This window comes from Flagellimonas iocasae (assembly GCF_042682725.1).
GTDB lineage: Bacteria > Bacteroidota > Bacteroidia > Flavobacteriales > Flavobacteriaceae > Flagellimonas > Flagellimonas iocasae.
Map to the genome: position 1 here is coordinate 1 of NZ_JBHUHU010000001.1, position 57,671 is coordinate 57,671.

The 57,671-nt window shown below is 43.3% G+C and carries 51 protein-coding genes (1 of these 51 running past the window's edge); 37 read left to right on the top strand and 14 right to left on the bottom strand.

Annotated elements, in window-relative coordinates; all coding sequences use genetic code 11:
• The 18 genes from ACFSJE_RS00005 to ACFSJE_RS00090 form a co-directional block, all read left to right on the top strand.
• On the top strand, positions 1-1,543 hold a 1,543-nt coding region (locus ACFSJE_RS00005), incomplete at its 5' end, for a copper-translocating P-type ATPase (RefSeq protein ID WP_379828841.1).
• A 26-nt stretch (positions 1,544-1,569) separates the two neighbouring features.
• Positions 1,570-1,779: a heavy-metal-associated domain-containing protein gene (locus tag ACFSJE_RS00010; RefSeq protein ID WP_051947607.1), complete on the top strand. Its 210-nt coding sequence runs from the start codon at positions 1,570-1,572 to the stop codon at positions 1,777-1,779.
• 781 nt (positions 1,780-2,560) lie between these two features.
• The gene (locus ACFSJE_RS00015; protein ID WP_379828843.1) at positions 2,561-3,799 is read left to right on the top strand and encodes a site-specific integrase; all 1,239 of its coding nucleotides are present in this window, start codon (positions 2,561-2,563) and stop codon (positions 3,797-3,799) included.
• 225 nt (positions 3,800-4,024) lie between these two features.
• A complete protein-coding gene (locus ACFSJE_RS00020) occupies positions 4,025-4,594 on the top strand; it encodes a BfmA/BtgA family mobilization protein (protein ID WP_379828844.1) in 570 nt (189 codons plus the stop codon).
• 188 nt (positions 4,595-4,782) lie between these two features.
• A complete protein-coding gene (locus ACFSJE_RS00025) occupies positions 4,783-5,457 on the top strand; it encodes a response regulator transcription factor (RefSeq protein ID WP_036378998.1) in 675 nt (224 codons plus the stop codon).
• 11 nt (positions 5,458-5,468) lie between these two features.
• The gene (locus ACFSJE_RS00030) at positions 5,469-6,722 is read left to right on the top strand and encodes a sensor histidine kinase (protein ID WP_465254611.1); all 1,254 of its coding nucleotides are present in this window, start codon (positions 5,469-5,471) and stop codon (positions 6,720-6,722) included.
• Positions 6,723-6,798: 76 nt separating this feature from the next.
• Positions 6,799-9,216, top strand: coding sequence for a TonB-dependent receptor (locus ACFSJE_RS00035; protein ID WP_379828848.1), 2,418 nt, complete (start codon positions 6,799-6,801; stop codon positions 9,214-9,216).
• A 97-nt stretch (positions 9,217-9,313) separates the two neighbouring features.
• Positions 9,314-9,787, top strand: a complete 474-nt coding sequence (locus tag ACFSJE_RS00040) for a PepSY-like domain-containing protein (protein ID WP_379828850.1) — start codon at positions 9,314-9,316, stop codon at positions 9,785-9,787.
• Positions 9,788-9,942: 155 nt separating this feature from the next.
• Positions 9,943-10,461, top strand: a complete 519-nt coding sequence (locus ACFSJE_RS00045) for a hypothetical protein (RefSeq protein ID WP_379828851.1) — start codon at positions 9,943-9,945, stop codon at positions 10,459-10,461.
• 73 nt (positions 10,462-10,534) lie between these two features.
• Entirely contained in the window at positions 10,535-12,511 is a 1,977-nt protein-coding gene (locus ACFSJE_RS00050) for an LTA synthase family protein (RefSeq protein ID WP_379828853.1), read from the top strand.
• On the top strand, positions 12,511-13,413 hold the full coding sequence (locus ACFSJE_RS00055; RefSeq protein ID WP_379828855.1) for a diacylglycerol/lipid kinase family protein: 903 nt from the start codon (positions 12,511-12,513) through the stop codon (positions 13,411-13,413). The genes ACFSJE_RS00050 and ACFSJE_RS00055 overlap by 1 nt, the downstream gene beginning before the upstream one ends.
• A 113-nt stretch (positions 13,414-13,526) precedes the next feature.
• The gene (locus tag ACFSJE_RS00060) at positions 13,527-14,102 is read left to right on the top strand and encodes a phosphatase PAP2 family protein (RefSeq protein ID WP_379828857.1); all 576 of its coding nucleotides are present in this window, start codon (positions 13,527-13,529) and stop codon (positions 14,100-14,102) included.
• A gap of 47 nt (positions 14,103-14,149) precedes the next feature.
• The gene (locus ACFSJE_RS00065; RefSeq protein WP_379828859.1) at positions 14,150-14,785 is read left to right on the top strand and encodes an HD domain-containing protein; all 636 of its coding nucleotides are present in this window, start codon (positions 14,150-14,152) and stop codon (positions 14,783-14,785) included.
• A gap of 12 nt (positions 14,786-14,797) precedes the next feature.
• Positions 14,798-15,370 carry a phosphatase PAP2 family protein gene (locus tag ACFSJE_RS00070; RefSeq protein WP_108423151.1) on the top strand — a complete coding sequence of 191 codons (573 nt, stop codon included), beginning with the start codon at positions 14,798-14,800 and terminating at the stop codon, positions 15,368-15,370.
• A gap of 96 nt (positions 15,371-15,466) precedes the next feature.
• Positions 15,467-16,744 carry a TolC family protein gene (locus ACFSJE_RS00075; protein ID WP_379828860.1) on the top strand — a complete coding sequence of 426 codons (1,278 nt, stop codon included), beginning with the start codon at positions 15,467-15,469 and terminating at the stop codon, positions 16,742-16,744.
• Between the two features lie 4 nt (positions 16,745-16,748).
• Positions 16,749-17,663, top strand: a complete 915-nt coding sequence (locus ACFSJE_RS00080; RefSeq protein WP_379828862.1) for an efflux RND transporter periplasmic adaptor subunit — start codon at positions 16,749-16,751, stop codon at positions 17,661-17,663.
• A complete protein-coding gene (locus ACFSJE_RS00085; protein ID WP_379828863.1) occupies positions 17,663-20,662 on the top strand; it encodes an efflux RND transporter permease subunit in 3,000 nt (999 codons plus the stop codon). The genes ACFSJE_RS00080 and ACFSJE_RS00085 overlap by 1 nt, the downstream gene beginning before the upstream one ends.
• 14 nt (positions 20,663-20,676) lie before the next feature.
• A complete protein-coding gene (locus tag ACFSJE_RS00090; protein WP_379828865.1) occupies positions 20,677-21,447 on the top strand; it encodes a patatin-like phospholipase family protein in 771 nt (256 codons plus the stop codon).
• A gap of 3 nt (positions 21,448-21,450) precedes the next feature.
• Here the strand turns inward: ACFSJE_RS00090 and ACFSJE_RS00095 are convergent, their stop codons facing one another.
• Together ACFSJE_RS00095 and ACFSJE_RS00100 are read right to left on the bottom strand one after the other, a co-directional pair.
• The gene (locus ACFSJE_RS00095; RefSeq protein ID WP_379828866.1) at positions 21,451-21,843 is read right to left on the bottom strand and encodes a DUF1003 domain-containing protein; all 393 of its coding nucleotides are present in this window, start codon (positions 21,841-21,843) and stop codon (positions 21,451-21,453) included.
• Entirely contained in the window at positions 21,843-22,706 is an 864-nt protein-coding gene (locus tag ACFSJE_RS00100) for a mechanosensitive ion channel family protein (RefSeq protein WP_379828868.1), read from the bottom strand. The genes ACFSJE_RS00095 and ACFSJE_RS00100 overlap by 1 nt, the downstream gene beginning before the upstream one ends.
• A gap of 908 nt (positions 22,707-23,614) precedes the next feature.
• On the opposite strand from ACFSJE_RS00100, the gene ACFSJE_RS00105 reads away from it, so the two are divergent.
• The 6 genes from ACFSJE_RS00105 to ACFSJE_RS00130 all read left to right on the top strand — a co-directional run bounded on the left by ACFSJE_RS00105 (position 23,615) and on the right by ACFSJE_RS00130 (position 35,391).
• Positions 23,615-27,136 carry a PVC-type heme-binding CxxCH protein gene (locus ACFSJE_RS00105; protein WP_379828869.1) on the top strand — a complete coding sequence of 1,174 codons (3,522 nt, stop codon included), beginning with the start codon at positions 23,615-23,617 and terminating at the stop codon, positions 27,134-27,136.
• 22 nt (positions 27,137-27,158) lie between these two features.
• A complete protein-coding gene (locus ACFSJE_RS00110) occupies positions 27,159-28,679 on the top strand; it encodes an MFS transporter (RefSeq protein WP_379828871.1) in 1,521 nt (506 codons plus the stop codon).
• A gap of 12 nt (positions 28,680-28,691) precedes the next feature.
• Positions 28,692-29,558, top strand: coding sequence for a sugar phosphate isomerase/epimerase family protein (locus ACFSJE_RS00115; RefSeq protein WP_379828873.1), 867 nt, complete (start codon positions 28,692-28,694; stop codon positions 29,556-29,558).
• A 36-nt stretch (positions 29,559-29,594) separates the two neighbouring features.
• Complete coding sequence (locus ACFSJE_RS00120; protein WP_379828874.1) at positions 29,595-30,722, top strand: Gfo/Idh/MocA family oxidoreductase; 1,128 nt, start codon at positions 29,595-29,597, stop codon at positions 30,720-30,722.
• Between the two features lie 239 nt (positions 30,723-30,961).
• Positions 30,962-32,665 carry a hypothetical protein gene (locus ACFSJE_RS00125; protein ID WP_379828875.1) on the top strand — a complete coding sequence of 568 codons (1,704 nt, stop codon included), beginning with the start codon at positions 30,962-30,964 and terminating at the stop codon, positions 32,663-32,665.
• A 320-nt stretch (positions 32,666-32,985) separates the two neighbouring features.
• Positions 32,986-35,391, top strand: coding sequence for a hybrid sensor histidine kinase/response regulator (locus ACFSJE_RS00130; protein ID WP_379828877.1), 2,406 nt, complete (start codon positions 32,986-32,988; stop codon positions 35,389-35,391).
• Between the two features lie 15 nt (positions 35,392-35,406).
• Here ACFSJE_RS00130 and ACFSJE_RS00135 read toward each other — a convergent pair whose 3' ends face one another.
• The 7 genes from ACFSJE_RS00135 to ACFSJE_RS00165 all read right to left on the bottom strand — a co-directional run bounded on the left by ACFSJE_RS00135 (position 35,407) and on the right by ACFSJE_RS00165 (position 40,699).
• Positions 35,407-35,613 carry a hypothetical protein gene (locus tag ACFSJE_RS00135; RefSeq protein ID WP_379828879.1) on the bottom strand — a complete coding sequence of 69 codons (207 nt, stop codon included), beginning with the start codon at positions 35,611-35,613 and terminating at the stop codon, positions 35,407-35,409.
• Positions 35,606-35,962, bottom strand: a complete 357-nt coding sequence (locus ACFSJE_RS00140; RefSeq protein ID WP_379828881.1) for a hypothetical protein — start codon at positions 35,960-35,962, stop codon at positions 35,606-35,608. The genes ACFSJE_RS00135 and ACFSJE_RS00140 overlap by 8 nt, the downstream gene beginning before the upstream one ends.
• Positions 35,963-36,298 (bottom strand): YtxH domain-containing protein, encoded by a 336-nt coding sequence (locus tag ACFSJE_RS00145; protein ID WP_379828882.1) that lies wholly within the window; start codon positions 36,296-36,298, stop codon positions 35,963-35,965. It lies immediately after the preceding gene.
• 131 nt (positions 36,299-36,429) lie between these two features.
• A complete protein-coding gene (locus ACFSJE_RS00150; RefSeq protein WP_379828884.1) occupies positions 36,430-37,971 on the bottom strand; it encodes a vanadium-dependent haloperoxidase in 1,542 nt (513 codons plus the stop codon).
• On the bottom strand, positions 37,961-38,974 hold the full coding sequence (locus ACFSJE_RS00155) for a transporter family protein (protein WP_379828885.1): 1,014 nt from the start codon (positions 38,972-38,974) through the stop codon (positions 37,961-37,963). Before ACFSJE_RS00155 ends, ACFSJE_RS00150 begins: the two co-directional genes overlap by 11 nt.
• A 226-nt stretch (positions 38,975-39,200) precedes the next feature.
• Positions 39,201-39,812: an alpha-ketoglutarate-dependent dioxygenase AlkB family protein gene (locus ACFSJE_RS00160; RefSeq protein ID WP_379828887.1), complete on the bottom strand. Its 612-nt coding sequence runs from the start codon at positions 39,810-39,812 to the stop codon at positions 39,201-39,203.
• A gap of 38 nt (positions 39,813-39,850) precedes the next feature.
• Complete coding sequence (locus ACFSJE_RS00165) at positions 39,851-40,699, bottom strand: bifunctional helix-turn-helix domain-containing protein/methylated-DNA--[protein]-cysteine S-methyltransferase (RefSeq protein ID WP_379828889.1); 849 nt, start codon at positions 40,697-40,699, stop codon at positions 39,851-39,853.
• Positions 40,700-40,902: 203 nt separating this feature from the next.
• Between ACFSJE_RS00165 and ACFSJE_RS00170 the strand changes: the two genes are divergently transcribed.
• From ACFSJE_RS00170 to trxB, 12 genes are all read left to right on the top strand, one after another.
• Positions 40,903-41,358 carry a (2Fe-2S)-binding protein gene (locus ACFSJE_RS00170; protein WP_379828890.1) on the top strand — a complete coding sequence of 152 codons (456 nt, stop codon included), beginning with the start codon at positions 40,903-40,905 and terminating at the stop codon, positions 41,356-41,358.
• Positions 41,359-41,380: 22 nt separating this feature from the next.
• Positions 41,381-43,585 carry a xanthine dehydrogenase family protein molybdopterin-binding subunit gene (locus ACFSJE_RS00175; protein ID WP_379828892.1) on the top strand — a complete coding sequence of 735 codons (2,205 nt, stop codon included), beginning with the start codon at positions 41,381-41,383 and terminating at the stop codon, positions 43,583-43,585.
• A 482-nt stretch (positions 43,586-44,067) separates the two neighbouring features.
• Complete coding sequence (locus ACFSJE_RS00180) at positions 44,068-45,522, top strand: arginine decarboxylase (RefSeq protein ID WP_379828894.1); 1,455 nt, start codon at positions 44,068-44,070, stop codon at positions 45,520-45,522.
• Positions 45,523-45,541: 19 nt separating this feature from the next.
• Positions 45,542-46,480: an agmatinase gene (gene speB / locus ACFSJE_RS00185; protein WP_379828896.1), complete on the top strand. Its 939-nt coding sequence runs from the start codon at positions 45,542-45,544 to the stop codon at positions 46,478-46,480.
• Positions 46,473-47,447: a deoxyhypusine synthase family protein gene (locus tag ACFSJE_RS00190; RefSeq protein WP_379828898.1), complete on the top strand. Its 975-nt coding sequence runs from the start codon at positions 46,473-46,475 to the stop codon at positions 47,445-47,447. The genes speB and ACFSJE_RS00190 overlap by 8 nt, the downstream gene beginning before the upstream one ends.
• Positions 47,448-47,449: 2 nt before the next feature.
• Positions 47,450-47,773: a hypothetical protein gene (locus ACFSJE_RS00195; RefSeq protein WP_379828900.1), complete on the top strand. Its 324-nt coding sequence runs from the start codon at positions 47,450-47,452 to the stop codon at positions 47,771-47,773.
• Positions 47,774-47,896: 123 nt separating this feature from the next.
• The gene (locus ACFSJE_RS00200) at positions 47,897-48,349 is read left to right on the top strand and encodes an NUDIX hydrolase (RefSeq protein WP_379828902.1); all 453 of its coding nucleotides are present in this window, start codon (positions 47,897-47,899) and stop codon (positions 48,347-48,349) included.
• The gene (locus ACFSJE_RS00205; protein ID WP_379828903.1) at positions 48,315-48,731 is read left to right on the top strand and encodes a VOC family protein; all 417 of its coding nucleotides are present in this window, start codon (positions 48,315-48,317) and stop codon (positions 48,729-48,731) included. Before ACFSJE_RS00200 ends, ACFSJE_RS00205 begins: the two co-directional genes overlap by 35 nt.
• Positions 48,731-49,516 (top strand): RMD1 family protein, encoded by a 786-nt coding sequence (locus tag ACFSJE_RS00210; RefSeq protein WP_379828905.1) that lies wholly within the window; start codon positions 48,731-48,733, stop codon positions 49,514-49,516. The genes ACFSJE_RS00205 and ACFSJE_RS00210 overlap by 1 nt, the downstream gene beginning before the upstream one ends.
• A 64-nt stretch (positions 49,517-49,580) precedes the next feature.
• A complete protein-coding gene (gene rimK / locus ACFSJE_RS00215) occupies positions 49,581-50,900 on the top strand; it encodes a 30S ribosomal protein S6--L-glutamate ligase (RefSeq protein ID WP_379830027.1) in 1,320 nt (439 codons plus the stop codon).
• Between the two features lie 66 nt (positions 50,901-50,966).
• Positions 50,967-51,341 carry a hypothetical protein gene (locus ACFSJE_RS00220; protein WP_379828907.1) on the top strand — a complete coding sequence of 125 codons (375 nt, stop codon included), beginning with the start codon at positions 50,967-50,969 and terminating at the stop codon, positions 51,339-51,341.
• A gap of 640 nt (positions 51,342-51,981) precedes the next feature.
• The gene (gene trxB, locus ACFSJE_RS00225; protein WP_379828908.1) at positions 51,982-52,950 is read left to right on the top strand and encodes a thioredoxin-disulfide reductase; all 969 of its coding nucleotides are present in this window, start codon (positions 51,982-51,984) and stop codon (positions 52,948-52,950) included.
• 74 nt (positions 52,951-53,024) lie between these two features.
• Here the strand turns inward: trxB and ACFSJE_RS00230 are convergent, their stop codons facing one another.
• The 5 genes from ACFSJE_RS00230 to ACFSJE_RS00250 all read right to left on the bottom strand — a co-directional run bounded on the left by ACFSJE_RS00230 (position 53,025) and on the right by ACFSJE_RS00250 (position 57,223).
• Positions 53,025-53,474 (bottom strand): hypothetical protein, encoded by a 450-nt coding sequence (locus ACFSJE_RS00230; RefSeq protein ID WP_379828909.1) that lies wholly within the window; start codon positions 53,472-53,474, stop codon positions 53,025-53,027.
• A gap of 181 nt (positions 53,475-53,655) precedes the next feature.
• On the bottom strand, positions 53,656-54,378 hold the full coding sequence (locus tag ACFSJE_RS00235) for a head GIN domain-containing protein (RefSeq protein ID WP_379828910.1): 723 nt from the start codon (positions 54,376-54,378) through the stop codon (positions 53,656-53,658).
• Between the two features lie 86 nt (positions 54,379-54,464).
• A complete protein-coding gene (locus ACFSJE_RS00240; RefSeq protein ID WP_379828911.1) occupies positions 54,465-56,201 on the bottom strand; it encodes a PspC domain-containing protein in 1,737 nt (578 codons plus the stop codon).
• Between the two features lie 9 nt (positions 56,202-56,210).
• Positions 56,211-56,540: a PadR family transcriptional regulator gene (locus ACFSJE_RS00245; RefSeq protein WP_207097318.1), complete on the bottom strand. Its 330-nt coding sequence runs from the start codon at positions 56,538-56,540 to the stop codon at positions 56,211-56,213.
• 200 nt (positions 56,541-56,740) lie between these two features.
• Entirely contained in the window at positions 56,741-57,223 is a 483-nt protein-coding gene (locus ACFSJE_RS00250; protein ID WP_379828912.1) for a DUF4870 domain-containing protein, read from the bottom strand.
• Positions 57,224-57,392: 169 nt separating this feature from the next.
• Between ACFSJE_RS00250 and ACFSJE_RS00255 the strand changes: the two genes are divergently transcribed.
• Positions 57,393-57,671 carry the 5' portion of a DUF4442 domain-containing protein gene (locus ACFSJE_RS00255; protein ID WP_379828914.1) on the top strand. It continues 177 nt past the right edge of the window, so only the first 279 of its 456 coding nucleotides appear in the window; it begins with the start codon at positions 57,393-57,395; its stop codon lies off the right edge, out of view.

The following is a 57,671-nucleotide window of genomic DNA, read 5'->3' on the forward strand; positions in this document are numbered from 1 at the left end:
CTTAAAGGTGATAGCAGATGGGGAGGAAAGGGAAATCCCTATTTCTTCGGTCAAGGTAGGTCAAACGATATTGGTCAGACCGGGAGAGAAAATCCCTGTGGATGGAACGGTGTCCAAAGGAAGTTCCTATGTTGATGAAAGTATGATCACAGGCGAACCCGTCCCTGTAGAAAAGACAAAGGATGAAAAAGTTTTTGCCGGTACCGTAAACCAAAAAGGAAGCTTTCAGTTTGTAGCTGACCGGGTGGGAGGGGAGACCCTTTTGTCCCAGATCATCAAGATGGTGCAGGAAGCACAGGGGAGCAAAGCGCCCGTACAAAAATTGGTGGACAGGATTGCCGGTATTTTTGTTCCTGTGGTAATGACGATTTCACTGGTGACATTTATCACCTGGATGTTCCTGGGAGGTGAGGACGCTTTTACCCATGCACTGTTGACCGCAGTTGCCGTATTGGTAATAGCTTGTCCCTGTGCGCTGGGTTTGGCAACCCCCACGGCCATCATGGTGGGAATCGGCAAGGGGGCCGAACACAATATTCTCATCAAAGATGCGGAAAGCCTGGAGTTGGGTTACAAAGTGAATGCCATTGTCCTGGATAAAACGGGTACCATAACTGAAGGAAAGCCTGTGGTGACCGATATGGTCTTTGCGGACCATGTGACCGATCACAGGGCCCTGGAGCAAATTTTATATGCCATGGAAGGACAGTCCGAACATCCCTTGGCTGAAGCCGTGGTCTCCTTTTTAAAAAATAGAAAGGTAAATCCGGTCGAAATTTTGAACTTCAATAGTATTACAGGAAAAGGTGTTCGCGCTGAGGCATTGGATGGAACCCAATACCTTGTGGGCAATCATAAGTTGATGGTCGAAAAAGGAATCGCCATGGATGACAACCTGGGGCACATGGTCGAAGGGTTAGAGCAGGAGGCCAAAACGGTCATATACTTTGGCGGTGGAGGCAAGGTGAAGGCGATTTTGGCCATTATGGATAGTATAAAGGAATCCTCAAAGGAAGCCATACGGGAAATGCAGGGGAATGGTATGGAAGTTTACATGATGACCGGTGATAACAAGATGACCGCCGAAGCCGTATCACAACAGGTGGGTATCAAAAGCTATGAAGCCGAAGTACTCCCATCAGAGAAAGCTGATTTTGTGAAAAGGCTTCAAGAAAGTGGAAAGGTGGTCGCCATGGTGGGCGATGGTATCAATGATTCGCAGGCACTTGCCCAAGCAGATGTCAGTATCGCGATGGGCAAAGGGTCCGACATTGCCATGGATGTCGCGAAAATGACCTTGATCACCTCTGATTTAAATGCCATTCCCAAAGCGTTGAAGCTCTCCCATAAGACCGTTATAGGTATAAGGCAAAATCTTTTTTGGGCCTTTATATACAATATCATTGGAATTCCTATAGCTGCAGGGCTGCTGTATCCGATCAATGGATTTTTGTTAGATCCGATGATCGCTGGTGCCGCTATGGCTTTTAGCAGTGTATCGGTCGTATTGAACAGTTTGAGGCTTAAAACGATTAAACTATAGTAATTTTCTAATTAAAATTGATGAACATGAGTACATTACAATTCAAATCAAATATTAAGTGCAGTGGGTGTGCCAATACCGTTAAACCATTTTTGGATAAGGTGGATGGCGTGACCGATTGGTCTGTTGACTTTGCCTCCCAAGACAAATTGTTGACCGTACAGACTACAAGTGCCACGGAAGAGGAAATCACTTCTGCTGTTGAATCGGCTGGATATCATTTGACCAAGAAATAAAAGGAACGTCCAGAAGAATATATTAAAAGGTTCGAATAGGATTGGGGGTTACCTTAATCCTATTCGGGTTGTATAAGTTTATTGGATTTTTCTACACAACTTCGGTATAGGCATGGTCATTGGTAGTATTGAAAACATCACAAGATTCAGGTATCACTGCAATCAAAATCTCTAAACTCGATCGTGTCCATCATGTAAGGTGGACCAGTAATGGCTTGGCTGGAACACCGGTGGCAAAAATCTAAATCTTGTAATTTATACGGCTAGGTTAAAATTGACAATCAAAGTTCTTATTATATCTGCTTGTCGATAGGCCGAATAGATGCTTAACTTGTTTGTGATGAGCTTTTGAACTCACAAAAATTCCTTTGTCTATTTTGATTTAAAATTAAATAAAACAAGATGGTGTGGTTTGATTTTAAATATCGATATTTACGTTGTGAAAATCATTATTTCACACGAAGATGTCCTATGGGATGTCCTATTTTGGGAAAATCGACATAATATTCTGGATATTAATGGGTTAGCACCTCGTCAAGAGGTCAGTCATCCCGACTTACCTTATTTAAGTAAAATCAAAACACTGTTAATCTTATGATTTTCAGTGTTTTGTGTTTTTAGGCATATCGTTTGAATTCATTTAAAACCATCTAAAATCATATCAAGCGTGTTCCCATCGGGAGCAAACACTTACACTTCTTGTTGTAACTTTAAATGACTTTTAGAACCATTTTTCTTGTGTTTTGACTTTCACAGTATTCACACTCTAAAAGGTTGCAACATGCAGAAAAACAATCGTTTAACAATCAATTTCTTTACAAGAAAGCACAAGGTTCAATCCGAGAACCTAATTGTCTATTGTAGGATCACCATCGATGGTGAGCGCACCGATTTTAGCATAAATCGGGAGATAAAAGCCAACTTATGGGACAATAACCGTAAAAGGGGCAAGGGTTTTTCCAGTTATGTGATTTCTCTGAACAAGTACCTAGACCAAATTTATACAGGACTACATGAGGCCCATAGATTGATGATGGCAGAAGAAAAAGTAATCACTCCACTATCTATCAAAGCAAGATTTTTTGGGGAAGATGAGGGCGGAAAAACATTGAAACAATTGATTGCCTACCACAATGGAACCATGCACACTTCTTTACGGCCGGGAACCAGAAAGAATTACCACATCACCGAACGATGCGTGGGCCTATTTTTAAAAGAGGAATATGGGGTTGAGGACATCAAGCTCAAAAAATTGAACTACCGTTTTATATTGGACTTTGAGCAGTACCTAAGAAAGTACAGACCATCTACACGAACCAAATGCACCAATAACGGGGCCATGAAACACATGGAACGGCTTAAGAAAATGTCAAGGTTGGCCGTTCGGTTGGATTGGATAACAAAAGACCCTTTTGAAAACTATAAACTACGTTTTGAGAAAACCGAACGGGAATATTTGACAAAACGGGAATTGAGGTTGATAGAAGAAACCACGTTCACAAAGGATGGGGTTGAGAAATGCAAGGATGTGTTTCTCTTCTCGTGCTATACTGGCCTATCCTATATCGATGTCAAGGCATTGACCCCAGACCACCTACTTAAAGGAATAGATGGAAATGAATGGTTGTTCACCAAAAGAATTAAGACTGACGAAAAACTTAAAATCCCTCTACTACCGCAAGCAAAGGAAATCATCAAGAAATATGAAGATTCGGCCGAAAGGAGAATAACGAAAGTCCTATTGCCTGTTTATAGCAATCAAAAGGTCAATTATTACCTAAAAGAAATCTGCAAAGCCTGTAAGATTTACAAGAAGGTGACATTCCATACCGCAAGGCACACTTTTGCTACAACGGTAACCTTGTCCAATGGAGTCCCGATAGAAACCGTCTCAAAGATGCTCGGCCATACCAAACTGTCCACCACCCAGATCTATGCCAGGGTATTGGAACACAAAATAGGGGAGGACATGCAAAACCTAATAGATCATATGCAGACTAGCAGATCAGCCGAAGGATGATCAGGAAGTATTCATTCGGTCCCGCTTGCGGGACGTTGGAATAGCAAGAGGATAGCGCGCTAAAGCGACGCTATTGATTCATTTTCCTTCGGAAAAGCCCTGTTTATAAGGGTTTTTGGAAATATTTGATTTTAGGAACTTCAAAATTTATTGTTACAATAATGCTGGGGCTTCCTGTAATCACAGAACAGAATTGTAACAATTGTACCCCTTAAAACTTGAAATATGGATGATTTTAGAGCAGTTAGGATAAAGAAAAGGACTTTGTCCAGATTTAAGGTCTTTTCTAAAAAGGTGGGCAAGAGTTATTCCCATACCTTGGATATGGTCATGGATTTTTTTGAGTGGCATGGGTTTTTACCATCGGAACGGTTTGAAAAGAGCATTGGTAAAGAGATCATCAAGAATAGGAAACGGACGGATGCGGTCATTGCCATTATCAGGGACATAGAAAAGAACCAGACACTTCCCACCATTGGAATGATGCAGGCTTTGTTCAATCAAGAATTGGACAATGAAGGGGAAGGGGATGATTTCCTTGAGGATATGATTGAGAAGAATCCCCCAAAGCCATATCCAAAATACGAGGGCGAGGTAATGGTTCCCAGGATCAAGTATGAACATTTGGAGGAAAAGGCTGCCTCACTTCAAACAGATTTAAAGGATATCCTTGAAAAGGTCAAGGTAGTCAAGAGCAGTTTTGGAAAGAGTTATCTGAAGCTTGAAATAACGGAAGGAAGGTTGGAACGATATAAACGTGATGCTAATAAACCATTGGATTATCTAAAAGGATGAGAATGATATGTTGTATTGAAAGTAAGAGTAACCTCGCTCAGTAGTATTAGTTAGTGGCAAGATTTGGGGCTTGCAGCACTCCACTTCGTTGCGCTCGCCTAATTCAAATTTTTATTATTAAGTTACTTTCTAAGGGCTTTAGAATTCCTAAAGATTTGGAATCTATTTTTATACCTTAAATTTAAGGTATGAAGATCCTTATTGCAGAAGACGAGACAGAACTCCAGAAATCCATTGCCACTTATTTGGAAAGGGATGGCAATGTCTGTGAAATGGCTTCAGACTACCACGAGGCCCTCTATAAGATCGACCTCTATGAATACGATCTGTTGGTCCTGGACATCAACCTGATCACCGGTAGTGGATTGGATATCCTAAAACTGTTGAAGCGCAACCGTTCGGAAACCCCGACCATCATCATCTCCGCCAACAATTCCTTGGACGATAAACTGGAAGGATTGGATCTGGGTGCCGATGACTATTTGACCAAACCCTTTCATTTGGCCGAACTCAATTCGAGGATAAAGGCGGTTTTGAGAAGGGGCAAGTTTGGGGGCAATGACCGTTTGGAGTTCCACGAGATTTCCATTGATACGCGCTCTAGGACCGCTTATGTCAATGAGCAAGCACTTTCCTTGACCCGTAAGGAATTCGATCTCTTGCTTTTTTTTGTTACCAATAAGGGACGGGTGCTTTCCAAAGAGATCATCGCCGAACATTTATGGGGGGACCATAGTGATCTTGCGGATAATTTTGATTTTATTTATGTCCATATCAACAACCTGCGCAAAAAATTGACCGAAGCCGGGGCAAAGTATATCAAAACGGCCTACGGAAGTGGGTATAAGTTCGTGGAAGAGTGATCGTGGATACCTTGAAAAAAATACGATTGATCCGAAAGACCTCCAAAACTTTTTTGGGGATCAGTGCCATGTTGATGTTGGTCAGTACGGTGGCCCTTTATTTTTATTTGAGGAACCTGCTCCAGTCTGAAGTGGAGGAAGAGCTCCGTTCGACAGAGGCACGGATCGAAAGTTCCCTGATCGAAAATCCGGAGCCTTTTCAATTGTCCCCGGTCGTCGAGATCCAAACGGTATCCCGGTTGGGCAAGGAGGTGCTAAAGGATACCATCATCTATGATCCCTCTCAAGATGAAATGGAGGAGTTCAGGGAACTGTCCACCTTCTCCGCCATCAATGGTGAAAATTATAGGATCACGGTCCGCGCACTCGTGGTGGAATCGGAGAACATCCTGATCGCCGTGGTCATTTCCTATTTGGTGATCATTCTTTTAGTGTTCCTGTTCCTGTTTTATGTGAATCGTTCGAGGAACCAAAAACTGTGGACCCCTTTTTTCCACAACCTGGAGCAAATGAAACGGTTTTCGCTTAGCTCCGATGCTCCCATCGCCCTGATGGACAGTGAAATTCTGGAGTTCTCTGAATTGAATACAGAGATCAAGCTCTTGACTAATAAGGTCCGTTCGGATTATCGGAACCTGAAACAATATACGGAGGATGTATCCCATGAGATGCAGACCCCCTTGGCCATTATACAGGCGAAGATCGAGAATGTGATCAATATGGAGGAACCATTGGACGACCAACAGTTCGAACAACTCACCTCCATCCAAAGGGATATACAACGACTCTCCCAAATGACCAAGCGCTTGACCTTGTTGACCAAGATCGAGAACAACCAGTTCGCCAACGTCGAGCAATTGGATATCACGAGGCTCATGGCGGAAACGGTCCAGGACTTTTGTGAGATTTCCAACAATGCGATCAAGGTCGATTTCGAGCATCCCATTAAGGTGGACATGGATTCCTATCTGGCATCGGTGCTCTGTAACAATTTGGTCTCCAATGCTATCAAATACAATATTGCCCAACAAGATATTGTCGTGGGCTCGACGGTGGATGATATTTCCATTTCAAATGCGGGTACAACACCCCTGAAACACCCCGACAGTCTTTATAACCGATTTTATAGGGAGTCCGATGGGGTCAAGGCAACGGGGCTCGGCCTGGCCATTGTAAAACGGATCTGCGATCTTTATGGTTTTGGGATCGATTATCGGTTTTCGGGGGACAGACATGTGTTCACCATCCATTTTGGGAAGAAATAAATCAGGGAAAATGTAAAACTTTAAATTCCCTTAAGGTTTCAATCCTAGATTTGGCATTTAACTTAAAACGTTTTCCATGCGAAGCCTATACGCCTTGTTATTTTCCATTATCTTTTCCAACCCCTTGTTCTCCCAAGAGACCATTACCATTTCCGGTCAGATCTTGGATGCCGAATCCAAGGAGCCCTTGGCCTTTGCCAATGTGGCCGTGCATGAGTTGGATACCAATGCCCTGGTGACCGGGGCGATCAGTGATAAACAGGGGAGGTTTACCATCGATGGCGTGGCATTGGGGGAATATGCACTCTATTTTTCCTTTATCGGATTTGCCACCTTGGAGCGGACCGTAGTAGCAGGGGGATTGAACAACGTGTTCGACCTAGGTAAAGTGGAATTGCTGCCCAGTGCCCAAAGTTTGGGGGAAGTGGAGGTAGTGGGCCAACAGGCCACCACCAATGCCGATCTCAACACAAAGACCTTTAGCCTTGAGGATAATATAGCCCAATCAGGAGGGTCGGTCATGGATGCCATGAAAACCCTGCCAGGAGTCACCTTTGACCAAGAGGGAAAGGTCGTCCTCAGGGGCAGTGACAAGGTGGTGGTCCTTATCGATGGGAAACAGAGCAGCCTTACGGGGTTTGGGAACCAAAAAGGGTTGGCAAATATCCCCGCGTCCAACATTGAAAAGATTGAAATCATCAACAACCCTTCGGCAAAATATGATGCCAATGGGTTTGCGGGTATCGTGAACATTATCTATAAAAAGGAACGACAGGCCGGGCTCAACGGGGACGTGGGGTTATCGTTTGGTCTCGGTGCCCTGGGCAAACGACGGGCCGATACCCCAACGGATCTGGGTAGCTACTCGGTCAATCCCAAATTGATCCCGAGCCTAAATCTTAACTATAAAAAAGGAAAACTGAATTATTTCCTGCAATCGGAATTTATCCTTCAGGAAGCCCTGCCGAACAATGAATTCACCACAAGGAATTATGATGACGGCCGCAATATACTTTCCCAGGTGCCCGAAAACCGGAGACAGTTTCGGTCCATCATCAACGGAGGGATCGATTATGATTTGGATGACCACAACAGTTTTACCTTTTCCGGTCTATATGATCGCGAAAAACATATTGATACCGCCCAAGTGGCCTTTATGGATATGGATTCCAACCAACGGAACCGATTTTATAGTTGGCAGGAAGAGGAGGTCACCCGTTTCATCAACGCCACGGTGAACTATAGGCATTCCTTTGCACAACCGGGACATACCCTCAGTGCCAGCGCCCAATATACCCAGGGGTTGGAGGATGAGACCTATTCCCTGAACGATAGTTCTGCGGTGCGCATCGGTACGGACAAAACCAATATCAGGGCAATTGAGAACACCACCAGTATATCCACGGACTATGTGAGGCCTTTACGGTCGGGCCGGATGGAACTGGGGGCCAAACTGCGGATAAGACGATTGCCCGTGGACTATACCATCACACCGGGGAACCAGTCCATCATCTATCCCGGTCTGGGCAGTTTTTCGGATTGGGGGGAGAACCTTTATGCCGGGTACGCCAACTATGTCCTTGAAAAGGAAACGTTCGATATCGAGACGGGGCTCCGTGCCGAACAGACCGATGTTTTCTACGACCTGGACCCAGTCAATAGTTATTATCCCAATAATGACAAATACGATTATTTCGAACTGTTCCCCAGTGCACGGTTTACCTATAAATTGGGGGGGCACAACAAATTGTCGGTTTTCTACAACCGCAGGATCGACCGTCCGGGGGAACCGGAACTCCGAATTTTTCCAAAGTACGACGATCCCGAACTGCTTAAAGTGGGCAATCCCTATTTGCGGCCACAGTTCACCAATGCCCTTGAGTTGGCCCATAAATATAGCTGGTCCACAGGATTCATTTTTACGGCAGTGTACCACAGGATGATCAAGGACCAGTATATGAGGGTCTACAGCATCGATGCTTCCAATCCGGACTATGACATAGTCAACCGCATTTACCAGAACACGGGAAGAGCCACCAACACAGGGGTCGAGCTGTTGTTGGCCCAGGATATTTCCAACAAGGTAAAGGTATCGGGCACTTTTAACTGGTACTCCAATGCCATTGATCCCTATCAGGGGACTTTGCTATTCCCCTATGAAAGGACTTTTACGGTGGAGCAATCCACAGCGGATGCTTGGAATGCCAAGTTGAATGCGGAGCTTCAATTGGAACATGATCTGGCCATCCAATTGACAGGTATCTACTATTCGGACAAGAACATCCCCCAAGGCAAGGAACTCTCAAGATCTTCAGTGGACCTAGGCCTCAAAAAGAGTTTTTGGGACAAAAAGGCGGAACTGACCTTCTCCGCCACCGATATCTTCAATCGGTTCGGGATCCGCCAAGAAGTAACGGACCAAGGATTTACGGCCCTGTACCAAAACTATTTCGAGACCCAGATTTTCAGGTTGGGGCTTCGGTACAAGATATAGGGAGGTAAATGAACGGCGATGGGGCCATCTTTAGATTTGCTTTAAACCATCTTTAGAATTGGATTGTAGTTTTAGTTCAGATATAAAAATTGAAACCATGAAGAACAAAAAAATTATTATCGGATTACCCCTCGCGGCCCTTTTGGGACTTGCACTCTTTTCCTTTGCAAGTAACCGTTCCGTGCCCCTTCGGGTAAAGGCGGCCTTTGTCGAAAAGTTTCCCCAAGTGAAGAAAGTGAAATGGGACAAGGAAACGGATGCTGAATGGGAAGCTGAATTCAAAATGGACGGGATGGAATATTCAGCGAATTTCCTGGAAGATGGAACTTGGAAGGAGACGGAACATGAAATTGAACAAAAGGATATTCCAGATGCCGTCAGGGCTACCTTGGACTTTGAGTTGCCCGGGTATGAAATCGAAGAAGCGGAAATTTCCGAGACCGCTGATGGCCTGACCTATGAATTTGAAGTGGAAAAAGGCGAACAAGAACTGGAAGTAAGTATCGATGTCCATGGAAAATTGATCCATAAACAGGTCGTCGATGAAGAAGGGGAAAAGGATAAAGACTAAAGTTTAGGTTTGAGTTTGAGTTGGTTTTTGATGGAGGTCGGGAGTTCATGCTTCCCGACCTTTTTCAACTTGTGGAATCCCATGGGTACTGTCGGTTTTCCTAAAATACGTTGAAGACCATGGAGTGGAAGATTCAATTTTATAAAATGTAAGGAATGAGGATTTTATGGATTACAGGGGCAAGAGGTAAGCGTTGGCTTGACCAAGTGAATTTGGGTCCGGGAAGGCTTCTGGGATGTTTGCTGCTGCTGGCAGTGGCCTGTACCAGAAAAGTACCTGATACCATCGATAGGGCCTTTACCTCCAAGTTCTTGAACGCAAGGGATATCGAATGGCACCATAGTCCTGATGGCCATTGGCTGGTAAATTTCTATATGGAAAGATTCGACTATATGACCGCGAGCTATACCTTGGATGGCCTGTTGGAATATTTTGAGCTGGAGCTGCATGGGGAGGAAGTTCCCAAGCAGCTGATGGATAGGGTCAAAAAGGCCTATCCTGAAGGTGACGTATACGAGGTTTATGAGCGGAACCGGGGAAATTCGGCAGAGTACATCTTTGAACTTGTGGACCACGGAAGCCTTTTTGGGGTCGATTTTTTTGAGGATGGCCACAGCCAGATCATTCCCTCCGATGACTATCGCTTTACTTCTAGGATTTTGGTCGGAGACTGATCTCGAATTTACAAGGGGATAACTTTAAGTTTCCTTAAGAATTGGATCCTACCTTCGATTTTCAAAAAGTACCATGTTGACCAAAATCTTTCCGGCCCGGTATGCATTGTTGAGGGCCTTCGTTCTTATTTTTTTGTCCATTTCCCTTGTGGTTCGGGGCATATTGTTGGTTTGGGACTTTCAGGAGACCGATACCGGTCCCTTGTCCCTTGTTTGGACGTTTGTGGTCGGTTTTGTGTTCGACTTGGCGACACTTTCCTTTTTTGTGATCCCCTATCTGGTCTATCTTGTGTTGGTGCCCTCCAAATGGTCCGGTTCCCTCTTGGATCGTGTCCTGACCTTCTTTGGGTTCTTTTTGGGCATCTTTATCCTATATTTTTCGTTTCTGGGGGAATTTACCTTTTGGGATGAGTTCCATAGAAGGTACAATTTTATAGCAGTGGATTATTTGATCTATACCTATGAGGTAGTGCAGAACATCAATGAATCCTATCCCTTGCCCTTGTTGATCGGGACCCTTCTGGGACTGGTAGCGGTGACCTTTTGGTTGTTGTTCAGGTTTGGGGTCTTTCAAAGGACCTTTTCCACTGGTACCCATTTCGCGCAACGGTCCTTATCAGCTGTACCATGGTTGGTGGTCATGGTGCTCTCGGTATTTTTATTGACCAATGAACAGGCGGAATGGTCAAGCAATCGCTATAACAACGAAATTTCCAAAGCGGGTATCTTTTCCTTTTTTGCCGCTTTCCGGAACAATGAACTTTCGTTCCCGGATTTCTATATGACCGTCGAACATAAAGAGGCCTTAGCCCGTGTGAAAAATGAACTGGCCATGGATGGGGCAACTTTTGTGCACCCTGATGCGGATGAAATCCTTCGGACCGTAACACCCACGGACAGTATTGTGTTGGACGCCAGGCCCAATGTGGTCTTTATCTGTGTGGAAAGTCTTAGTGGTAAGTTCCTGAAATCGTTCGGGAACGAACTGGATCTGACCCCAAATCTGGATTCCTTGGCAGAGGAAAGCCTCTTCTTTACCCAGCTGTATGCCACGGGTACACGCACCGTAAGGGGCATGGAGGCCATTACCTTGAGCATTCCCCCCACACCGGGGAGAAGTATTGTCAAACGGGTGGACAATGCAGGGTTGTTCACCATCGGGGAGGTGTTCGAACAAAAAGGGTATGAACGGAACTTTTTCTATGGAGGGGACGGTTATTTTGATAATATGAACTCCTTTTTTGGGGGCAATGGTTTCAACATTGTGGACCGTGGCCGTGGATTTCTAATGGATAAGAGCATCCTGACCAAAAGGACCAATATCGATGATGACGAGGTCACCTTTGAAAATGCATGGGGTGTCTGTGACGAGGACATCTACAACAAAGTTTTGAAAGAAGGGGACCGGGCCTACGGTGAAGGGCACCCTTTTTTTGATTTTGTGATGACCACTTCCAATCACAAACCCTATACCTACCCTGAAGGGAAAATAGACATTCCTTCTGGTACGGGACGGAACGGGGCGGTAAAATATACGGATTATGCCATCGGGGAGTTCCTTCGCAAGGCCAAGGGGAAACCATGGTTTGCCAATACGGTCTTTGTGATCATGGCCGATCATTGTGCCAGTAGTGCCGGCCGATGGGAATTGGATGTGCAGAATTACCAGATACCCGCACTGATTTATAACCTGCCTCAAAAAAATACAGGAAATATCAATAACCTTTGCTCACAGATCGATATGTTTCCGACCCTGTTCGGCTTATTGGGTTGGGACTATATCTCCAACCTTTTTGGAAAGGATGTATTACAGATGAGGCCAGAAGAAGAAAGGGCCTTCATCGGTAACTATAGAAAGTTGGGGTTGTTGAAAGGGAACCAGGTCATGGTACTTGGAGATCAAAAGAATGCCAATTTCTATGATTGGGATCCTTCCGACAACAGTCTGAAAAGTATCCCCACGGACCGGGCTTTTCTCGATGAGGCCATTTCGTGGTACCAGGTGGCTGATTTCCTCTATTCCAACGGAGGACTTAAACTTCGGGATTGATGGGGTATCAGAGAATTCATTTTATTGTCAATCCCATTGCAGGCAAGGGGGAAAGGGTGCTCAATGAGGCCTATTTAGATCAGTTTTTTATCAAGAGCTTTCATCGGTTGACCGTAAAATATTCCCAATACAAGACCCACGCCACCAGTTTGACCAAGGAATCGGTAGCTGAGGGTGCGGATATAATCGTGGCCTGTGGCGGGGATGGTACCATCAATGAAGTGGCCTCCTGTCTCGTGGGTACTGGCATCCCCTTGGGCATCATCCCGTTTGGCTCCGGAAATGGCTTGGCCTCCAACCTCCATATCCCCAAAAACCTGCGTGAGGCCCTGGGACTTTTGCGGAATCCACATACTATCCGAATTGATGCTGGTCGGATGAACGATTGCTATTTTTTCAGTAACACCGGGGTAGGTTTTGATGCCAGTGTCATCAAGAATTATGAATCTTCCAATAGGCGCACTTTATCCGGATATCTGGGGGCATGTATGACTTCCTTCAAGGAATTGAAGAAACCTCAGGAAATCGGTATCAAGGCCAATGGGAAGCAATGGAGGACAAACCCCTTTCTGGTGTTTGTTTCCAATACCAATGTGATGGGGTATCACCTGAGCCTTACGCCACAGGCATCTTTACAGGATGGGCTTTTGGATGTATTGGTCATTACCAAGATCAACAGGTTCAAAATGTTGGTTTTGGGTGTTCTGCTCTTGATGAACAAGCCGCATTTACTCAAGGAAGCAACACATTTTCAAACCTCAGGCCTTGATCTATCAGGACTACCCGGTGCCCATTTCGATTCCCAGATCGATGGGGAGTTCCATCCCATGGAGGACAATACGATTTCCATTGGTATTGAATTGAAAGCCTTGACGGTCATTGTACCCAGACCAAAAGGATGATGGATAGTACTTCGGGCGCAACTTAAAATTGTCTTTAGATTTCAGTACTACTTTCGTTCCATAATGTTAGGGGAGGATCTTTTATCCCCATACCACAAACGAAGTATACCATCATGGAAGTACGGTTTTTTGGAGCCACTGGAATCAAGAAAAACATATCGACCTTAGGGTTGTTTCTGCTTTTGACCTGTACGGTTTGGGACACCCATGCCCAGGACAAGACGCTGCAAACAGCAGGGGACGTATTGCTGGTTTCCCTTCCGGTGGCCAGTCTTACCGGGACATTGCTCATCGGGGACCATAAGGGGAGTTGGCAGTTTGCCAAAGGATTTGCATTGAACCAAGCCGTGACCCTTGGGATGAAATACGCCATCAACAAGCCAAGGCCCTATGATAATGGATACCGGGCCTTTCCATCGGCCCATACCTCCACGACCTTTCAAAGTGCTGCCTTTTTACAAAAACGTTACGGTTGGAAATTCGGGGTTCCTGCCTATGCCTTGGCGGCATTTACGGGCTATAGCCGTATCCAGGCCCACAAACACGATGGTTGGGATGTCCTTGCGGGAGCCGTGGTCGGTATCGGGAGTTCCTATCTGTTCACAAGGCCCTATAAGGAAGATCGCATGGAGCTCACTTTTTCAAGCGATGGACAAGGGGTCGTCATTGGATTTAATTATACCTTTTAGATGATGCGGACTTTTTATAGAACCAAAGCAAAGCCTTGGAAAAAGGGATGAAACATCAGGATCGAACCCATAACTCAGGAGATATCCTTTCCTTGGCCAGGCAATTCTGCGTGTCATTCTTGAAAGGAGGCCGATGTGGGTCACTACCGTTCCACAATGCGCAACATACCTTGGAAGTGTTTGACCATGTCCGGGTGATCGGGAGGGACGAAGGGCTGTCGGAAAAGGCATTGGAGCTGGCGCTATTGGCAGCCTTGTTCCATGATGTGGGAAATGCATCCGGTTTTGAGGGGCATGAGGCCCAAAGCAATGCCATGGCAACAAAGTTCCTGGAACCATGGAAGTATCCAAAAGAAACATTACAAACGGTACAGGCCTGTATCATGGCCACTAGAATGCCACAATCTCCCAATACCTTATTGGAAAAGATCCTTTGTGACGCCGATCTGTTCCATTTGGGAACCGTATCCTTTTTTTCAAAGAACGCGTTGTTGCGGGAAGAGTGGCAGCATTTTCATGGGTGGTCCTATACCGAACGCGATTGGGTCTTGCTCAATATTTCCTTCTTGGAGGAACACCGGTATTTCACGGCCTTTGGACAAAGGGAGCTTGAACCAGTAAAACAGCAACACCTGGCCACTTTACGGGGCCGACTTGATACGGAAATTATAAATGAACCATAAAATTGATACGTCATGGTAAAGTATGCCATTTTATTGTGTTTTTTGTTGGCCCTGAACAGCATGCAGGGGCAACAATCGGAAGCTGCAGAAGAGATTGCAATGGAAACTTCCATTGAAAAGATCGGGGATTATGCACAATTCGCCCCAACGGCCTTTTCGTTGATCACCGTTTTGGCCAAAGGGGACAAGGAAGGGTTTTGGCAATTGGGAAAGTCGGCAACCGCCAATTTGACGGCCACATGGATCTTGAAATATGCCATCAACAAACCAAGGCCGGAAGGTAGGCTCGATGGGCATGCTTTTCCGTCAGGGCATACCTCCTTTGCTTTTCAGGGTGCTTCCTTTTTACAACGGAGATACGGTTGGAAATATGGAATCCCTGCCTATGCCGTGGCTGCCTACGTGGCCTATAGTAGGATCGAGGGGGTGAACGATAGACATGATGGATGGGATATTTTGGGCGGGGCCTTGACTGGAATTGCCTCGACCTATCTGTTTACCACCCCCTACATGAAGGAACATTTTGATGTGAGCTTCCAAAGTGGGGACGGTTCCTATGCCCTTGGGGTGGTCTATAAGTTCTAAAAGGGCAAACAACTTGAATCGGGGTTTTTGCGATGTGGTGTTGTCCATGGATTTTGAAATAGAATGATATATTTGAAAAACAGTAATGGTTTGGTAATGAGGTATTTTGTGTATATGGTGTTTTTGTTCGGATTGGTACATCATAGCTGTGCACAGGAAAGATCACTTGGATTCTTTGTGACCAATGCCGAAGAAAATGCCCCGGGGCTTTTGGAAAATGCCAATCTTCAAAAGGTAGGGGAACTGCAGAATGAAATCATAAGGGCCCAGAACAATGCCTTTCAGGTCAATGCCACCTCCGAAGTTTTGGTGGCTCCTTATTTCAACAGTAACGGCAAGTTTTTGGATGTGACCACAAACCCTTCCGTCAATGCACTGGGGTATGATGTGGGCATTACCAATGGGGGACTCTATTCAGCCCAAGTGAACATTACCAAAAACATTTTCAATAAGACGATTGTGGACAATCTGTTGCTCCAAAATCAATTGTCCAATGCGTCCCTGGCCTTGGGACAGGAGGAAATGACCAGAAATCTGGTCAAGAACATCACGGACCTCTATATCTTCACTTACCAATTACAACTCCAAAAGGATTTTACCCTTGGTATCATTGAAGATCTCAATAATCGGTTAAAGGTCATGGAGTTGTTGGTAAAGCGGGGCATTTTGGCCGAAAGTGATTATTTGGCCATCCAATCGGATATAGGGACAAAACAATTGGAATTGGATCAGATCGATATCAACTTCAAGAACCTCTATACCCAAATGGGTAACTTGTCAGGGGTGCCCCTTTCAAACTTCGATCCCTTGGCCGAACCCCAAATAGAAGCAACGTCCCATAAGGACACCTTGCTCTTCGAAAAAAGGTTTACCCTGGATAGCCTTCAGATATCCGCCGATCAAAATGTATTTGAGAACCAATACCGACCACAGGTTTCAGTGTACGGCAACTCTGGATTGAATGCAGTGGACCTGAACAACCTTCAACGTAGGTTCGGACTCAGTGCAGGCCTCCGGTTGACCATACCGATTTACGATGGCCATCAGAAAAAATATTATGAGCTCCAAAATAAGCTGAAATTGGACAACCTGGATTATTATAAGAAGTACAATGAGACCCAGGCCCAAAATACCCTTGAAAGCCTTCAGATGCAGATGGAGGGACAAACAGCATATTTGAAACAGATGGAACAACAACTGCAACTGCAGTCGAACATCCTGGAAATCTATAAACAAAAAATGGTTCAGGGACTTGCTTCCGTAATCGATTATTTGAACCTGGTCCAAACCTATAAATTGACGGCCTATGCCAAACTGCAGGCCCAGACCAACCTCTGGTTGTTGCGAAACCAATATAACTATACAAACTGGTGATATGATGAAAAAGTTATGGTACACCTTTCTTTACATATGGGTCTTGACCTCCGCGGGTTCCTGTAAAAGTGACCCCCAAACCACAACCACATCGGAAGTGCCCATTCAGGTAAAGACCGCTGCGGTTCAACAAGGTGACATCAAGGAATATATTACCTTCAATGGAGTGACCCTGTACCAGAAAAAGGAGAATGTGCGTTCCAATGTTACGGGATATGTCTCTTGGTTGCCCCATAAATTGGGGTCCCATATCCGTGCTGGACAAACCTTTGCCACGGTCAGGACAAAAGAACAGGATGCGCTGGCCGAAGCCGTAAGGATCGACAGTACCTTGGCCAAGCTTTCAGGGCCTATTTCAGTCATTAGCAATGGTACTGGGGTCATAGCCCAACTCAATGTGCAGCGTAATGATTATGTGGCGGAAGGGGATGTGCTGGCCATAATTTCAGAGCCAAGGTCCCTCGTGGTCCAAGTCAACGTGCCCTATGAGTATGGGGACCATATCGATATCGGGACCCTATGCGAGATCATGTTGCAGAACGGAACGGTCATCCAGGCCAAAATATCGGCCATCCTTCCAGTGATCGACCCCGTTCCTCAATCCCAACAATTTTTGATCGAACTCCCCGACCAAGAACTTCCTGAAAACCTGAACGTGCAGGTCAAGACGGTCTACAAGGAAAAAAAGAATGCCATAGCCGTGCCACACTACGCCCTACAATCCAATGAATTGTTGACCGATTTTTGGGTCATGAAGGTCTTGGGTGACACCCTGGCGGTCAGACAAAATGTCGAGACGGGCCTCAAAAACGATTCCTTGATCGAGGTCATGTCAAAAAACCTGGGAATCTATGACAAGGTGGTGACCGAGGGCAGTTATCAAATGCAGGATTCCACCAAAGTCAGTATCGAAAAATAATGAAGCTTTCCTACTCCAAATACAAATACCCGCTTTTGGCCATAGCCCTGATGTTATTGATCGGGGGTGTTTTTTCCTATAGGGGACTGAAGACGGGATTGTTTCCCGATATCACCTTTCCGAAGATCAAAGTGATCGCGGATGCGGGTCAGCAACCTGTGGACAAAATGATGACCACGGTGACCATCCCCTTGGAAAATATCATCCGAAGAACGGAAGGGTTACAATATATCCGTAGTACCACCTCAAGGGGCAGTTGTGAGATTTCGGTCTTTTTGGATTGGAGTACCGATATCAATACGGCCAAATCGCAGATTGAATCCTTTATCAACCAGTCACAAGGGGATATTTTGCCCAATACGACCACATCCGTAGAGAAAATGAACCCCTCCATTCTGCCGGTAATGGGGTATTCCCTGGAAGGAGAGGGGCTTTCCCAAGTGGATTTGAAAAAAATAGCGAAATATCAGATAAAACCCTATTTGGCCGCGACGCCGGGGGTATCGGACATTGCGGTGATAGGGGGCAAGGACAAGGAATACCAAATTGAGTTGAAACCGTATGTCATCCATACCCTTGGTATTTCCATTGCTGCGGTTACCAGTGCCGTAGTAAATTCCAATATCCTCCAACCCAACGGATATGCCTCGGATTATAATCGATTGTACCTTACCCTGACCGACAATGCCATCGATGATCTGGATGATCTTCGCAACCTGGTCATCATCAACTCCCCAAATCGTTTGATCCGGTTGAAGGATATTGCCGAGGTCAAAGTGACCGAGGCCAAATCCTACACCAAGATCCTGGCCAATGGTAAAAATGTTCCCCTGATCACTGTAATCAAACAGCCCAATGCCAACCTTGTGGAGGTCAACAACACTATTGAAAAAAAGGTGAGGGAACTGGAGTCCATTCTCCCAAAGGGTGTAAAACTCTTACCCTATTACAAACAAGCGGATTTTGTCAATACCAGTATCAGTAGTATTAAGGATGTACTTTGGATAGGTCTGGTACTGGCCCTATTGGTGGTCATCCTGTTCCTACGGTCTTTTTCGGCCAGTATGGTGGTACTTTTTACCATTCCCCTTTCCCTTTCCTTGACCCTTATTGTTTTGGATGCCATTGGTTACACTTTCAATATCATGACCCTTGGTGCCATAGCTGCTGCCATTGGCCTGATGATAGACGATGTGGTCATCATCGTGGAACAGGTGCATAAGATCAAAGAGGAGCATCCAGACCAGAACGCTGCATGGTGGTCCAAGGAGGCCATTGCCCATTTATTTCCGGCCATGGTAGGGTCGTCCTTGAGCACATTGGTGATTTTTATTCCCTTTGTGTTGATGACAGGGGTGGCAGGGGCCTATTTCAAGGTGATGGCGTTTAGTATGATCATTGCGTTGGCCTGTTCCTTTTTGGTGACATGGCTTGTGGTACCCGTACTTTCGATGCTGTTTGCCTCCAAAAAGAAAAGTACGAAAAAACATCATACGAATACCCAATGGATCCATATGGTTCTGACCAGACCAGTGATTGGGGTTCTTTTTGTCCTGGGATGTTTGGTCATCATTTGGCTGGTTCCCTCGAAATTGGCGTCCGGATTTTTACCGGAAATGGATGAAGGTAGCATTGTTTTGGACTATTACAGTCCTGCGGGAACCACTTTGGAGGAGACGGATCGGATGCTACAGGAGGTCAACCGGATTTTGGACGAGCAACCGGAGGTGGAGGCCTATTCTGCACGCTTGGGTACACAAATGGGGTTTTTTATAACCGAACAGAACCGAGGGGATTATCTAATAAAACTAAAGGATAAACGGAAAAAGACCACCACTGAGGTCTCCGATGAGATCAGGAGCCGAATTGAAGCGGCGGTGCCACCGCTGACGGTAGATTTTGGTCAGGTGATCGGTGATATGTTGGGAGATCTTATGAGTTCCGTACAACCTATCGAGATTAAAGTATTTGGTGATGATATTGGCAAATTGGAGGCTTTTTCCAGGCAGATCGCAACATTGGTGGAGCAGGTAAATGGTACGGCCGATGTGAGCGACGGAATCATTGTGGCGGGCCCCGAGGTGCTCATACAGCCCAACGTACCCATTTTGGCACAATTGGGATTGACCCCTGCCGATTTTCAAACGCAAATGGAAACCCAGATACAAGGGGTGGTCATCAGTAGTATCATTGAAAGGGAACAGGCCGTGAACATCCGGTTGGTGTTTCCCGGTACCAACACCAATTCGGTTTCGGATATCCAACAAATGACCCTGCAATTGCCCAGTGGGGATATTGTACCCTTACAAAAGTTGGCAAAAATTGAAATAGGGAAGGGAGTGGCAGAAATCAATCGGGAAAACCAAAAATCCATGGGGGTCGTTACGGCTCGCTTGAACAATAGGGACCTGGGGTCGACCTTGACCGATATCCGAAACAATCTGTCCACGAAAATCAGTCTTCCCCCGGGGTATCATATTGAATATGGTGGGGAATACCAGCAACAACAACAGGCTTTTAAGGAATTGATGCTCATTTTGATTGCCGCGGTACTGTTGGTCTTTACCGTCATATTGTTTCTGTTCAGAAAGATCAAGATTGCTCTTGCCATCATATTCATTGCCATTTTAGGGGTTGCAGGTTGTCTGTTGAGTCTATTATTGACAGGAACACCTTTGAACGTAGGGAGTTACACTGGTATCATTATGATAGTTGGGATTATCGGGGAGAATGCCATTTTTACCTATCGACAGTACCAAGAATGTGATGTTTCGTTATCACATCTTCAAAAGATCGAATATTCCATAGCGCAACGATTGCGGCCCAAATTAATGACAGCCACTGCCGCAATCATGGCCTTGATCCCCTTGGCCCTGGGTATCGGAGCAGGGGCCCAGTTGCACCAGCCCTTGGCTATTGCCGTTATTGGGGGGTTGGTCTTTGCATTGCCATTGCTATTGGTGGTACTTCCAATTATACTTAAATTGTTGAAGGAGTAGAAACAATTTAAAAGATGCCATTGATTGGAATTGCTTTGTCAGGAGGAGGTGCAAGGGGAGCTGCCCATATAGGGGTCCTTCAGGCCCTGAATGAGCACGGAATATTTCCAGAGGATGTTTCCGGATCCAGTGCGGGAAGTATCATCGCGGCATTGTACTGTTTTGGATATACCCCGTTGGAGATTCTTGACCTTTCACACGAAAAGGAGTTTTTAAAGATCTTTAAATTGGGAATCTTCAATAAGGGAGTTACCGAGCTTACCTTTTTGAAGAGATTTCTGGAAGCCCATATTCATATACCTGGGCACGAGAATCCTAGGAATAGACTTCATGTTTGTATGTCCAATATCAATTCAGGAAAGTTTGAAATAGCCTCAGAGGGTAGTTTCATCGTTCCCTTGTTGGCATCATGCGCCTTACCATTACTGTTCAAACCTATTGTTCACAATGGATATACCTATGTCGATGGGGGTTTGTTGAATAATTTGCCCATTGAGCCCCTGATGGCCAGCTGTGATACTGTTATCGGTTCCAGTGTCTGTCCCCATGAAGAGAGGTATGATATCCAGGGAAGACGGAATGTTGGTTCACGTTGTTTTCAATTGGCCATTTGGAACACTGTCTATCCCCGCCTCAAGGAATGCGATTTGGCCTTGGAAATTGAGGACAGCTATCGTTTCAATATGTTTGACATCAAGGAATCCAAAACACTTTTTAAAATCGGTTACGAGTCTACCTTGAAGAAAATACCAAAGCTTATGGAAATCCTAGAAGAAAAAAATTAGGCTTTACTTTGATGATTTTTCCGAAAGCATTTTTTTCAATTCCTTGATTTCCTTCATCAAAAGCGCAATTTCCTTTTCGGCCTTGATGTTGACGTTGTAGTCGTTTTCAGCCCTGATCTCCGCTCTTTTGGCCTGAAGGTTTTGACCTACCATCAACAAGGGCATCAGGAATATTTGGATCATATTGGAAATGAACAGCCAAAGCACAAAAGCGGGATAGGGATCAAACCGGAAGTTGACGGGTGCGAACATGTTCCATCCTAGCCAAAATATGGTCCATGCTAGGATAAGAATAAAAAAACCGATGGTCCCAATTCGATCCGTAATCCATATGGCGAAACGTTCCGATGGTTTTAAATTTTTTTTATAGACGTGGTTGGTGTTCTTGATTTCCATTAGATTTCATTTTTGTCCATGGTATTGGGGAATGTAACGGTTCTTTGGGGGAATGGGATTTCGATACCTGCATCATCAAACCTTTTCTTGATACTCTGTAAAAGGTCGCATTGAAGGATAAACGCATCGGCAGAATTGGCTGCCCACGCCCAAACCCGCAGGTTCACGGATGAATCGTTAAGGGCCGTTACCCTGGCAATCACAGGAGGAACTTTGTTCTCCAAATCCTCCTTGTTTCTGGGATCGATATGCAGTGGGTGTTTCGCTACTTCTTCCTTCATGATATCCAAGGCTTTTTCCACATTTGAGGAATATCCTATGCCAATGTCGATCATTTTGCAACACTTGGTATCCCCCAAATGGGCGTTGATGATCAAATCGGAACTTATCACTGAATTGGGGACAATGATTCTATTGTTCTCAAAATCACGAATCACGACTTGACGTAGGTTTATGTCTTCAACAATTCCAGTAAAACTTTCACGGATGGTAATCTTGTCATTCACGCGGAAAGGTTTAAAGATGACAATCAAGATGCCGCTCATGATATTGCTAAGCGCTTGTTGGGATGCAAGACCTGCAATCAGGGAAACAACGCCGGCACCTGCCAAAAGGGAATGACCGACAATTTTGAATTCAGGAATCTGTACCAAGGCACATGCAATGCCCACCACATAGATCAGTGCGGTAGAAATATGTTTGATAAAGAGAAACCCGGTCAAATCCTTGTGATGGTTCAGCAAGGATTTTTTGATAAAACGGTTTAGGAACCAGTTAAAGACTAAAGCAATTGTAATAGTGAGAAGTATGATAATTACAATCAACGTCAATGTCCTGAATTCTGTAAAAAGCGTTTTGATCATGTTATGCTTATTGCTCTAAAAGTGTTTTGGGAATAACCCTTTTATTTTTCACTATTCTTTTGTTCATTAAATCTAGGCAAATCTATTTGATTTTACATTTTGAAATTTTCTGTGTTTTCCTACAATAGGAATTTTTGATTTCTTAAATTTGGACAGTTTGAAACACATAAAGGTTGTGTTCAAAAGTTGTTTTTTGCTTTCCGTGTTCTTAACGGGAATACCTTCAGGATTACAGGGTTAAAACAATGATTTTCAATGCGATAAGATTACGTCGATGATTCAGTCATCCCGACAAGATAAAGCTGAAAAGTTCTCGCAGAAAGGTTGCTTTCTAAAGAGAACTTTTTTGTTTTAGATAAAATTAAAGCAAGGCTTTAATTTGCAATAATCATTTTTGGATGCACGAAGTGAATCCAGTCATCCCGACTTAAACTTCTAAAATAAACACTGTTGATCTTATGATTATCAGTGTTTTTTTTCTAAAATTTCCTGCTCGTCTTTTTTTGATTCTACCTCTAAATCAAAGTCAATTTGCGAGCGGTGTCTCCAGAATTAATTTCGGGAACATGCCAGTGATATAAATAATTGCGTCATTCGGCTTAGCACAGACGAACACTGGGCTCAAGTTTAACTGAATTCTTAATATTTTTCAAAAAAGCCTTATAAAACCTCAAACTTGTTAATATTATCCTAAAAAGAATGTTTTTTTGATTACTGCTAAGCGAAAAAAATGACAATTTGAAAAAAAAGCTTATTTTTAAAAAGTGTGAAGCCAACACTTTATTTTTTAGGTTGTTTGCTTCTACAAGTTTATCTTTTGGAAAAGTGCACTGATACACTTTAGGGTTTATGGGTCATTTTTAAGAGTTAAATCAAAACGAAATCAAATAGTAACCAATTTTAACTAAATGCAGACTAAAAAAACCTGGCTAAGGGTAGCCTTTTTGGCTTCGCTGTGCATCATGATAACCTCATGTAACAGCAAGAAATCTAAAACCGAAGACAACACTCCAAAGAGAATGGAGATTCTCTTTTTGGGCCATAAAACAAATTCCCATCACAACTCAGAACAGTTGGCAAGTATTCTATCTAGAGAATATTTTAGAAGCGGAATCAACATTTCATTTACCGATGATCCAGATGATTTAACCAAAGAGAATCTGGACCAGTATGCAGGCTTGGTGGTTTATGCAAACCATGATTCCATTACCGACCCTCAGGCCGAAGCACTTTTGGGCTATGTTAGGGGTGGAAAAGGGTTGATCGCATTGCACTGTGCCTCTTTTTGTTTTAGAAATAATGATGAGGTTGTTGAGATGATAGGGGGGCAATTCAAGAGCCACGAGTACGATACCATTCAAAACGTAATTGTAAAGCCAGAGCATGAGGTAATGCAAGGCATCACCGAATTTAAAACCTTCGATGAAACCTATGTGCACGATAAAATTTCACCCAATATTGAGGTGTTGACAGAACGTGTTGAGGGGGATCACCATGAACCTTATACATGGATTAGGCCTTATGGTGAAGGTCGTGTGTTTTATACCGCTTATGGACATGATGAGGTAACATTCAATACGCAAGGCTTTTTAGACTTGGTAAAGAATGGAATCATGTGGTCCGTTGGGGACGAAGCCAAAGCAAATCTTGAAAAGGTTTTTATCGCTGAACCGGAATATACGGATGGGCTTGTGCCCAACTACGAGAAAAGGGACCCTGCACCACGGGTACAGCAACCTTTGACTCCAGAAGAGTCGATGTCTTTAATGCAAGTCCCGGTAGGATTTGAGTTGAAGTTATTTGCATCAGAGCCTATGCTTTACAATCCTATGTATATGAACTGGGATGAGAAAGGTAGACTTTGGGTTATTGAAACGGTTGATTATCCAAACGAAGTTAAGGACGATGACATGGGGGATGACCGCATAAAAATATTGGAAGATACCGATGGTGATGGAAAAGCGGATAAAGTAACAACGTTCGCAGAAAAATTGAACATTCCTACCAGTTTTGTGTTCTCCAATGGCGGCATCATTGTAAGCCAATCTCCATCATTTTTGTTCCTAAAGGACACTGATGGTGATGACGTTGCTGATGTTAGGGAAGATATTTTACCCGGTTGGGGAAAACATGACACCCATGCACAATCGTCAAACTTGCGATATGGTTTGGACAACTATATTTGGGGAATGGTAGGGTATTCTGGATTTGAAGGCGTGTCCCAACAAGGTGGCGCGGATTCCTTGAAGTTTGACAATGCCATGTACAAGTTCGACCCAAATACGAGAGACATTGAGCATTTGGGAGATGCATCAAACAATACATGGGGATTGGGTTTTTCGGAAGAATTTGATGTCTTTATTTCTACGGCCAACAATACACATACCGCATTTTTTGGTATACCGAAAAGATATTTCGAGAAGTCTGACATCGATGAAAATGGTGTCATCAAATTAGATGCCCATTACGACATGCGTTATGCCATCAAAGCCCTTCGTCAGGTAGATGTAATGGGAGGATTTACTGCAGCAGCAGGTCATAGCTTGTACACGGCCAGGGATTTTCCAAAATCATACTGGAACAGTGTGGCCTTTGTCACCGAACCAACAGGAAGATTGGTGCACAGGGTAAGGCTGAAACAAGAAGGAGCCGGATTTATTGAAGATGGTGATGGCTGGAATTTATTGACAAGTGGTGACGAGTGGGCAGGCCCTATTCAAGCTGAAGTTGGTCCTGATGGAGCTGTTTGGATTGCGGACTGGTACAATTTTATCATTCAGCATAACCCAACTCCATCCGTGAATTCAGCTGGGGTTGATGCCATGAATGGCTACGGAAATGCCTATGTGAATCCGTTGAGGGACCGTTCTCGTGGACGTATCTATCGCGTGGTTTACAAAGGGCATGACAAGCAAAACACACTTAAATTAAATAAAGACGACAAACAAGGTCTTGTTAAAGCATTATCTAACAACAACATGTTTTGGAGAACGCATGCACAACGATTGTTGGTAGAAAATGGAGATACTTCTGTATTTTCTGAATTGTATGGGTTGGTAAAAGATGAATCTGTTGATGAAGTAGGAATCAATGCACCTGCTATTCATGCTTTATGGACGCTTCATGGTTTGGGTGCCTTTGATGGTTCTAACCAAGAGGCCTTGGACGTTGCCAAAAAAGCATTGTCCCATCCAACAGCAGGGGTTAGGCGCGCAGCCATTCAGGTGTTGCCTAAAAATATGGAAACGTTTGAAGCCATTGAAAAAGCAGGGCTCTTTGCTGATGAGGATTATCGGGTACGATTGGCAGCAGCGCTGTTCACTACTGAATTGCCGCCATCAGATGCGATTGGAAAAGTGTTGGTAGATATGGCTGAGAAGGAAGAAAACTTCAGCGATATGTGGTTGAAACACGCCTTGACCATTTCCGGTAAGCTAAATGCAGACGGATTCAAGGCAGAGTTTGCCAAAAGGGGGTATAAGCAGAATCCTTCCTTATTGGAGGCTTCATTGGCCCAAAAATTGGCCTATGGTTCCCAACTGAATATGGTACAACTTCGCAGAACGTGGAGACGTGCAGTACCGTTGACTCCAGAAGTGGCCAATAGAGAATGGATTGTTTCTGGGGATATCGAAAATAATTCATCCGAAGAGCATTCAGGACTTATCATGGTCCAAGGAAACCGAAGAAATGGGTATGGACTGTTCTTTATGGATGGAAAATTGAATTTTGTCATCAACCAAAATGGCAGAACCTATAAAGTGGTGAATTCCAAACGACTTCCCAAAAACTTCAAGTTTGTGGCAGGATTAGAGGAAGATGGTGTCATGAAGTTGGTGATTGATGGAGAGGAAGTCGGTTCGGCTCAGACGGCGGGTCTTTTCAAAACTGATTTGGAAAATGAACGTGGTGTAAGGGTTGGTTTTGAAAGAAGCACCGGCGCTGATAAAGTGGCCGATTATCCGGATTTATTCTATTCCAGAACAACTTCTTTCAGTAATGGTAAATTGGAAATTTTGGATACCTCCGCGGCCACAGATGTTGTGGAAGATGTTGATCAAGTCATCGTCTTGAACACATTGAAGGATGTTATGAAGTATGACAAAGAATTGATTACGGCCAAAGCGGGTAGCACCATTCAGATTGTTCTGAACAACCCTGATTTTATGCAGCACAATTTGGTACTTGTTCAACCTGGAACCAAAGAAAAGGTTGGAGCAGAGGCCGATAAATTGGCAATGGCCAGTAATGGACAAGAACTGGAATATGTGCCTCAAATGCCTGAGGTTATCGCAGCAACGCCTTTAATTAATTCAGGAGGTAGTTACACATTGACCATAAAATTGCCAAATAAGGCAGGAGACTATCCCTATATCTGTACGTTCCCGGGTCACTGGCGAATTATGCAAGGTGTACTGCGGGTAAATTAATCAACCAATTAGTAAGTAAAGTATGAATAATCAAACTGCTTCCGCGCCAGATAGACTGTTGTTCCTAACGTGTTTTGTTGCCTTGGTAACCACAGCATTTGGCTTTATCCTTCGGGCTATTGTTTTGCCGCAATGGGGGGTGGATTTTAATTTAACGCAGACCCAATTAGGGGAAATTTCAGGAGTTGGACTTTGGCCTTTTGCCATTAGTATTGTTCTTTTCAGCCTTGTGGTCGACAAAATAGGATACAAAACCTCATTGGGATTTGCATTTGTATGTCATGTCGCTTCCGTAATTCTTACCGTTACCGCTACGGGCTATAGCTCGTTGTATTTGGCCACTTTTATTGGGGCCATTGGAAATGGAGTGGTGGAAGCCGTTGTAAATCCAGTGGTGGCCACCATGTTCGCCAAAGAAAAAACCAAATGGTTGAATATGCTGCATGCAGGTTGGCCAGGAGGTTTGGTATTGGGCGGCGTTTTTGCATTGATCATGGGTGCCGAAATGGCTTGGGAATATAAAATTGCCTTGACATTGATTCCAACAGTGATATACGGTGTTATGATGTTGCGTCGCAAATTCCCAGTGAATGAACGGGTACAGGCCGGTGTTTCCTATAAGGAAATGTTGCAGGAAGTTGGTGCGGCCGGAGCACTTATCATTGTATCCATAGTAGTCTTTCAATTAGGCGAAGTATTCGGATGGACCCTTTGGTTGAATGTGGCCATCATCTTGCTGATTACTGTATTATTTGGACTTTATACGCGAAGTTTTGGCCAGCCATTGTTCGTAATACTTTTGATTATTATGATACCATTGGCTGTAACAGAACTCGGTACGGATAGCTGGATTACCGATTTAATGACACCGGCCATGACCAAAATTGGGTTACAGGCAGGATGGGTTCTGGTCTATACCTCCGCAATTATGTTTGTGTTGCGTTTGTTTGCTGGACCTATCATCCATAAGGTATCACCCCTTGGGTTATTGGCCATTTGTTCATTGGTTGCCGCGGTTGGACTATTTTTCCTTTCCCAGTCTGCAGGCGTAATGATTTTGGTTGCAGCCACCATTTATGGATTTGGTAAATCCTTTTTCTGGCCCACCATGCTCGGTGTGGTCGCAGAACGCTTTCCAAAGGGAGGGGCCTTGACCCTGAATATTACCGGCGGATTGGGTATGATCGCTGCAGGTGTCATTGGAGCGGGAATCATTGGATTTATTCAGGATAGCTCCATCGAAAAAGGAATTTCTGACTATGATAAGGCTCAGAATACGGAATTGAGTCAGAAATATATCACAGATGAAAAAACCAGTGTCTTTGGTGATTACAGGGCCTTGGATAAACAAAAGCTGGCGATGGCATCCGAGGCTGAGATTGAAACCATTACAGAGGTTCAACATCAGTCCAAAAAAGAAGCATTGCAGTACATTGTTATCTTTCCAATCTTAATGTTCATTAGCTATATGGCCCTTATCCTATATTTTAAAAACAAGGGAGGCTATGCAGCTGTATTGCTGACGACGCATGATGATAATTGACAATTAAAATACATGGCTTTAAAAAATATAAAGTTTGGTGCAAGTACGTGGTTATGGGCTTCTCCTTTTACCACGGAAACCATCGAAGAACTTTTTCCAAAAATATCCCAATTAGGATTTGATGTTGTTGAAATTGCCGTTGAGGATCCTACATTGATAGACCTAAAAAAAGTGAAGTCGGGCTTAGACCGTTATAACCTTGATGTCACCATTTGTGGGGCGTTTGGAAGTTCTCGGGATTTGACCAACGAATCTGTGGAAGTTCAAAAAAATGGACTTTCTTATATTGAGGATTGCCTTGATATCTGCGAGGAATTGGGGGTTTCCTTTTTTGCGGGACCCATGTATTCAGCTGTAGGGAAGGCGCGTATGTTGCCGCCGGAACAAAGAAAGGCGGAATGGGATTTAGCCGTAAAGAACTTAAGAACCGTTTGTGAAATGGCCGAAAATAGAGGGTTGAAAATAGCCTTGGAGCCATTGAACAGGTTTGAATCTGACTTGGTGAACACTACGGATGATGCGCTAAGAATGGTAAAGGACATCAATCATTCTGCTGCCAAAGTTATGATTGATAGTTTCCATATGAGCATTGAAGAACGCGATGTGGAAAGTGCTATCAAAGCCGCTGGAGATGAGCTGATTCACGTTCAGGTATCCGAAAATTACAGAGGTGCCCCAGGAACCGGTCAAACCCCTTGGAATGCCTACAAAAGAGGGCTCGAAGCCATCAACTATCAAGGTGTGGTTTCCATTGAAAGTTTTACCACCCAAAATGTGGAATTGGCAGGAGCGGTTTGTTTTTGGACCCCTAAAGCGGATACCCAAGACAATTTCGCTAAAGACGGACTTCAATTTTTAAAAAAATGGGCCTCAAATTAAGAAGCTTATTTTATCAGAATTATTAAAATATAAAATATGAGTAAAAAGATTAATGTGGCCATTGTTGGTCTTGGTTTCGGAGCAGAATTCATTCCAATTTATCAAAAGCACCCCAACGCGGAAATGTATGCCATTTGTCAGCGTAACGAGGAAAAAATGAACGCCATTGGTGACGAATTTGGAATTGATGTACGATACACAGATTACGATGAGCTCTTAAAAGACCCAGCGATTGATGCGGTCCATATCAACACCCCCATTCCAAATCACGGGGAACAATCCATTAAGGCGCTAAAAGCAGGAAAGCATGTTGCTTGTACCGTGCCCATGGCAACTACCGTGGAAGAGTGCAAGCAAATCGTGGAATTGGTCAAGGAAACGGGTTTGACCTATATGATGATGGAAACCGTGGTTTATGCTCGGGAGTTTTTATTCATGAAAGAGCTGTATGACAAAGGCGAATTGGGGAAAATCCAGTATTTAAAAGCCAGTCACCAACAAGATATGGACGGATGGCCCAATTATTGGCCGGGACTTCCCCCAATGCACTATGCCACCCATTGTGTGGGGCCTGTTTTGGCGTTGACCCAGGGTGAGGCCGAATATGTGTCCTGTTTTGGTTCTGGAACTATTCGGGAAGAACTTATCCCGATTTACAATTCTCCATTTGCAGTGGAAAGCACCCATATTAAATTCAAAAATTCAGATTTAAGTGCGCATGTGTACCGATCACTTTTTGATGTAGCACGTCAATACCGTGAAAGTTTTGAAGTGTATGGTTCCAAAAAATCAGTGGAATGGCCGCTTATTGAAGGGCATCCACTGGTGGTTCATACCTCAAAAAAGCCGGAACCTGAAATACCCGAAGAAGTGGAATCTCCAGATTATGCCAAGTATTTGCCAGAAGAAATCCAACGCTTTACCACCAAAGGAGTGTACGATACGGATGATAATCAGCACTTATCCTTCACACAAGGAGCCGGGCATGGAGGTTCACACCCTCATTTGGTCCATGAATTTGTGAATGCATTGATACAGGAGAAAGAGCCTTATCCAAACGCCCAGCAGTCAGCCAACATTACCTGTGTAGGTATTTTGGCGCACGAGTCGGCATTACAAGGAGGCAAACAAATAAGCTTGCCAGACTTTACCCTAAGCAGCTAGTCTTTAAAAATAGTTTAGCATATCAATCCGCCCTCGCTTCAACTGGAGTTTGTAGGGCGGAAATGTTTTATGGCACCAGTGAAATTTGAAGGGAATGTAGATAAGCCAGTTTCTAAAAACAGTGATTATTCGACAACATAGTACCAGTAAATGTTAATAATATATTTCGTTGGGATGTGGAATGTTGATAACTTGAACAATCAAAATGAACACCTAACCAGAAAGAACCGGAAACTAGTATGAAAAATCTTTTGCTTGCCTCTTTTTTGCTGTTGACCATCACTTGTATGGCTCAAAACACATCCCTGAAGAGCATTGGAAATTACGAACCTGTGCGATTTGACACCTCTGAACCACTTACCTCAATCTATAAAGCGACAAATTTGACATCTGGCTTTGCAACAAGCAATAGCCTTGTAAACTCTTCTGAAATTGGAGTGGAAAGCAAACAGAATTTTGTGGAACAATCGTTTCATGGAAGTCAAAATTCTCCGACATTGGTTACCAGTTTTGATGGGATTGGATGGGGTTTCAACGGACCCCATGGAGCGGCAACGCTCCGAAACCCATCGGATAATTCGCTTGCCGTTGGTCCCAACCACGTGGTTCAAACGGTGAACACCAGAATGGCGATTTTCACTAAAAAGGGTGAAAAATATGATACTTCTGGTGAGGTACTATATGGCCCAGTGAATACCAACAATGTATTCAAAGGATTTGGAGGACCCTGCGAAAGAATCAATAATGGTGATGCAGTGGTACGTTACGACCAGTTGGCCGATCGCTGGTTGATTGTTATGCCTACATTCCGCAGAATGCAGTCAAGAACCGATACAATTGCGACCAGACTGGACCAACCAGGCAAAGCCGTAAAATTGTATGAACCTTCCTCCAACTATGAGGAAGAAAGACAGCAACCCACTGAGTTGGATGGCACTTTTTGCATGTGCTACGCCATCAGTACAAGTTCAGACCCCTTTGGTCCCTACTATCGGTATGAGTTTAAAAGAGACTTATTTCCAGACTATCCGCGTCCTGCAGTTTGGCCTGATGGATATTACACTACCACCAGTACCGGAGATCACGTGAACGAAAGGCATGCTTATGTTGTGGATCGCGAAAAAATGCTCAAGGGCGAAAAAGCCACGGAACAATCCTTTATACTTCAGGATATCAATTTTGTCATCAATGCCGATTTGGATGGAAAGCAATTACCGCCACCTGGAGCCCCAAACATTATGTTAGGCACAGGAGGAACACAGTTAGAAGGAATTCTGGAAGACGATGGCATTTATGTCTGGAAGTACCATGTGGATTGGGAAAATCCATCAAACACCACGCTTGATGGTCCGGAGAAAATTCAGGTGGAACCCTACAGCTATCTCTGTGGAGGACAATTAACGAGCTGTGTTCCCCAACCTGGAACCGATGTACGTCTGGATTCCCAAGGAGACAAAATCATGTCACGCCTAATTTATCGAAGAATCGGGAAAACGGAGTCCATTGTTGCGGTTCATTCCGTAAATACCGCCACCAGCGGAGGAGTTCGTTGGTATGAATTTCGATTGGATAAGAATAGAGATGTAAAACTCTATCAACAAAGTACATTTGCTCCTGATGCCTCTTATAGATGGATGGCGAGTCCGGCAATGGACGCCAAAGGAAATATCGGCATTGGTTATTCTTTCGGCAGTGCCACCGAATTTCCAGGGCAGCGTTTTGCAGGTCGACTTTCAGGCGATAAGCTGGGTGTCCTGACAATGAAAGAAGCCGTTTTGGTGGATGGTGAAGATTCACAGAAAAACACACTCCGTTGGGAAGATTATACGCAAACCGCCATGGACCCAAGTGATGATATGACCATTTGGTATGTTGGGGATTATTTCAAAAAAGGTGGGGAGAATTATTCCACAAAAATAGGTGCCTTTAAATTGGAAAATTAATCATAGTAGTAAGAGTTTGGTTTTTGGGACAGCTATGTGGAATGCACGAATTTTGAAGCTTTTTCCGAAGACCTAAATTTTAGTCAGTTGCTTGGTTCTCTTTTCTGTTTTTCCATTGGATTATGGAATTACATTGAAAAATGGGAACCAAGTTTTTTTAAAAGGTACCATTCATCGAGGTAATATGCGGAACATCCGTCAGATATTGAGGTTTTAAGGGCGTTTCGGAACTTTATATCATAAATTCAAATGCTATTCGTTTGAATTGAAACAAACAAAATCCACTTTCCCAAAGGGTGGTATCAACGAAACCTACTGTTATGTGTTACCGAACAAAACTGTTGCCCTCGGCAGTTATAATTGTTTTGCAGGCTCTTCTGTGCATCTTTCCAATTGCATTGAATGCCCAAGCACAGCAAGAATCCAAAATTTCCAATTCAACATCAATTCGTTCAAAGGCATCCATTCTTTTGGCTGGCCAAAAGGAATATGATTTTGATGAGATTCGAAACAATCCCAATCTATCTTTTGTACCACTCTCCAATTTGGAAGAGAATGTTGGTTTTTCAAATAATCATTATTGGTTGACCTTTTCGTTGGAAAATCCTTCCTCCAAAGCAATAGAATACTTTTTGGAAACCGCTAGACCCATTACCGATGTAGTCGACCTGTATCTGGTCCAAGAGAACGGGAGTGTAAACTATGAACAGAGCGGTGATAAAATTCCTTTTGTAGAAAAGAGCGTACAACATAGAAAATCCATTTTTGATATTAAACTGGCCCCGCACCAAAAGGTGGAGGCATACATCCATATTAAAAGTGATGGTGAGGTAGTCATGTTTCCGTTGGAGCTGTACCAAAAGGATCAATTCATCAATCTGACCTATAAAGAGCAGATATTTTATGGCTTCTTTTACGGGATTCTTATTCTGGCTTGTATCATCTATCTGTTTTTCTTTTTTGCATTGAAGGATAGTGCATTTATCTATTATGGCCTGTATGTACTTTTCATAGCACTCATGCAGTTTTCCTTGGATGGATTTTTTCACCAATACTTTACCCCGCAGGCCGGCTGGCTCTCCGATAGGGCCGTGTTGCTCACCGCATTTATATCATTGTTTTTCTTTGGTATATATGGCGATAAATTCCTGAACCTAAAAAAGAACAGCCCATTTTTACATGTTTCCAGAAAATTTTTGAGCGTCGCCATAATCTTAGGCACTTTTTTGTTGGCAGCGGTGCCATCTTGGTTTCAATATTGCTATCCAATGGCAAATGGCATAGGTATTCTGGTTTTGGTTCACATGATTGCATCCCTAGTGGTGATGAAAGTGAAAGGGGTGAAGGTAGACCCGTATTTTGTGATAGGTATATCTTTTCTGGTCTTTGGGTTTGTAGTTTTTATCCTGAATAATTTCAACACCATTGAAAACTCATTTTTTACAGATAACGGTGCCAAGTTTGGGATTGGATTTGAGATTATTTTCCTATCCATTTCCATGAGCAACCGGATCCGGAGTTTACGTATGGAAAATGAACACAACCAGGTATTAGCCCTTCAGCGTGCTGAGGACATGAACGAGATTAAATCATCTTTCCTATCAAATATCAGCCACGAGCTTCGAACTCCCCTGAATCTGATTATGGGGGTGGCCACTTCATTGCAACAGAACAAGGAAGAGGAGGATTTGGAAGAGAAGTGCAAGCTTATTTTAAGTTCTTCTAAAAACTTGTTGGGCTATATTGAAGATATCCTTGACTTTACGGTGATTGAAAAAGGAAATCAAGAGTTAAAAGAAGTGTCCTTTGACCTTCCATCAACTTTAGAAAAGGTCATAAAAATTCAACAGCCAAAGGCTGAAGCCAAAAATTTGGATTTCAAATTTGAGATTCCCCAAAGTTTACCCAATAGAATTGTGGGCGATAAAGGAAAATTGGTCCAAATTCTCAACCACTTGCTGGACAATGCCATCAAATTCACCAATAGCGGAAGTGTAGTGGTTAAAATTCATGCTAAACGAAAAGGGAAAGAAGCTGTTCATCTGGATTTTGAAATTAAGGACACGGGAATTGGAATTTCCAAAGAGAAAATGAGTACCATTTTTGAATCCTTTACCAAAAAATCCTTTATGGACAAGCGTGAGTTCAGCGGTCTTGGATTGGGACTCTATATTGTAAAGACCTATGTTGATTTACAGGAAGGAACCATTGAAATAAAGAATAACGCGCAACAGGGTATTACATGTCATTTGAGCCTTGGGTTTGAAGTGGATGAAGACCATGTGGAGCTTTCCCAAAACCTACAGATGGACCCCATGAAGTCCACTGGTTTGGGCGCAAACCGAATTCTTCTGGTGGAGGACAACAAGATGAACCAGACTGTGGTAAAGTTATTGTTCAAAAAGTGCGAGAATGTGAGCCTGACCATTGCCAATCATGGCAAGGAGGCTTTGGAAATTATGGAAAAGCAAAGCTTTGATCTTGTGCTAATGGATTTACAGATGCCAGAGATGGATGGTTTTGAGACAACCTCCATGATTCGTTCTGGTAGGGCCAATTGTGATGCTCAAATTCCTATAATTGTGCTCACTGCGGACAATACCAGTGACACACGCAAGGAGATTTTTAGGTTAGGGGCCAATGATTTGATTACTAAACCTGTCAATGGCGCATTGCTGTTTTCCAAAATCAACAAGAATTTCCCGATCAGTGTAAAAGTGGCGTAGAAAGCCGCTTGCTGCTTATCGGAACAATCTTTTGAGAAGGTAGGCGAAGATAAAGCCTTTTAGTGGGCTGAGAATTCGGTTTGCAACCGTCAATGGTTGCACAAAATCCTCAAACTCATTTTTATTGGACTTGAGTGCCTCTAAGTTGATATCTTTTTTGAGTCTCAAGATTTTCAACTCCTGTTTTATTTCCCTCATGGATGTAAAATCGGTCTTACTCATCCCTTAAAATGGTTTTTGAAAGTTTTTGAATGATTCTTTTTTCCACTTTATTTTTGAAAAGGGTGTAGACCACAACCATCAATATGATGTACAAAATGCCGGTAAGCGCATATCCCAAGGCCCTGTTTTCAAGGATATTGCCCAAATAAATGGCCAAGGCAATGGAGAAGAGTGCAACGGCCATCATTCCCAAGATAGAGAAAAAGGCCAGTTTTACACTGCCAATGCTCAGCTCGGCGGTGTGCATGAACAGTTTCAATTTGTAGTACTCCCAAGAATTTTTTACATATTCTTGGGAGTTGTCTATTGACTCTGTTGTGACTTTCCCTATGTTATTGATGGAACTCATTTATTTAGCGGCTGTTTGTAGTTTCTTGTTTTTGGCCTTAAGCTCTTTCAACTTTGATTCCAATGTTGTGATCACATCTTCTGCCTTATAACTTGCAGAGGAGACCAAAGACTCTACTTCATCCTCTAAAGAACTGGTTTTGGAACTGAATTTTTCCACTACTTGATTTTTCAACTGTGTGGTACTTTGGGCCACATCGTCTACCAAGCTGTTGGATTGTTCCACCAATTTTTTTCGGGTTGCTGTTCCTTTATCCGGAGCGAACAAAATTCCTATCGTTGCTCCTATGGCCGTTCCAGCCAAGATTCCTAAAATTGTATTACTACTATCGCTCATGGTTTTATGTTTTATTGATTTATAACAAAACTATACCCTTTAATTGCGATAGATTAGTTCAATACATTTAATGATTGACTCAAATCCGATTTTTAGGCCGATATTGAGATATTTTTGAATAAAATTGAATTTTAATTATCTGCTCCGTCTGCTCGGGCTCTGTCAATGGTATATTGGGCCACTTCTCTACCTTGGTCGGTGCCAACCGTAGCATCAAAACTCCAATGAATACCACCATAAACACGAGAGATTGCGGCTTCTTCGGCCCATCCTCTGACTTTTGAGGCCTCATCTGGGAAAATATAGGCCAGCACTTCTGATGCTGCAGCTGAAAACACACTATGCCCAGAGGTGTAACTCGGAAAATTAGGCGTTCCCGCTATGGTCTCAAAATTTTCAATTTGTTGAATAGGTCTCGGATAATGATAGTAATATTTGGCATCCCAACAACTGATTCCAGAATCCATGATGGCCATGTTCATGTACGCCAAAGTACGTGCCGTTTGTAATGGATTAAGTCGATATTCCACGATAAATTCATTCGCAATTCGATTCCAATGGCCGGGTGGGGTATAGGTACCCAGTCCATCTTGCCAGAAATTGGCAATTCTTCGGTGTTCATCGGTCATGTTACGGGCATAATCTTTCAATAGTTCCACATCATCCAAATATTCCTGAGAATCCAATTGTGGAGGTGGAATGGGGCGTACACTCTCCACATCATCAATGCTCCACATGGTCACCTTACTGAATAAAGGGGTCAGGCCCACAGGACGTTCCGGTATTTCAAGGTTGTCCCAAGCCCATCCAAATCGTTCAAAAGCAGCTTGTTTGATGGAATCCGACACCGCTTTGGGGGTTTGTGCTTTACTCATGCCATCTGTACTGGCGCGGGACAATCCCATGGCCGAAACCGCATCACCGATGGCAACCCCGGCTGTAATATCGCTCTGTACATTGCTGCCAGAATTGATAAGGCTCTCCAAATGTTCTTCTTCCAATTGTTGCAGATATTCTGCTTCCAACGGAAACATGGCTGTTAGAATATTACGTGACGCTCTAGCAATTACCGCTCCATCTGAAGGGTAGGATGGAATGTCATTTTCTTCATAAGCATATTTTATGCCTTCATCCACTTGGTAGGGGGCAGCTCTGTTGTATTGATATTTATAGTGCCAAGCACTTATGAGTCCATCAAACTGGGCAACCGACATATAGGCCAATGCCCTGCAGGCATAGGGTGGGTGTGCAAAAGGAAATGCCGGTGGGCCTTCGGGGTTTGCCGGATTCGGCAACGTATAGGTGCCATCTTCATTTGGGCCTGGAATAAGGTTGTATTTGGCAATGAGTTCCAATGCAATTTCATTCCATCGCACCGTTGGATTATTGGTCCAGTACTTTACCGCGTTCTTTTCCTTTGATGTCATGCTGACGATAGCCGTTTTTACAGCATCAAGCTCATCTTGATATGCTTGGGAATCCGTTGCATCGGGAGCATCAATGTCGATGGCATCCCCTGCATCCAATAGAACCGGCGTCCAATCGCCTCCATTTGCATTGAGTTCGGTAAAGGTATAGCCCTCATATGGGAGGTACCTTGGAGTATCTTTTTCACAGGAGGCCAAAATGACAAGACCTATGGCCAATAGTAGTGTATATATTTTAATCTTCATTTTCTTCTACTTGGATTGATTTCTTGAATGGGTTGAACTGATAGGTAACACCAACACCGGTGTTGCTTAGTTTGGGCATGTTTTGTCCGTCTATGATTCTGTTATGATAGGCCACAATACCCAATCCTTTTAAAGATTTAAAATAGTATTGGGCGGAAAAACCGATTCGGTCAAATTTGGTTCGGTTTGTAGGTTGGGCCGCATTGTAAGCTCTAATGTCGTCTCCACTGGTCGATGCCAACCCGGTGTAGTTGAACTCCAGTTTTAGGGAGTAATTGAACAACCACTTTCCTACAACTGCGTCGTATGTCCACGCATTGGGAACATCCATCCAAGCGGTGTAATAGCTACCATCAGCGTAGTAGTAATCGCGTTCAGCCTCAGTATAACCCCGCCACAAATGGGCAATGGAGCCTCTAACGTATAAACCGTTGTTCCATTGGTATTGGCTTATGGCCCGAAGGGAGAACTCTGGAGCACCAGCACCAATGCTATAGGGTTTGTAATCCGAAAGATAGTTGGTGAAGGGTGTAGAGAAACCAGCTGTGGCAAATGCGGTTAACTCCCCATTGAGCACAGTTTCCTTGATAGCACGATATTTAACCGCCAAACCAAGGTCTTGAAAACCCCGTGCACCTGTAAATTTCCCTCCATTGGGTTCGGATGAATCCGTGTTGATGAAGGGGAGTCCAACATAAAAATTAAGATTGTCAAAAATGCCAATGGCCGCCATCGGAAGTACTGTATTTCGGTCCACGGTGGCAATGGTTTCATTGGAACGTAACTTTTCGCCTTCCCAATATCGGTCAAATGAGCCCATGTCATACGCAAACAAGACACAGATGTTCTTGGAGGGCATCATTAGGGCGTCGCTAGGGGTCTGTGCTTCAACTGATGTTGTGGGAACAACATAGAAAAGGACTTGGAGCAGTATCGCACAAGTCCCAAAGAAGCTGATTTTATGCTTGCATAACGATATGCAAGCATTCTTCGTTTGAATCATGTTTAAAGTTTGATTGAAATAGGTTTCTTAATAGATTGATTTCCATCACATTGAAAAACTGTTATTTGCAATGCTCAAGTTGTGGGCTAAAATAAAGCTATGGACTAGGCCCTAGAGCTAATGAAAGATTAAGGGAGGTTAAGGAAGGAATAAGGGAGCTAAGAAAGGGTTAAAATAGATTTGTTCAATCTTAATGTCTGAAAAACAGAGCCTTGAACGGTATTATTTAAAGAGAATTTATAGTCCGAAAGGTCAGGTTAATCCGCGGTTTGTGTATGACTTTGGTAGGAGGGAGGCGATGCAGCCAGTGCGTTTGGGTAGTATCTTTCATGACCAGCAAACTGCCGTGCTCCAAAAACAGGGTTACTTTTTCTTTGGTCTTTTTGTGCTTGAAGGAAAATCTTCGTTCAGCCCCAAAGCTCAGCGAACCTATCGCACCATTTTTTTTGAGGTCTTTTTCTGCATCGCTGTGCCAGGCCATACCTTCTTCTCCCGTATGGTATAGGTTGAGCAAGCACGAATTATAGGTTTCCCCGCTGCGCTGTTCTACCAATTGTTTCAATTGCAAAAGTTCATCAGTCCAAGGCAGGGCCCTTTTGGTGTTTTTGGAATAGGTATATTCAAATGGCTGGTCACCATACCAAGCCACTTTTCGCTTGGTTTCAATGCGTTTTCCATAGATGATGGCCACATCATTTTCCCATGCGATGGTGTGCAATAGTTTCTCATAAAAAACATTGGCGTCTTCATGGGTCATAATAGGACCATGGTAATTGACAATGCCATCCACGGGCAGCCAATTTTTTGTAAGGTCTATTTGGCTACTGAACAAATCCATTTTCGTTCTTTTTAAACCCTAAAATAATGGATAAAAAGTTAGGGAGTTCCATTACGATGAGCGGCTTCCCATCCAATGATGGCATTCTTGCGGACGCTGCCCCACATATAACCGCCCAATTGGCCTGAAGATTGAATCACCCTATGACAAGGGATTAAAAAAGCAACCGGATTGTTTCCAATGGCAGTTCCAACTGCCCTAGAAGCCTTTGGGCTGTCAATTTTTTGGGCAATGGAGCCATACGTAGTCAAACCGCCCAAGGGTATTTTGAGCAGGGTTTCCCAAACCTTTAGTTGAAAAGGGGTGCCGCTGAGGTGCAATTTAATTTGGTCCAGTTTGCTCCAATCATGTTGAAAAATAAAGAGGCCATCCTGTTGGTTCTTGTCCAACAGCTGATGATAATCCGCATGTGGAAATCGGAGCTTTAAATTCTCCAGTCCCTTCTGCTCATCATCAATAAAGGACATGTGGCAGATGCCTTTTGTGGTTGAGGCAACCAGCAAATTCCCGAAGGGACTTTCTGCAAAACTGTAATTGATTTTTAAGTTTTCACCACCATTTTTAAATTCTCCCGGCGTCATGCCTTCAATAGTAATAAAAAGGTCGTGGAGTCGACCAGTCCCGGATAGCCCGGTTTCTTGGGCGGTATCGAACAAAGTGGCTTGTTTCTCCTTTAGTAACTGTTTGGCGTATTCAATGCTGATGTACTGCATAAATTTTTTGGGACTTACCCCGGCCCAATCCGTAAAAAGTCGTTGAAAATGATACGGACTCAAATGAACAGATTCCGCAATCTCATTCAAAGAAGGCTGTTCCTTAAAATTTGAGCTGATAAATTCTATCGCTTTCGCTATGCGGTCGTAGTCGTAAACAGCTTGTGTTGTCATGGCTTACAAATTGATTGATAACAAAAGTATTGGACCTTTGGAACCGGTAAAACCCGAATCTTGCTTCTTTGCCTATTGGTAAGGTACAAATTGTATCTTTTGTGAAATTCATATGGATTTAATGTTAATTTTTTCCAAGATGTCCCAATTTGGAATGGGTCTTTGCTAAAAAACCCATAAATTCAAGTGAATTTTTAGACATCATGGCAACATTTACACTTAACATCAACGGACAAAAGCAAGAAGTGGATGTAGATCCGTCCACGCCCATACTTTGGGTTCTGCGAGACAATTTAAAACTAGTAGGCACAAAATACGGCTGCGGTATTGCACAGTGCGGTGCCTGTACCATTCATGTGGATGGCACGGCCACCCGATCATGCGTGTTACCAGTATCCAGCATTGGGGATAAAAAAATCACCACTATTGAGGGACTTTCAGAAAACGGGGATCATCCTGTTCAAAAAGCATGGCTCGAAGTGGATGTGCCCCAATGTGGCTATTGCCAAGCAGGTCAGATTATGACGGCATCTGCACTTTTGGAACAAAATCCAAATCCCACAGATGAGGAAATAGAAACCGCAATGAACGGTAACATCTGCCGTTGTGGAACATATCTTAGGATACGAAAAGCTGTGAAAACCGCATCACAATCATAACCCTCCCTTCAAAACACACATCATGACACTTATAAAAACTAAAATTGGTCGACGTGCCTTCATTAGAAATACCGGTTTGGCCGGTGGCGGGCTCGTTCTTGGATTCAACTGGCTGGCTTCCTGCAAAATGACCCCGGAGCAAGTCAATAGTATGCCCAAAGAGTGGTTTGAACTCAATGGATTTTTGAAAATTGGGGATAACGGAATGGTAACCATCATGTCTCCCAATCCAGAAATTGGGCAAAACGTAAAAACGGCCATGCCCATGATCGTGGCAGAAGAGTTGGATGTTGCCTGGAAGGATGTAATCGTGGAACAGGCTCCTTTGAATACCGATATATTCACTAGGCAATTGGCTGGAGGAAGTCAATCTATTCGTCAAGGATGGGAAGGACTTCGAATGGCGGGCGCCACTGCCCGACAAATGTTGAAGGAGGCTGCGGCGAAAGCATGGGAAGTGCCTGTTGGTGAAATCACTACTTCCGAAGGGGTGCTCACCCATGAAGCCAGCGGTAAATCTGCCGGATATGGCGAAATTGCCTCGGCTGCTGCGGGAATTGAAGTTCCCGAAGAAGTCGAACTAAAAGAACAAAAAGACTTTAAAATCATAGGTACCGACCGCCTGAATGTGGACGGTCCGAAAATTGTGACGGGAAAACCGTTATATGGACTTGATGTACAACGTGATGGAATGCTCATTGCCATGATTGTGCATCCACCGGCCTTTGGCATGAAACTAAAAGATATGGATGCTGAATCCGTAAAGTCCATGCCAGGAATAAGGGATGTATTTGCTATTGAACCCTATCCTGAGGATTTAGAGAAACAGTGGTCGGATGGTGGAGCCATTCAAGAATTAGCTGTCGTTGTTGGTAACAGTACATGGGAGTGCATGCAGGCTAAAAAGGCCCTGAAAGTGCAATGGGAGGAAAATTCCAAACTCGAAAGTTCCGCATACCATGATGAAGCGCTTGCGGAGTTGCTCAATACTGCTCCAAAAGAAGCCGCACGTAAAGATGGCGATGTGGATGCGGCGTTCAAAAAAGCCGCTAAGATTGTGGAAAGTACATATACAGCTCCTTTTTTGGCCCACAATACCATGGAGCCCATGAACTTCTTTGCCGATGTAACTGCTGATAAAGCAGAATTGCTAGGCCCCATCCAGACCCCGGAGTTTTTGGAAATAACCTTGGCATCAAGATTGGGATTGCCCAAGGAGAAGATTGATATTATGATGACCCGAATGGGAGGAGGGTTTGGACGCCGTTTGTATGGAACCTTCGGTGTTGAGGCTGCGGTAATTTCGCAAAAAGTGGGTGCTCCAATCAAATTGGTATACACCCGTGAAGATGATATGACCCAAGGCACCTATCGCCCATCATATAAGGTAAAATACAAAGCAGGTCTGGACGAAAATGGGAATCTGATTGCTTGGCATGTTAGAGGTGCCGGGACCAACGACGATCTTATTTTTGAAAATCGTTTTCCGGCCGGAGCAGTGGACAACTATTTGGCTGAAAAGCATAGCTTGCAGACCAATGTGACCACTGGGGCATGGCGCGCCCCACGTTCCAACTTTATCGCGGGAGCGGAGCAAGCCTTTATGGATGAAGTAGCCGAGGCAGCTGGAAAGGACCCTATTGAATTCAGGTTGGAATTGTTTGATCGTGCCATCTCGAACCCAGTGGGTGACCCAAAAAATAATGATTATGACCCAGAACGTTATGCCGGGGTTTTGAAATTGGTCAAGGAAAAATCCAATTGGACCGATGGAAGTAGTGGGAAGTCTCGAGGTGTATCTGCCTACTATTGCCATAACTCCTATGTGGCCCAAGTGTTGGACTTGACCATGAATGGGGATACACCAAATGTGGACAAAGTATGGTGTGCGGTGGATTGCGGAATAGTCATCAATCCATTGAGTGCCAAAAACCAAATTGAAGGTGGTATTGTCGATGGTATTGGTCACGCAACATTTAGTGCAATGACCTTTAAGGATGGTAAACCGGAACAGTCCAATTTTGACAGATACCGCCTTATTCGAAATATAGAAGCACCAAAGGAAATTGAAACCTTTTTTGTGGATAATGGCATCGACCCAACTGGTTTGGGCGAACCATCATTACCGCCAATTGTAGGGGCATTGGCCAATGCAATGTACAAAGCCACAGGAAGGCGTCACTACAATCAGCCATTGATAAGTGACAAGCCTCCGTTGGTAGGATAAGGATATAGAAATACTCAGGGTCTATTGTTTGGGTTAAAATCTGCTATGGACTTGGAGTTTTGTAGCTGTTTTTTTGAGCTTCGGACAAAAGACCCTGTTTAGATTGTTGCGATTTTTTAGAGTTAAATTATTGATTTACAATAGGTTGATTAAATAAATAATTTTTCATCAAAAAAGTTGATGTGTTTAATTTTTGTTTATGTTTACCCCTTGAATGAGTCCATCCAAAAGGACGCATTGCCTATATCGTTGAAAAATTTTTTCATGTCCGGGCTTTTGGGAATAAGGAAGTCTACCCAAATAGCCGTCTTACGAATAAGACACCGGATTTTGAGGCTGACTTCCGAAATGCACTCCGTAATCCGTGATTTCTCACGGAGCTCTTTCTTTGTGGCCTATACCGTATTCGAATTTCGCATCTGAAAATTAGCGGCAACCAGCTATTTAATTTTAATACAGTTTATTACCAAAGCGAAATATAGATGAAAACAAAGTACATCGACTTGATCGAGCAGACATATGATTTTCCACAGGAAGAATTCCAACTAAAGGATAACAAATTGGAGTTCCATGGCATTGACCTTTATGATATGGTTCAGCGTTATGGCACCCCTCTAAAGTTTACCTATCTGCCCAAAATATCCAAGAACATCCAGCGGGCAAAGGAATGGTTTGGCTCCGCCATGAAAAAGCATGGTTATAAAGGAACATACCACTATTGCTATTGTACAAAAAGTTCCCATTTTGAGCATGTTCTCAATGAAGCCCTTAAGAATGATATCCATATTGAGACCTCGTCAGCTTTCGATATCAATATTGTGGAGCAATTAAAGAAGAATGGTAAAATCTCCAAGAACACTTATGTGATTTGCAATGGGTTCAAGAGAGATCAGTATGTCCAAAATATAGCCCGGTTAATCAATGAGGGACACAAAAACTGTATCCCGATCATTGACAATTATGAGGAAATCGAACTTCTGAGCGAAGCCATTGACGGCAAATTCAAAGTGGGCATCCGTATTGCATCTGAGGAGGAGCCAAAATTTGAGTTCTATACTTCAAGATTGGGGATTGGGTACAAAAACATTGTTCCTTTTTACAATCAATCCATTAAGAACAATGACCAGGTTGAGTTGAAGATGCTGCATTTCTTCATCAATACTGGGATACGGGATACTGCTTACTACTGGAACGAACTCTTAAAGTGTTTGAAGGTTTACATCAGCCTTAAAAAAGTATGTCCAACCTTGGATAGCCTTAACATTGGTGGAGGTTTCCCCATTAAAAATTCTTTGGCGTTCGAGTACGATTATGAGTATATGGTGGATGAAATAATTCATCAGATTAAGCAAGCCTGTGATGAAGCTGAGGTGGATGTACCCCATATTTTTACTGAATTTGGAAGCTTCACCGTAGGTGAAAGTGGTGGAACCATCTATGAAGTACTCTATCAAAAGCAACAGAACGACAGGGAAAAATGGAACATGATCAATTCATCGTTCATTACCACCATGCCAGATTCTTGGGCTATCAGTAAAAGGTTCATCACTTTAGCCATCAACCGATGGAACGAGGAATACGAGCGTGTGCTGCTTGGAGGGTTGACCTGTGATAGCGATGATTATTACAATTCGGAGCAGCACATGAACGCCATCTATATGCCCAAGTACAAAAAGGACAAACCTTTGTACATTGGCTTTTTCAATACTGGGGCCTACCAAGAAACCATTGGTGGTTTCGGTGGATTACAACACTGTTTAATTCCACATCCCAAGCACATATTGATTCAGGAAGATGAGCATGGCAATTTAAAAAGCTCTGTTTTTGCAGAACAACAAACCGCCGAAGAATTCCTGTCCATTTTGGGCTATGGGCCAAAAAAAGATAAAAATGGTCAACTGGACCACAAAAAGCTGCTGGTTTCCAGCAAAAACTGATTACGAACTGGTTTAAAAAATGAAAACGAATAGAATGTATGCCGGTATTTCAAAGGAATACGGGTCGGCCGAAAAGGCCAAAGTGGTGTTGTTACCCGTCCCCTATGACGGCACCAGTACTTGGGGCAAAGGAGCGGACAAAGGGCCAGAAGCCTTTTTGGAAGCTACGGATAATATGGAACTGTATGACATTGAGACGGATAGCGAAGTGTATAAAGTTGGTATTTATCTGGCGGATGCCGTTACCGATTTTGCTTCGCCCGAAACCATGGTCAATGCAGTGCATAAAACGGTAAAGGAGTACATCAACCGAAACAAGGTGGTGACGATGATCGGTGGGGAGCATTCCATTTCCATTGGCGCCATTAGAGCATTCAATGAATATTATGATGACCTAACGGTGCTTCAGATTGATGCCCATACCGATTTGCGCAAAGAATACAATGGCTCAAAATATAACCATGCTTGCGCCATGCACGAAGCCAATGAGACCACTAATCTCATTCAAGTGGGCATTCGAAGTATGGACCACTCCGAAACCTTGGTGATGAATAGGGACAACGTATTTTTTGCCCATGAAATGGTGACAGACGATTTTTGGATGGACAACGTTATCGATTTAATGACGGACAACGTGTATATTACATTTGATTTGGATGCCTTGGACCCGTCCATCATGCCGTCCACTGGAACTCCGGAACCGGGTGGGCTTTTTTGGTATGAGACGTTGGACTTTTTAAAGAGGGTGTTTGAGGAGCGAAATGTAGTGGGGTTTGATCTTGTAGAACTTTGCCCCAATGCCAATGACCGTTCGCCTGATTTTTTGGCCGCCAAATTATATTATAAAATGTTGAGCTACAGGTTCAACGAAAAAAATGATTATATCGAAGATGGATTTGTTGAAGACGACGAAGATTTCAAGAAGTCCAACACAATACTAGATGATTACGATGAGTAAAAAAGGAGAAATATCACAATTTATTGAAAAATATTACCTTCATTTCAATGCAGCCTCTCTTGTGGATGCCGCAAAAGGATATGAAGCACAATTGGACCAAGGATCAAAAATGCTCGTTTCCTTGGCCGGTGCCATGAGTACCGCGGAGCTCGGCAAGATTTTTTCGGAAATTATACGTACCAATAAAGTACACATTGTTTCCTGTACTGGTGCCAACTTGGAAGAGGACTTGATGAACTTGGTGGCACATTCCCACTATAAACGAGTGCCCAATTATCGAGATCTTACCCCTCAAGATGAGTGGGATTTGTTGGAAAAAGGGTTAAACCGGGTTACCGACACCTGTATTCCAGAGGAAGAAGCCTTCCGTAGATTGCAGAAACACATCTTCAAACTATGGAAAAAGGCCGAGGAAGAAGGCAAGCGCTATTTTCCACATGAATATATGTATCAACTTTTGTTGTCCGGCGTTTTGGAAGAGTACTATGAAATCGATATTAAAGATTCATGGATGTATGCCGCGGCCCAAAAGAATCTGCCCATAGTCGTTCCCGGATGGGAAGACAGTACCATGGGCAACATTTTTGCCAGTTATGTCATCAAGGGTGAATTAAAGGCCAGTACGGTTAAATCTGGAATTGAGTACATGACCTTTTTGGCGGATTGGTATTCTAAAAATTCCGATAAGGGTATCGGGTTTTTTCAGATTGGAGGAGGAATCGCAGGTGATTTCCCGATCTGTGTAGTACCCATGTTGTATCAAGATTTGGAACAGACCGATATTCCGTTTTGGAGCTATTTCTGTCAAATCAGTGATTCCACAACAAGTTTCGGTTCTTATTCCGGAGCTGTTCCCAACGAAAAGATTACCTGGGGTAAATTGGACATCCACACCCCTAAATTCATAATAGAGTCAGATGCGACCATTGTGGCGCCATTGATTTTTGCCTACCTACTAAACATGTAATGATGAAAAACAGACAAACCGTGGCGCTAAAACGCGTAATTGTGGATTACAAGAAGTTGGATAACAAAGTACTCAACCTCTTGGTGGAAAAATATCCAGATGGGTATGACGATGACGATATCGTTACCTACCGAAATGCAGATAATGAAGTGGTGGAGTGTATCGAGGTGCGTACCGAGGATACCGCGTATTTGATCAAGGTGAGCAAACGCTTGGTCATGGCCATGGAAGATTATGATGTCAATGACGACAATGACGACGACAACGATGAAGAACGGTCATTGGATACGGAAGGATTGGAAGAAAGCCCCGAAGAAGAGGATTGATCTCCCCACCTTCAATTTTTGTAAAAGCGACAAATACTTTGACTAAATTGCCAGAGTAGACATAACTTAGGGATTAATCATGGAACGGGCAGGCTCCCTGTCCGTTCACATTATCTAACAGATATGAAAAGAGTGGTCAAATCACGTCTAGTGGCCTTGCACAAGAACAAGGTGCTCGTACTACAAAAGGTAGGCAGGCCGCTACGGTACACTTTGCCTGGGGGCGTAAAGAAAAAGAAGGAGACGGAGGAAGAGACCCTGATCAGGGAAGTGGGAGAAGAAATTAAATTGAGACTGGCACCCGGAGAGGTTCAGTTTTACCTATCCCACATAAAAAAGGGCAAAGTAATGCCCGTTATCAGAAACTATTTTCTCATCCAATTGCAACCATCGGTCATTAAAATAAAGGAAAAGCACAAGTTTGAAGCGGCATTTTGGGTAGATTGGAAAGAAGCGTTGCCTTTTATGGATCAATCGGACAGGTTGGCGGTGCGGTCATATTTTAAAAGTTTTGGAAGAAAAACAAAGAAAAACGAAAAAAATGGAGGTCAATTTTCATCTCGCCTTGCCATGTAAGGACATAGAAGAGACCCGAGCCTTCTATCAAGACGTTATCCAGGCCAATTTGGGTAGACATACCGAAAAATGGTTGGATGTTGACCTGTTCGGTCATCAATTGACGTTTACACAGTCGGGAAATTTCAACTTCGATTTTAAGAATTATCGGTTGGAAGATTATATCTTACCATCATTTCACTTTGGAATTATTGTTCCAGTTGCCCATTGGGATGAATTGTACGGAAGGCTTTCGGAAATGGATTTGGAGATTACCACCGAAGCCACATTCATGCAAGATAAAGTTGGGGAGCACCTTTCCTTTTTTGTGCAGGACCCCAATGGATACATGGTGGAATTTAAAAGCTTTAAGGACGCTACAGAGATCTTTGCCACAGAATAATGGACTTTAAGGCCATAGCGCTTCACCTTGCCGGAAGTATTGATATTTCTGGATGTAGGCAGGCGATTCATAAAAAACTATTGTTTGGAGATCGGGATGAGCTGTTTTATTCCGATGAAGGCGGATATGTGTATATTTTCAGATATGGCATTGTGTCCTTTTGCGGGTTGGATGAAGCATCCATTGCAACCATAACTTCAGAACTGAAACCCTTTTGTGAGGCTTGGCAACAGTCGGACCTTACGGAGGAAATTGAGGTGGAATTGGCATCGGGCAATGTGAAACCCAAAGTCACCAACAACAAGATTATCTTGCCCGAATCCGATATTGAAGCTATGCGATTGACGTTGTTGCACCTATCCCAATCGGTGGCATTGGATTATTTTTCAGGGCTTTCCGAACAAATCATGAAGGAAACCCGCCAGCACACCAACCATTTGGAGCTTTATGGAAAACTGGATTTGGGGGGTAAGAAGTTGAAAAGTCATATTGGTCGTGTTTTGAACATCAATAACCAGATTTCGGAAAACCTGTATATTTTTGACTCCCACGAAGTGACTTGGGAAGATGAGCATTTGGACCGTTTGGACCGAAGTTTAAAACAAATCTTTGATTTGAAGGAACGATATCGTACCATTAAAGAGCAAGGATACATCATAAAGGAAAACCTGAGCCTTTTCAAGGATATCATGGACCACAGGGAAAGTAGCCGATTGGAGTGGATAATCATCATTCTTATTTTGGTCGAGGTGGTGGACCTGTTTATTATGCGATTGATTAACTAACAATAGATTTATTTTGGACAGTACTAAAATATTGGGCAGTGAGGAATGGTGCCGATTGGATGAAATGGGAATTCCCGCTATCAAGGCGCGGGTAGATTCAGGAGCAAAAACCTCTTCCATTCAAGCTAGTAAAGTAAAAATATTCACCAAAGGTTTGGAAGATTGGGTGCGTTTTGAAGTCAATCCAATTCAGGATAACCGCAGCATTTCCATTCTCTGCCAAGCCAAATTGTATGATGTTAGAAGCGTAAAAAGCTCACAGGGGATATCCGAAGAAAGGCCCGTGATCAAAACATTGGTGACCATCGGAAAAAACACCTTTGAGATTGAGCTTACGCTGGCCAATAGGGATACGATGGAATACCGAATGTTGTTGGGGCGCGAGGCCATCAGTTCCAGATATTTGGTGGATCCCTCTGAAAGTTTTTGTCAAGGCGATATTACTACGGATGAAATTACCACCAAGTACCGTCCGTACATGAGTGAAAAGTCAGGCTTGACCTTGGGGCTCTTGGCCAGTAATCCTGAATTGTACAGCAACAAAAGAATTATTGAAGCAGGGGAAATGCGAGGACACAAAGTGGTGTTTTTGAATGTGGAGAATGCCTATATGAAGTTGGATGCCAGCTCTCCTGAAATTCGTTATCGTGGTGGCAATATTTTGGATAAGTTCGATGCGGTGATTCCCAGAATAAAGCCATCGGTTACCTTTTACGGTTGCGCACTGTTGCGACAGTTTGATACGTTGGGAGTTTACTGTTTAAATTCCGCTAGCGCCATCAGCAGGTCCCGGGACAAATTATATGCCTCGCAATTGTTCTCCAAGCATGATATTCATATTCCCATAACAGGATTTGCCAAATCACCCATGGATACCAAGGACCTTATCCGAATGGTAAATGGTGCTCCATTGATCATTAAACTTTTGGAAAGTACCCAAGGCAAAGGAGTAGTTCTGGCGGAAACCAACAAAGCGGCGGAAAGTGTGATCAACGCTTTTAAAAGTGTGCAAACCAACATCCTGGTTCAGGAGTTTATCAAGGAGGCCAACGGACAGGATATTCGTTGTTTCGTTGTAAATGGTAAAGTGGTGGCCTCTATGCAGCGCCAAGCACAAAAAGGGGAGTTTAGGGCCAATATTCACCAAGGTGGGGCAGCTTCATTGATAAAGATAACCCCGGAAGAACGGAAGTTGGCAGTAAAGTCCGCAAAGGTGCTGAATTTGGATGTGGCAGGGGTAGACATCATTCGCTCTAATAGAGGGCCATTGTTGTTGGAAGTGAATTCTTCTCCCGGTTTGGAAGGTATTGAAAACACTACTGGAATGGACATTGCCAATGTAATGATAGAGACCATTGAGCGCAAATTGAAATATCATAATTGATTGACCTCTAGGGAATTTCTTGTTAAATAATTTGCTTTTCTCACTATTTCTGTTATCTTACAAGGTATGGTTGGAAAAGAAATAGACGAACATAAGGACTTTTTAGAACGAGCAATAAACTATCTTAAAGAGAGAGGTTTTACCAATATTAAAACAGATTTGCCGGGGTATGAATCACCCAAAACTTTTGTGAAAAAGAAGGGTGGCACCAATCTTTCGGCAGACATATCTGCCCATAAGAACGGTAGAAAGTATTTTTTTGATATTAGCCTCAAGTCTTTTGATCCGAGTAAGCTCAAATCCAAATGGCTGCTCTTGGACACAGTGGCACGATTAAAATCGAATCGATTTAAGATCATTACCACCAAAGGACACTTTAAGTTTACGGACACACTTCTGAAAGATGTAAATTTAACCAGCAAGGAACCCATCCGAATATGATAATGAAGACCTCTTTTTAAGAGGTCTTTTTTTTTGACCATCCTTACCAATAATTTTTGTTTCCCAAAAGAGGTTGAAACAAAAATGGCATTTCTCACAGTTTTTTGAATCAGGCAATCCATGTTTTTTTAGATCCAAAATGAACGGATTCTGACCACATCCAAAAAAAATATGAATTCAAATGGGGCATTCGTTAACAGATATGCCCCATTTGTTAATTGGGAGGATGTCAACCAGTAAATCATGGTAAGTTTACCCCAACAAATGCAAAACTCTTTGTAGTTAAAGCACAAACCTCCCGAAAATAGGATACGTTAATTGAAGGTATTTTACCTGTTCTTAACCTACTGTCTTGTTTGAAAGGGGTTACCGTTGCGCCGAGGGGTTTTGAGGTTGAGCCCCTTGGTTGTAACGGTTTTTTACGATCAAGTACAATGTTTTCATAAACTTGACCTACGTTTCAGCGAAAAAAGAGCCTTTCCCAAGGGCTCTTTTTTATTTAAACTCAAATGCACAGCCTCTCCTTTTTATATTGTTCACATCTTTTAAAAAAAACGACACATATCCCACACCCGTCCGTTGTAAGTTTCTATGCAAAAAACCTACTTTTGTAAGATAACTTATTGAGGAAGATTTTGCTATGTCAGAACAAATGGAAAGAATAAAAACGTTGATTATTGGGTCAGGACCTGCTGGATATACCGCAGCAATCTACGCAGCTAGAGCTGATTTAAAACCTGTGATGTACACAGGAATGGAACCTGGAGGACAGTTGACCACAACCACAGAAGTTGACAATTTCCCAGGCTATCCCGAAGGGATAGATGGACCTACCATGATGATGCAGCTTCAACAACAGGCAGAACGATTTGGTACCGAGGTTCGAATTGGTATGATCACTGCTGTTGATTTTAGCGATGAGTTTGGAGGAATCCATAAAGTTACCGTGGACGATTCCCAAGTGATTGAGGCGGAAACGGTCATTATTTCAACTGGGGCTTCTGCCAAATATTTGAACATTCCTAGTGAGCAACGGTTGCGCGGAGGCGGTGTTTCTGCTTGTGCTGTTTGTGATGGATTCTTTTACAAAGGACAGGAAGTTGCTATTGTTGGAGCAGGGGACACTGCGGCTGAAGAAGCTTCTTATCTGGCCAATATCTGTAAAAAGGTGACTATGTTGGTCCGTAAGGATTATATGAGGGCTTCCAAAGCCATGCAGCATCGCGTCAATAGTATTGATAATATAGAAATCAAGTACAACACAGAAGTGGATGAGGTTCTTGGTGACCAAGTAGTGGAAGGGCTCAGAATGGTGAACAATGAAACTGGAGAAAAAGAAGAGATTGCCATAACCGGACTTTTCATTGCTATTGGACACAAGCCCAATACGGATATTTTCAAGGGTCAGTTGGATATGGATGAAACGGGATACATCATTACACAGCCCAAGTCCACCAAAACCAACAAGCCTGGGGTGTTCGCCAGTGGTGATGCGCAGGATAAAATTTACAGACAGGCCGTTACTGCAGCCGGAACAGGCTGTATGGCCGCTTTGGACGCAGAACGGTATTTGGCCACTGTGGAAAGCAAAGAAACCGTTGAATCATAAGCAGAACTTATGACTTTAATGAAAAAAGGCACTGAAACAATTCAGTGCCTTTTTTTGGTGCATACGTATCCAATTTAATCGATGCGCCTATAATTTTCAGAAAAGGTCTTGTGGCCTTCCTCATCAAGCGATATTTGACTGTAGGTATCATTTTTTAAATCAAGCTCAAAAACAAATTCGGTCAAGGTGTCCAAAGCCTTCATCATCTCTGCATCCCCATAAATAATGGTTTCATGAAGCTCATTATCCGTGATGTAGTATGAACCGTATCCAAATCTTCCATTCTTATCTTGGGGCACATATCTGGACCACATGACTTTACCATTGTAATACATTTTTACCTGACGATACCCATCTGCTTTGGGCATGGTTTCCGATACATTTATCCCATCATCATAGCTGTAGAAGCTTTCTAATTCCCAGGTACCTTCAATGGAATGCATGTTGTCTGGTTCGGGGGCTGTAAATCTTGTGGCCGAGATTAATACCAACATTAAAATGGCCAATCCCAATATTTTCTTCATAGTTGTTAGTTTAGTATTAGACTACATTTCCCTTAATAAGGTACAAATAATTTTAACAAATATTTAAAAATTAGTCAATAAAATTAAGGATGTGTTAAATGAAAAAAGGCCTAGCAAAATGCCAGACCTTTGGTCGTATTAAAATGAAAAAAGTGCTATGAACTAATCGTTGCTTTTTGTATCAATATTTGTGTACGCTGCCTGAAACAGATTTCTTTTTCTGTACGCTGGCCTCTCCGGTGTAAGATATATCAGCACCACTACTGGCATCGGCCACTAATGATTCAGAAACATTTACAGAGATATCGGCACCGCTACTGGCATCCGCATTGCAGGTTTTGGCCATAAGTCCGCTCGCCTTAATGTCGGAACCGCTGCTTGCATCAGCATAAAGCATGTCTGTTCTTCCTGAAAGTCGAATATCGGCTCCGCTACTGGCGTCCGCAGATACTTCATGGGCCACAACCTCTACTTGAAGGTCAGAACCACTACTGGCATCCAATGCTATGGTCTCGGACTCAATTACGTTTTGTGCAATGAGGTCTGCACCACTGGAGCTTTTTAAAGCAGTGACCTTTGGTAGGGTTACGTAAACCTTTTTCGTAGCCCTTCCAATGTTCTCAATGGCGTGGATTTTAAGTCGGCCGTCCTTTACATCGGTTCCGATCAAGTCAATGATGTTCTCATCTGCTTCAACGGTGATTTTGTATTCCTTGTCTTGGGTAACAAAAACGTCCAGACCTTCCGATGCGGTGACTTCGGTAAAATCCTCATCTACGTTTCGGGTTTCTTCCACTACTTCCCCATTACCTTTTTTACCGTCCCCAAAGCTCATATCGAACATACAGGAGGAAGCAAAAAGAGAGAATAGTGCTGCGATGGCTAATCTTGCTAGTGTTGTCATGATTGTTGTTTTAATGATTGATTCGAAATTCGTTATTGCTATTCGTTTGATGAATTCATAGTTGCCCAATTGTTGAATATGGGCGCTCAATTGTTGTTTTTGTCACTTGCCTTTACTTTGATACCGTCCTCATTGATCTTCATCTCAAAAGAATCTTGGTTATCTTTAAGGTTGATGTCCACCCCATCTTCATTGATGATGATCTTTCCACCTTCTTCTTCCTCTTCGGTTTCTTCGGGCTCTTCTGGACAATTTTGGCATTTTAACTCGCCATCCTCACCCATGAGCCAAATGTAACTTACAAGGCCGCTTCGGTAGTAATCCTTATCGTTGTCAATTCCGCTTCCAATGTGTCCTCTGGTGGATTCTTCAAATTTCACCATCTTTCCCTCTGGGATATAGAGTGTAATGGTCACTTCTTGATCTCGGGCCTTGTTTGAAATTGCAGTGTTAAGGTGTTTATCCAAAGCTATGGTATTCCCTTCCAATGCATATCCATAGTTGATTTCTTTGGCTCGTTCTCTGGCTACCACAGAAGTGCTTCCGTGGGAATCTTTCCGCACATTGATGCGCACATAATCATCGTCTGACTTTTTAGTGATGATGTGGATATCGTCAGAAATCAAAACCCTATTATCATTTTCGTCATAACCGAAGGTCATGCGCCCAAAGTGAACATCTTCCCTGTTGTGCTCAAAGCCTGTAGGCCTCATTTTTATCACAAGGGTGTCGGAAGGATTCTCCATAAGCATCTCATCCTTTTCGTGAATACTTCCCACGTTGGCAAATTCAGCCGCTTGACGTACGCCAAGGGCAAAAAGTACCCCAATCGATATCATCCAAAGGCCCAATAGTGAGAACTTGGCAATGTTTCCGATGGATTTTAGGTTGTTCACCAAAATCTTCAAGCCCAAATACAGTACAAAGAAAAATGGGATTGCAAAGGCAAAGAAGATCAACAAAGAAACTACCCAAACCGGCGCGCCTGTGGTATTCACGATTTCATAAAAATCCACTCCGGGAAAATGCACGGAATTCAGCAGTCCTACGGAAAACAACGCGATGAACAATGCAATAAGGCTTGCTGCACCAATAATGATCAATAAAATGCCAATGAACTTTCCAAATACTTTGAAAAGGAACATGATAATGTCACCTATGGCATCAAAAAAGGTCTTGGAGCTGCTTTTGACCTTGTTGCCCACTTTTTCGTAGTCAACGTTTTTTACTTTGTCGGCAACATCATCAAACCCCTCTTTTACTTTGCGTTCTATATTGCTGATGTTGATAGGCTCTCCCCGCATATCCAATTTTTGCGAGGTAGTAGCAGCTTCTGGTACCAAAATCCAAAGTAGAATGTAGGCAACCAGACCAAATCCGGTGAAAACGGCGAGTAGGATAAAAATCAACCGAATCCAAAGGGCGTCAAAACCTAAATAGTGTTCCAAACCGGCGCAGACACCACCAATGTATTTTTGGTCAATGTCGCGGTACAGCTTTTTGGCTTTGGCGGTAGGAGGAGTATAGGTCTTTTTGGGCTCATCCTCAAAGATGTCCTCATCCACCATATAGTCCTCGGGTTGCCCCATAACGTTGATGACTTCATCTACCTGTTTTTGGGTGATGACCTGTCGTTCGTTTTCCATTTTCTCCAAAAAGAGTTCGGCTATTCGAGCCTCGATATCGGCGATGATCTCATCGCTTCCGGGTGTGCCGGAAAAGGACCGTTTTATGGACTCCAAATATCGTCTCAGCTTGTTATACGCATCATCATCGATGTGGAAGAGCGTATTGGCTAAATTTATATTTACTGTCTTGTTCATTTTTTGATTTTATTTTGTGTTGGTTACCAGATTGACTGCGTTTCTTAGTTCATCCCAGGTTCCGTTGAGTTCATTCAGGAACAATTTACCGGTTTCGGTAAGGGCGTAGTATTTTCGAGGAGGTCCCGAAGTGGATTCTTCCCAACGATAGTTGAGCAAACCTGCGTTTTTCAACCTCGTCAATAAAGGGTATATGGTACCTTCCACTACTAACATCTTGGCGTCTTTCAGGGCCTCCAGAATCTCGGAGGCATACTTGTCATCATCCTTAAGGATGGACAAGATGCAGTACTCCAGAACCCCTTTGCGCATCTGTGCTTTTGTGTTTTCTATGTTCATAACTTCATGGTTCTAATTTTGCCGAACTTGGTTCGGTATCTGTTTAACTGTCCGTTTTTTGTTTCCACTCCAGTCCCCTGTGATGAGCAGGGGGAATGGAAACGTTTTTTGATTGATGATTGATTGATTGATTGATGAATTTTCGTTTTTTGATTGTCCCTTCGACTTCGCTCAGGGCATGTGATTAAACTCCTATATGCTTATTTGATGAATTTTATGGTCAATGGATATTTAAAAGTCTGTCCCTCATTGGTACGAATCGTGGCCAAAATGGTATACACAATGTTTACAATGGCCAATCCAACTTGAATGACCCCGCTGATACCCACCGGCCAGAAAAAGCGACCGAACTTAAAGTCATCGCTGCTAATGCTGATGTTTATATTGTTCAAATCACTCAACCGGTGAATTCCAAAAAAATCCCAGTCAAATGCATCAGGCCAAAAGCCGATAAAGAAAGGGATACTGATCAACCCCGCTACGATAGAGTAGAGGAGCATACTTATTTGAAAGTTCAAAGCCTGCTTACCGTTGTGGTCAACAAAGGCATGATCCTTCTTATTGGCCGTCCACAGAATCAAGGGGAGTATAAAATTCCCAAAGGGGATGAACCACCTGGAAAAGGTGGACGCATGGATCAGTGCGGATAAATTTCGTTCGTGTTTGGTTAATGTTGTAGCCATTTTTTTGATTGATGAATTACAAATAAAATTAGTTTACCTATTAGCTTACGATGCAAATATATATCCAAAAGATGGTACTATGCAAAACAAAGTACCATATATTAACATATTTTTAACATATTGAAGTCGTCGCTATTTTGCCTATTTTTAGGGTTCTTAAACTTATGATATGGCTCTTACACCTAGTAAAATCAACACATTTACCTTTTTAAAGCTGCCATCCGCTTGGTGGTGCGGCGTTCGCCTCAAGTCAATTGATGACAACAGAGCAGTGACCACCGTGAAGCATAAATGGGTGAATCAAAATCCATTTAAATCCATGTTTTGGGCTGTTCAGGGCATGGCGGCCGAGCTAAGTACGGGAGCTATGGTGATGAACGAAATCCAGAAAAGTGGCAAGAAAATCTCCATGTTGGTGGCCAACAACAAAGCCACATTCACTAAAAAG

Bases quoted from the DNA above. Each gene is read 5' to 3' on its own strand.
- ACFSJE_RS00155 (WP_379828885.1), bottom strand. From the start codon at position 38,974: ATGATTCAAACGAAGAATGCTTGCATATCGTTATGCAAGCATAAAATC.
- ACFSJE_RS00135 (WP_379828879.1), bottom strand. From the start codon at position 35,613: ATGAGTAAGACCGATTTTACATCCATGAGGGAAATAAAACAGGAGTTG.
- ACFSJE_RS00210 (WP_379828905.1), top strand. From the start codon at position 48,731: ATGGACTTTAAGGCCATAGCGCTTCACCTTGCCGGAAGTATTGATATT.
- trxB (WP_379828908.1), top strand. From the start codon at position 51,982: ATGTCAGAACAAATGGAAAGAATAAAAACGTTGATTATTGGGTCAGGA.
- ACFSJE_RS00040 (WP_379828850.1), top strand. From the start codon at position 9,314: ATGAAGAACAAAAAAATTATTATCGGATTACCCCTCGCGGCCCTTTTG.
- ACFSJE_RS00205 (WP_379828903.1), top strand. From the start codon at position 48,315: ATGGAGGTCAATTTTCATCTCGCCTTGCCATGTAAGGACATAGAAGAG.
- ACFSJE_RS00130 (WP_379828877.1), top strand. From the start codon at position 32,986: ATGTGTTACCGAACAAAACTGTTGCCCTCGGCAGTTATAATTGTTTTG.
- ACFSJE_RS00035 (WP_379828848.1), top strand. From the start codon at position 6,799: ATGCGAAGCCTATACGCCTTGTTATTTTCCATTATCTTTTCCAACCCC.
- ACFSJE_RS00245 (WP_207097318.1), bottom strand. From the start codon at position 56,540: ATGAACATAGAAAACACAAAAGCACAGATGCGCAAAGGGGTTCTGGAG.
- ACFSJE_RS00045 (WP_379828851.1), top strand. From the start codon at position 9,943: ATGAGGATTTTATGGATTACAGGGGCAAGAGGTAAGCGTTGGCTTGAC.
- ACFSJE_RS00160 (WP_379828887.1), bottom strand. From the start codon at position 39,812: ATGGATTTGTTCAGTAGCCAAATAGACCTTACAAAAAATTGGCTGCCC.
- ACFSJE_RS00200 (WP_379828902.1), top strand. From the start codon at position 47,897: ATGAAAAGAGTGGTCAAATCACGTCTAGTGGCCTTGCACAAGAACAAG.
- ACFSJE_RS00170 (WP_379828890.1), top strand. From the start codon at position 40,903: ATGGCAACATTTACACTTAACATCAACGGACAAAAGCAAGAAGTGGAT.
- ACFSJE_RS00070 (WP_108423151.1), top strand. From the start codon at position 14,798: ATGGTAAAGTATGCCATTTTATTGTGTTTTTTGTTGGCCCTGAACAGC.
- ACFSJE_RS00090 (WP_379828865.1), top strand. From the start codon at position 20,677: ATGCCATTGATTGGAATTGCTTTGTCAGGAGGAGGTGCAAGGGGAGCT.
- ACFSJE_RS00140 (WP_379828881.1), bottom strand. From the start codon at position 35,962: ATGAGTTCCATCAATAACATAGGGAAAGTCACAACAGAGTCAATAGAC.
- ACFSJE_RS00010 (WP_051947607.1), top strand. From the start codon at position 1,570: ATGAGTACATTACAATTCAAATCAAATATTAAGTGCAGTGGGTGTGCC.
- ACFSJE_RS00175 (WP_379828892.1), top strand. From the start codon at position 41,381: ATGACACTTATAAAAACTAAAATTGGTCGACGTGCCTTCATTAGAAAT.
- ACFSJE_RS00150 (WP_379828884.1), bottom strand. From the start codon at position 37,971: ATGAAGATTAAAATATATACACTACTATTGGCCATAGGTCTTGTCATT.
- ACFSJE_RS00115 (WP_379828873.1), top strand. From the start codon at position 28,692: ATGGCTTTAAAAAATATAAAGTTTGGTGCAAGTACGTGGTTATGGGCT.
- ACFSJE_RS00100 (WP_379828868.1), bottom strand. From the start codon at position 22,706: ATGATCAAAACGCTTTTTACAGAATTCAGGACATTGACGTTGATTGTA.
- ACFSJE_RS00190 (WP_379828898.1), top strand. From the start codon at position 46,473: ATGAGTAAAAAAGGAGAAATATCACAATTTATTGAAAAATATTACCTT.
- ACFSJE_RS00165 (WP_379828889.1), bottom strand. From the start codon at position 40,699: ATGACAACACAAGCTGTTTACGACTACGACCGCATAGCGAAAGCGATA.
- ACFSJE_RS00065 (WP_379828859.1), top strand. From the start codon at position 14,150: ATGAAACATCAGGATCGAACCCATAACTCAGGAGATATCCTTTCCTTG.
- speB (WP_379828896.1), top strand. From the start codon at position 45,542: ATGAAAACGAATAGAATGTATGCCGGTATTTCAAAGGAATACGGGTCG.
- ACFSJE_RS00195 (WP_379828900.1), top strand. From the start codon at position 47,450: ATGAAAAACAGACAAACCGTGGCGCTAAAACGCGTAATTGTGGATTAC.
- ACFSJE_RS00085 (WP_379828863.1), top strand. From the start codon at position 17,663: ATGAAGCTTTCCTACTCCAAATACAAATACCCGCTTTTGGCCATAGCC.
- ACFSJE_RS00080 (WP_379828862.1), top strand. From the start codon at position 16,749: ATGAAAAAGTTATGGTACACCTTTCTTTACATATGGGTCTTGACCTCC.
- ACFSJE_RS00180 (WP_379828894.1), top strand. From the start codon at position 44,068: ATGAAAACAAAGTACATCGACTTGATCGAGCAGACATATGATTTTCCA.
- ACFSJE_RS00060 (WP_379828857.1), top strand. From the start codon at position 13,527: ATGGAAGTACGGTTTTTTGGAGCCACTGGAATCAAGAAAAACATATCG.
- rimK (WP_379830027.1), top strand. From the start codon at position 49,581: ATGGGAATTCCCGCTATCAAGGCGCGGGTAGATTCAGGAGCAAAAACC.
- ACFSJE_RS00050 (WP_379828853.1), top strand. From the start codon at position 10,535: ATGTTGACCAAAATCTTTCCGGCCCGGTATGCATTGTTGAGGGCCTTC.
- ACFSJE_RS00055 (WP_379828855.1), top strand. From the start codon at position 12,511: ATGGGGTATCAGAGAATTCATTTTATTGTCAATCCCATTGCAGGCAAG.
- ACFSJE_RS00250 (WP_379828912.1), bottom strand. From the start codon at position 57,223: ATGGCTACAACATTAACCAAACACGAACGAAATTTATCCGCACTGATC.
- ACFSJE_RS00015 (WP_379828843.1), top strand. From the start codon at position 2,561: ATGCAGAAAAACAATCGTTTAACAATCAATTTCTTTACAAGAAAGCAC.
- ACFSJE_RS00120 (WP_379828874.1), top strand. From the start codon at position 29,595: ATGAGTAAAAAGATTAATGTGGCCATTGTTGGTCTTGGTTTCGGAGCA.
- ACFSJE_RS00025 (WP_036378998.1), top strand. From the start codon at position 4,783: ATGAAGATCCTTATTGCAGAAGACGAGACAGAACTCCAGAAATCCATT.
- ACFSJE_RS00020 (WP_379828844.1), top strand. From the start codon at position 4,025: ATGGATGATTTTAGAGCAGTTAGGATAAAGAAAAGGACTTTGTCCAGA.
- ACFSJE_RS00240 (WP_379828911.1), bottom strand. From the start codon at position 56,201: ATGAACAAGACAGTAAATATAAATTTAGCCAATACGCTCTTCCACATC.
- ACFSJE_RS00125 (WP_379828875.1), top strand. From the start codon at position 30,962: ATGAAAAATCTTTTGCTTGCCTCTTTTTTGCTGTTGACCATCACTTGT.
- ACFSJE_RS00095 (WP_379828866.1), bottom strand. From the start codon at position 21,843: ATGGAAATCAAGAACACCAACCACGTCTATAAAAAAAATTTAAAACCA.
- ACFSJE_RS00110 (WP_379828871.1), top strand. From the start codon at position 27,159: ATGAATAATCAAACTGCTTCCGCGCCAGATAGACTGTTGTTCCTAACG.
- ACFSJE_RS00220 (WP_379828907.1), top strand. From the start codon at position 50,967: ATGGTTGGAAAAGAAATAGACGAACATAAGGACTTTTTAGAACGAGCA.
- ACFSJE_RS00145 (WP_379828882.1), bottom strand. From the start codon at position 36,298: ATGAGCGATAGTAGTAATACAATTTTAGGAATCTTGGCTGGAACGGCC.
- ACFSJE_RS00235 (WP_379828910.1), bottom strand. From the start codon at position 54,378: ATGACAACACTAGCAAGATTAGCCATCGCAGCACTATTCTCTCTTTTT.
- ACFSJE_RS00075 (WP_379828860.1), top strand. From the start codon at position 15,467: ATGAGGTATTTTGTGTATATGGTGTTTTTGTTCGGATTGGTACATCAT.
- ACFSJE_RS00105 (WP_379828869.1), top strand. From the start codon at position 23,615: ATGCAGACTAAAAAAACCTGGCTAAGGGTAGCCTTTTTGGCTTCGCTG.
- ACFSJE_RS00230 (WP_379828909.1), bottom strand. From the start codon at position 53,474: ATGAAGAAAATATTGGGATTGGCCATTTTAATGTTGGTATTAATCTCG.